Genomic DNA, 56897 nt, shown 5'->3' with positions numbered 1-56897 from the left:
ACGGCGAGAAAGGCATCGTCGTCGAGCGAGCCCTCCAGCACCGTCGGCTCGGCGTCGGGCGGAATGGTCCCGCAGATCTGGACGCGGTGACCGTGCTGCTCGCTCCACACATACGGCGCGCGCGGGGATGGTGGGGCCAGTCCGGCGATGCCGTGGGCGACGGTGCGGGCGGATTCGATCGCCGCCGACCAGTGCTGGTGGCGCGTCGAGACGCCGGAGGCGGCGTCGACGACCCGCGCGCAGTCACCGGCGGCCCACACCCCGGGCATCGATGTCGCACCACGCTGATCGGTCAGGAACCCGTCGTCGACGGCCACCGCCGATCCCGCCGCCCAGGACGTGTTCGGCACAGCGCCCACACCCACGACCACGACGTCGGCGCGCAGTGACGTCCCGTCGGCCAACCGCACCCCCCGCACCACGCCGCCCTCGGACTCGAACCCGGCGATCCCTGTGCCGGTGCGCACGTCGACCCCAGCGCGTCGTTGCAGGTCGACAGCCCAGGACGCGAGGCGGCGTCCGAGCACCCTGGCGCCGGGGTCGGGTGCGCGCTCGACGACGGTGACGTGTCTGCCCTGACCGGTGACGGTCGAGGCGATCTCGGCCCCGATGAACCCGGCGCCGACGACGACGACGTCCTCAGCGGACGTCAGTTCCGCGGCGAGCCGTCGCGCGTCGTCGATGGTGCGGACCGCGTGGACGCCGACGAGGTCATCCCCGGGCAGTCGCATCGCCCGCGCGCCGGTGGTCAGCACCACCGCCCGTGCGGGGACGTGTCCGTGGTCGGTGTGGATCGACACGTCGTCGCCGGTGCGTGACAGCCCGGTGGCGGACACGCCCAGGCGCCAGTCGAACGCGTCGTGCTCGCCGTCGGCGAGCAGGGTCGCCCACCCGGGGTCCGGAGCCGTCGGAGCCGCCTCGTACGTGGAGCTCAGCAGTTCCTTCGACAGAGGCGGGCGGTCGTAGGGATGCCACGGTTCGGCCCCCACGAACACGACGGGCTCGTCGACGCCGAGTGACCGGAGGGTGCGCGCGACGGTGAGCCCGGCCAGCGACGCCCCGACGATCCCGATCACGCCGCGTCGGTCTCGGCGTCGTCCATCCACACCTCGACGATGCCGTCGACGACCCGCACCGGATGGGTGGCGATGGGCCGGGTGGCGGGTGGCCCCATCGCCGCGCCGGTACGCAGGTCGAAGCACGCCTCGTGCAGCGGGCACTCGATCGCGCAGTCCTCCACCCACCCCGCCGACAGGGACGTGTCCTGGTGGGAGCACGTGTCGTCGACGGCGAAGATGCCGTCCGCGGTGGCCACGACGGTGATCGGCGGCCGTCCCGTCAGCTCGACGCGCAGAGGTGTGTCGATGGCCAGTGCGTCGGCAGCCGCGACGGGCAGATACCCGGCGCAGTCCCCGTGAGGGGCACTGTGGGGTCCGCGCGATGTCGTGATGTCGCTCAGCGTCATGGGGAGCTCCTGTCTTGTTGCGTTGCACGCAACGCTGCGCGTATTGCGCAACACTGTCGCAGCGGCGAGGCATCGCGTCAAGTGCGCGGCTCGGCGCGGCTCGCGAACTACAGTGACGGGAACATGACGAAACGCGACGTACCGGCCGCATCGGTCCAGTCGGTCGACCGGGCCCTCGAGGTGCTCGAGATCCTGGGCCGTGACGGTGAGGGGGGTGTCTCGGACATCGCCGATGCCCTCGGCGTCCACAAATCGACCGTGTCGCGCCTCGTGTCGGTGCTCGAGTCGCGCGGTTTCGTCGAGCAGATCAGCGACCGGGGCAAGTACCGCCTCGGGTTCACCGTGGTGCGGTTGGCCGGCGCGACCATGTCGCGTCGCGACCTCGGCCGCGAGAGTCGCGACATCTGCGAACCGCTCGCCTACGAGGTGGGGGAGACCGTCAACCTCGCGGTCCTCGACGCCGATCGGGCGGTCAACGTCACCGAGGCGAACGGTGGCGCGGGTATCGCGCTACGCACGTTCGTCGGCCAGAGCTGCCCTGCGCACGCCACCTCGAGCGGCAAGGTGCTCCTCGCGGGACTCGCCGAGGCCCGTCTCGCCCCGTACCTCGGCGCGCTCGAACGCTTCACGCCCGCGACCATCGTCACGGAACCGGCGCTGCGTGAGGAGTTGGCGACGGTGCGCGGTCAGGGGTGGGCGGCCGCGCGGGACGAGCTCGAGGACGGGCTCACCGCGGTCGCGGCGCCGGTGCGCGACCACACCGGTGATGTCGTGGCGGCGCTGAGCATCTCGGGACCCACCTTCCGCATGGGGGCGGATCGGATCCCCGCGTTGTCCGCGGCGGCGATCAGCGCGGCCGATGCCGTGAGCGGGCGTCTGGGATACACCGCCTGATCCGCGCGTCGGATTGACGGCCGGGCCGACGGGCCCCATCCTGTTGCGTGTTGAGCAACCGGTTGCGCAGTGAGCAACCACCACGGGCAGGGGTGACGCATGAGGGTCGATGCGCGGCACGGACCGCGGGTCGTGGTGATCGGCGCCGGGATCGTCGGTACCTCGCTCGCCGACGAACTCGTCCTGCGTGGCTGGGGTGACGTCACGGTCATCGACCGCGGACCGCTCCCCGCCGCGGGCGGATCCAGCAGTCACGCACCCGGGCTGGTGTTCGCGACCAACGTCTCGCGCACGCTCTCCGATCTCGCCGCGGCGACGGTGGAGAAGTTCCGCGGTCTGACCAGCGAGGCAGACCTGTGCTTCAACGCGGTCGGCGGCCTCGAGATCGCGACCACGCCTGCACGTCTCGACGAACTGCATCGCAAGGCCGGCTGGGCGGCGGCCTGGGGGAGGCGGGCCCGCGTCGTCGACGCCGACGAGTGCGCTCGTCTGCACCCGCTCCTCGACCGCGACGTCGTGCTGGGCGGTCTGCACACCCCCGACGACGGTCTCGCCGACGCACTGACCTGTATCGCGGTGCAGCGTCGGCGCGCGGAGGCCGGTGGGGCGCGCTTCCTCGGCGACACCTGCGTCCTCGGCGTGCTCACCTCGGGCGACCATGTGGTGGGTGTACGGACCGACGCCGGCGTCCTCGACGCCGACATCGTCGTGTCCTGTGGTGGCTTCTGGGGTGCTCAGCTCGGCGGGATGGTGGGGCTGACTGTCCCGTTGGTCCCGATGGGCCACGACTACGTCACCACGACCCCGGTGCCGGGGGCGCGGGCCATCGCCGACCGCCGGTCGGGGCACGCGGCCGCCACCGCGCCGATCCTGCGCCACCAGGACGCCGACCTGTACTACCGGCAGCACGGCGATCGGATCGGGATCGGGTGGTACGGGCACGATCCCGTCGTCGTCGACATGGCGACCCTCTACGACGACACCGCCGGACAGCCGATGCCGTCGATGCTGCCCTTCGACCCACGGTCGTTCGACGACCCCTGGCGGGAGTCGCAGCGGGTGCTGCCCGCGCTGCGGGACGCCGAGATCGGCGACGGCTTCACGGGGATCTTCTCCTTCACCCCGGACGGTGGTCCCATGCTCGGTCCCCACCCCTACCTGGCCGGGTTCTGGGTCGCCGAGGCCATCTGGGTCACACAGTCGGCGGGTGCTGCGTCGGCTGTCGCCGACTGGATGGTCCACGGGACGCCCGGCGTCGACGTCTCCGGGTGTGACGTCAGCCGGTTCGCGGACGCGGAGTTGTCGGCGGAGGCGGTCGTGGCGCGGTCGTCGCGCGCGTTCGTGGAGGTCTACGACATCGTCCACCCGCGTGCGCAACCCCGCGACGCCCGTGATCTGCGGACCTCCGCGCTGCACGCCGATCATCTGCGCCGCGGCGCCCACCTCGGCGTGTCCCACGGACTCGAGCGGCCCCTGTGGTTCGGGTCCAACGCCGCACTGCGGGAACGGTTCACGGTCGACACGCCGGCGTTCCCGGAGTGGTTCACCCGCGAGTGGTCGCCGATCGTCCTGTCCGAGGCGGTCGCGACCCGCGCCGTCGGCGCGATGTACGACATGAGCTCGCTCACCCGGGTCGAGGTCACCGGCACAGACGCCGTCGCGGTCCTGGGACCCCTGGTGACCCGCGATCTCGACCGCCCGGTCGGCGCGGTCGTCTACGCGCTCATGCTCGACGAGTCGGGCGGGATCCTCAGCGATGTCACCGTCGCACGCCTGGGGGACGACCGGCTCCTCGTCGGAGTGAACGGTCCCCTCGACGTCACCCGTCTCGGCGCGGCGATCTGCCGGGCACGCGCCGACGGCGCGGACGTGGCGATCAGCGAGATCACCGACGACACCACGTGTGTCGGGGTGTGGGGGCCGCGCGCCGGCGAGATCGTCGGGCCGCTCACCGATCTCGACCTGTCGCCGGAGGGACTGCGCTACTACCGGTGTGCCGAGACGACGATCGCAGGAGTGCCCGCGGTCGTGTCCCGGGTGTCCTACGTCGGCGAGTTCGGCTGGGAGATCTCGACTCGTCGCTGTGACGCCGTCCGCCTCGCCGACGCCCTCTCCGAGCGCGCCGAGTATGTCGGGGCGGTCTGGGCCGGGCGCGGCGCGATGGACTGCCTGCGGATCGAGAAGGGGTACCGGTCGTGGGGGACCGACATGTCGCGGACCGACTCACCCCACGAGGCGGGCCTGGCGTTCGCCGTCGGCAAGGAACACGACTTCGTCGGCCGTAGCGCGGTCCGGGAGCGGCCGGTGCGGCGGCGACTGCACACGATCGTCGCCGACGACCCCGCCACGGTGATGCTCGGCGGTGAACCGATGCGGCACGACGGATCCGACGTCGGATACGTCACGTCGGCGACGTGGTCCCCGACGCTGGGCCGCACGATCGCCTACGCGTGGGGGCCCGACGAACTGCGGCCCGGAGATGCCGTCGACGTCGACTGGTTCGGCACCCCGCAGGCCCTGCAGATCGCACCACCGGTGTCCGTCGATCCGGAGAACCGACGAGTGAAGGGGATCGCGCCATGAACGAGACCGTGGTGGTCATCGGCCTCGGGGGGATGGGATCGGCTGCGGCATACCACCTCGCGTCGCGTGGGGCGACGGTCGTCGGACTCGAGCGGTTCCACCCCGCCCACGACCGCGGGTCGTCGCACGGTGGTTCGCGCATCATCCGGCAGGCCTACTTCGAGGACCCCGCGTACGTGCCGCTCCTGCTGCGTGCCTACGAGCTGTGGGATGCGCTCGGCGCCGACACCGGGCGGGAGGTGCACCGCATCACCGGTGGGCTCTACGCGGGGCCCGAGACGTCGGTGACCGTGGACGGATCACTGCGCGCCGCACGGGAGTACGACCTGCGCCACGACGTGCTCGGAGCCGACGAGATCCCCCGCCGGTTCCCGGGATTCGCGCCCGCGAGCGACCAGATCGGGGTGTACGAGCACCTGGCCGGGTTCGCGCGCCCGGAGGAGACGGTGCGTGCCCATCTCGAACTCGCCGAACGCGCCGGCGCCGACCTGCGATTCGGGATCGAGGTGCTCGACTGGGCCGACACCGGCGACTCCGTCCGGGTCACCACCGACCAGGGGGTGGTCCACGCCGACCGGCTCGTCGTCTGCCCGGGCGCCTGGGCGCCCGAGCTGCTGGCCGACCTCAAGACGGGCATCCGCATCGAGCGCCAGGTCATGTACTGGTTCGACCTCGCCCCGACGGCACCGCGGATGGACGACTCGCCGATCTACATCCACGAGACGGACGTCGGCGAGCAGATCTACGGCTTCCCGGCGATCGACGGGCCCGACGGCGGGGTCAAGACGGCGTTCTTCCGCAAGGGCGTCGACTGCTCGCCGGACACGATCGACCGCGTCGTCCACGGCGACGAGGCCCAGGCCATGCTCGACCGTGTCCGACGGCTGATCCCCGGTGTCGGATCGTCCGACGACGCGGCCTCGGCGATGCTGCACGCCGCCACCTGCATGTACTCGACGACGCCCGACCACGACTTCGTCATCGCGCGCCACCCACGACACGAGCGTGTCGCCGTCGCGTGCGGGTTCTCCGGCCACGGGTTCAAGTTCGTCCCGGTGGTCGGCGAGATCCTCGCCGACCTCGTGCTCGAGGGGACCACCCGGCATCCGATCGGCATCTTCGACCCGCGCCGGCCCGCGCTCGCCGCACAGACCGCAGGAATGGGGACCTGAGTGACCGCCGACATCACCACCGCCACGCCCGACACCACCGACGACCTGCTGCTGCCGACCCTGCCCGGGTCCGCCTACACCGACCCGGCGGTCTTCGCCCGCGAGACCGACCGCATCTTCGGTCGGCGGTGGATGTGTGCGGTCCGCGTCGCCGACGTGCCCTCGACCGGCCGGTTCGCCACCGTCGAGGTCGGCGGCGAGAGCATCCTCGCCGTCCGGGGGCGTGACGGGTCACTGCGTGCCTTCCTCAACGCCTGCCGCCACCGTGGGGCCCTGATCTGCACCGACGAGACGGGTGCAGTGCGGCGAAACCTGCAGTGCCCTTACCACGCCTGGACCTACGGACTCGACGGCGCGCTCGTCGCGGCGCCCAACATGACCAGCCTCGGTGACATCGACCGCACCCGCCATGGCCTGGTGCCGGTGACCTCCCGCGAATGGCTGGGATATCTGTGGGTCTGCCTCGCCGATGACCCGCCGTCGTTCGAGGACACCGTGATCGGGGCCGTCACCGATCGGCTGGGTGACGCGACGATGATCGACCGGTGGGGTGTCGACGATCTGGCGCTCGCACACCGCGAGACCTACGAGGTGGCCGCCAACTGGAAGCTCATCGTCGAGAACTTCATGGAGTGCTACCACTGCGCGACCATCCACCCCGAACTCACCGCCGTCCTCCCGGAGTTCGCCGACGGGCTCGCCGCGCAGTACTACGTGGGCCACGGCGCCGAGTTCGCCACCGAGGTCGACGGGTTCACCGTGGACGGGTCGGCGGGGGCGGCCGCGCTGCCCGGGCTCGGATCCGAGGTCGACCGTCGCTACTACGCGATCACGGTGAACCCCACCGTCTTCGTCAACCTCGTGCCCGACCACGTGATCGTGCACCGCATGTTCCCTCGTGCTGTGGATCGCACCACTGTGGTCTGCGACTGGCTCTACGCACCGGATGTGGTCGCCGACGGGACGGACGTGTCCGCCGGGGTCGACCTGTTCCATCGCGTGAACGTCCAGGACTTCGACGCCTGTGAACGGACGCAGCCGGGCATGTCCTCACGGGCCTACGCCGCCGGTGGGGTGTTGGTGCCCGCCGAGCACCACATAGCGCAATTTCACCAATGGGTGAGCGACATGTGCTCGTAGGCGCAAAGATCGAGAACGTGGACGATCTGTACATCGACGGACAGTGGCGGGGGGCGTCGTCGGGTCGGACGCGCGCGGTGATCGACCCGGCCGACGGGAGCGTCATCACCGAGGTCGCCGAGGCCGATCCCGCCGACGTCCGCGCCGCAATCGTCGCCGCGCGCCGAGCATTCGACGACTCACCGTGGCGGTCCACGACCGTCGCCGAGAGATCGGACCTCCTACGGCGGGTCGCGGAACTTCTGCAGCGCGATCGTGAGTCCCTCGCCGAGACCGAGACCCGCGACACCGGCAAGACCCTCGAGGAGAGCCGCATCGACGTCGACGACGTCACCGCGGTGTTCCGCTACTACGCCGACCTCGTCACCACAGTCGCCGATCGCGTCGTCGACGTGGGTGACCCGGCCGTCGTCAGCAGGGTGGTCCGCGAACCCGTCGGTGTCTGCGTGATGATCGCGCCCTGGAACTACCCGCTCCTGCAGATCTCCTGGAAGGTGGCGCCGGCGTTGGCCGCCGGGGCGACCATGGTGCTCAAGCCCAGCGAGGTCACCCCGCTCACGACCATCGCCTTCGTACGGCTGCTCGTCGAGGCCGGCGTCCCGTCCGGCGTCGCCAACCTCGTCCTCGGGGCGGGACGTGATCTGTCCGACGCACTCAACGACGACCCCGACGTCGACCTCATCTCGTTCACCGGTGGTCTCGCGACCGGCCAGGTCATCGCGGCGACCGCGGCGAAACACGTGACGCGCGTGCTCGTCGAACTCGGCGGCAAGAACCCGCACGTCGTCTTCGCCGACGCCTGCGGCACCGAGGAGCAGTTCGCGGCAACGGTCGACCAGGTGGTCACCGGGGTGTTCCTGCACTCCGGACAGGTCTGCTCCGCCGGCACCCGGTTGATCGTCGAGGAGTCCGTCGCCGACCGTCTGGTCGCCGCGGTGGCTGCTCGTGCGGAGTCGATCGTCGTCGGCCCGGGAACCGATCCCGCGAGCAGGACGGGACCGCTCGTCTCGCAGCAACAGCTCGAGAAGATCGTCGACCATGTCGCGTCCGGACTGGCCGAGGGCGCCTCGCTCGTGACGGGTGGTCGCCGGCTCGACGACCCCGAGCGCGACGACCCCCGCCTCGCGGACGGCTATTTCTACGCCCCCACGGTGTTCGACCACTGCGACCGCACGATGCGCATCGTCCAGGACGAGACCTTCGGTCCGATCCTGACCGTGGAACGGTTCACCACCGAGGCGCAGGCGCTCGAGCTCGCCAACGACACCCACTACGGGTTGGCGGGCGGCGTGCGCACCGCCGATCCCGCACGGGCCGAACGCATCGCACGCGGGATGCGCCACGGGACCGTGTGGATCAACGACTTCGGCTACTACACACCGGCCGCGGAGTGGGGTGGCTACGGCCGATCGGGCAACGGCCGTGAACTCGGCCCGTCCGGACTGGCGGAATACCAGGAGACCAAACACATCTGGAACAACACCGCGGCACCGACGGCAGGATGGTTCGAGTCATGACACAGTCACCGCCCGACACCGGGATGGAGCACTTCGGATACAAGGAGAGCCTCGACCGCAGCATCGGCAAGTTCGCCAGCTTCGCCGCGGGTGTCAGCTACATCTCCATCCTCACCGGCACCTTCCAGCTCTTCTACTTCGGATTCGGCACCGCCGGGGCGGCGTACCTGTGGAGCTGGCCGATCGTCTTCGTCGGACAGCTCGCCGTCGCACTGTGTTTCATGGAGCTCGCCGCGAAGTACCCGATCGCCGGATCGGTCTACAACTGGGCGAAGATCCTCGGAAACAAGGTCGTCGGGTGGTTCTCGGGCTGGATGATGCTCACCGCCTCGATCGTGACGATGTCGGCGGTGGTGCTGGCGATCGACTCCACCCTGCCCAAGATCTGGAGCGGGTTCCGCCTCATCGGATCCGACGACCTCTCCGTGGTGTCGCCGTCGAACGCCGTTCTGCTGGGGTCGATCCTTGTGCTCGCGACCACCGCCATCAACGCCTTCGGTGTCCGGTTGATGTCGATCATCAACAGCACGGGGGTGTTCATCGAACTCATCGCCGCCGTGCTGATCGCGGTCATCCTCGCGTTCAACATCGAGCGCACCCCCGCGGTGTTCTTCTCCACCAACGGGTACGGCGCGGGGGAGAGCGGCGGTTACCTCGGTGCGTTCCTCATCGCCTCACTGGCGTCGGGGTACGTGATGTACGGCTTCGACACCGCGTCGTCGCTCGGCGAGGAGACGGTCAACCCGCGCAAGACCGCGCCGTCAGCGATCCTGCGGGCCATCCTGGCGTCGTTCGTGATCGGTGGAGCGATCCTCGTGTTCGCCATCCTCGCCGCGCCGAACCTGTCCGACCCGGCGCTCGGCGCGCAGGGTGGACTGCAACAGATCGTCCTCGACGTCATGTACGGGCCCGTCGGCAAGATCTTCCTGATATGCATCGTGGTCGCGGTGTTCGTGTGCACGCTCGCCGTGCACACCGCCGCCATCCGGCTCACCTTCGCCATGGCCCGCGACAACGCGCTGCCGTTCGGCGAGTCGCTGGCGAAGGTGCACCCGCGGACCCAGGCGCCGGTCATCCCGTCGGTCCTCATCGGGGTCCTGTCGATCCTGATCCTTGTCATCAACATCAACCAGCCGACCATCTTCCTGCTGCTGACGTCGGTGGCCATCATAATGATCTACATCGCCTACCTGATGGTGACGGGTCCGTTGCTGCTCAAGCGTTTCCGCGGTCAGTGGCCACCGCCCGACCTGAAGGCGGGCGGGTACTTCACGATGGGCCGCTGGGGCCTGCCCGTGAACATCGTCGCCGTGCTGTGGGGCATCGGGATGGCGATCAACCTCGCCTGGCCGCGAACGGCCGTCTACGGCGCACCCTGGTACAACACGTGGGCCGCGTTCATCTACATCGGCGTCATCGGGGGCGTCGGTCTCCTCTGGTACTTCACCGTCGGCAGCCGCGGGATGGGCACGCTTCGATCCCACGCATCGGAGACGAAGTCCGATGCCGTCGCCGCCGAACCGTTCCCCGGACCCGAGGGAGTCTGAGCACATGGCCGATCCGTTGACCGACACCACCGTCACCGCAGGGGAGTTCGACTACGTCATCCTCGGCGGGGGAACCGCCGGATGTGTTCTCGCCGCCCGACTCTCCGAGGACCCGTCGGTGACGGTCTGTCTCGTCGAGGCCGGACCGAGCGACGTCGACGACCCGGCGGTGCTCATCCTCAGCGACTGGATGCACCTGCTGGACTCCGGGTACGACTGGGACTACCCGATCGAACCGCAGGAGCGGGGCAACAGCTTCATGCGGCACGCCCGGGCGAAGGTGCTCGGTGGGTGTTCGTCGCACAACTCGTGCATCGCTTTCTGGCCGCCCGCGGAGTACCTCGACGAGTGGGAGCAGATGGGTCTCACCGGGTGGGGCTCCGCGGACGTCCATCCGCTGGTCCGGCGTGTGGAGAACAACGATGCGCCCGGCGACCACGGCCACGACGGGCCGGTGCGTCTGCGCGACATCCCTCCGCTCGACCCCTGTGGTGCAGCACTTCTCGACGCAGCCGCGGCGGTGGGCCTGCCGACGGTGGGGTTCAACCGGGGTGAGACCGTCCGCAACGGTGCCGGTTGGTTCCAGATCAACGCCGGTGAGGACGGCAAGCGCATGTCGACCTCGCATGCGTACCTGCACCCGATCATGGGACGACGACCCAACCTCGAGATCCGCACCGGTTGCTGGGTGCAGCAGATCACCTTCGACGGCACGACCGCCACGGGTGCGCGCTACCAGCGTCCCGACCTCACCGGGTTCGACGTCGTCGGAGCGCGCCGCGAGGTCATCGTCACCGCCGGTGCGATCGACACCCCCAAGCTGCTCATGCTCTCCGGCATCGGCCCTGCGGATCAGTTGCGGGAGTTCGGTATCGACGTCCGCGTCGACTCGCCGGGGGTGGGGGAGAACCTCGACGACCACGTCGAGGGCCTCGTCTTCTGGGAGGCGTCGAAGCCGATGGTGACCAGCTCGAGTCAGTGGTGGGAGATCGGGGTGTTCGCGACGACAGAACCCGACCTGCCGCTGCCCGACGTGATGATGCACTACGGCAGCGTCCCGTTCGACATGAACACCCTGCGGTGGGGATACCCCACCACCGACAACGGGTTCTGCCTGACGCCCAACGTCACCCAGGGGCGGTCCCGCGGCACGGTGAAGCTGCGCAGCCGCGATTTCCGGGACCGCGCCCGCGTCGACCCGCGGTACTTCACCGACCCCGACCACCACGACGAGCGCGTAATGACCGCCGGCATCCGCCTGGCGCGGGAGATCGCCGAGCAGGAGGCCCTGAAGGGGTGGATCGCGCGGGAACTGGCGCCCGGGCCCGACGCCGTCACCGACGACGACCTCGTCGACTACATGCACAAGACGCACAACACCGTGTACCACCCGGCCGCGACGGCCCGGATGGGCGTCGACGGGGACCGGATGGCTGTGCTCGACCCGCAGCTCCGCGTCCGGGGGACGCAGCGCCTCCGGGTCGTCGACGCGTCGGCGATGCCCAAGCTGCCCACGGTCAACCCGAACATCACGGTCATGACGATGGCCGAGAAGTGCGCCGACCTGATCCGAGGGGCCTGACCACACGGTCGTGGCGGGACCTCCCGGCGCGTGGGGGATCATGGAGCCATGAGTGATCGGATCCGTGTCGGTGTGTTCGGCAGCGACGGCAAGGTGGGCCAGGCCATCGTCGATGCGGTCGGTGCCGCCGACGACCTCGAGTTCACGGTCGGCATCGACAAGGGCGACGACCGGTCGGCGCTCGTGGACGCGGGGACGCAGGTCGTCGTGGACTTCACCCACCCGTCGGTGGTGATGGACAACCTCGAGTACCTCATCGGCAACGGCATCCACGCCGTCGTCGGGACCACCGGCTTCGACGACGACCGCCTCGCGCAGGTCCGGTTCTGGCTGGAGCAGTCACCGGGCACCGGTGTGCTGATCGCCCCGAACTTCGCGATCGGCGCCGTGCTCAGCATGCGGTTCGCCGCCGCCGCCGCCCGGTTCTACGACTCCGTCGAGGTGATCGAACTCCACCACCCGCACAAGGCCGACGCGCCCTCGGGCACCGCCTACCGCACCGCACGGATGATCGCGCAGGCCCGCGCCGACGCCGGCAGCGCGCCCATGCCCGACGCGACATCCGACGAACTCGACGGTGCCCGCGGTGCCGACGTCGACGGCGTCCGCGTGCACTCGGTGCGGGTGGCCGGTCTCGTCGCCCACCAGGAGGTGCTGCTGGGTACGCAGGGAGAGACCCTCACCATCCGCCACGACTCGATCGACCGCACCTCGTTCGCCCCCGGTGTCCTGCTCGGCGTCCGGGAGATCGCCCGGCGTCCGGGTCTGACCGTGGGTCTCGACGACCTGCTGGACCTCTGACCACGATGGCCCGCCGCGACTTCTACACCCGCGACGCCCGTCCGATCGTCGTGACGATCGTCGTGATCCTGGTGCTGCTCGGCTTCTACATCGGGCTGCTCGGGTTCCGTGGGGTGCAGCTCATCCGCGACGGCGGGGTGGTCGGGGTGGGGCTCGGCGTCGGTGTGCTCATCCTGCCGCTGCTCGGGGTGTGGATGGCTGTCGCGACGGTTCGGGCGGGCATCACCCACCAGCGCCTCGCGCGGCGTGCGCGCGACGAGGGGCGGGAGATCGACGTCTCCGACCTGCCCCGCCGTCCGTCGGGTCGTATCGAGCGGGACGCCGCGGACGAGCTGTTCGCGCAGGTCCGCACGGAGTGGGAAGCCGATCCCGAGAACTGGCGGAACACGTATCGGATCGCGCGCGCCTACGACTACGCCGGCGATCGCACCCGTGCCCGTCAGATGATGAAACGTGCCGTGGCGCAGGAGAAGACGGAGCGGCAGGAATCGGCGTGAGCCGGCTGCTGATCGTGCACCACACGCCGTCGCCGCACTGCCAGGAGATGCTGGAGTCCGTCGTCGCGGGTGCGTCCGATCCCGAGATCGAGGGCGTGGAGGTGGTCCGCCGCCCCGCGCTCGTCGTGTCCCCGGTCGAGTGGCTTGAAGCCGACGGATATGTGCTCGGGACGCCGGCGAACCTTGGCTACATCTCGGGCGCGCTGAAGCACGCGTTCGACGTGTCCTACTACCAGCTGTTGGATGCGACGAAGGGCCGCCCGTTCGGGCTGTACCTCCACGGCAACGAGGGCACCGAGGGTGCGGAACGAGCAGTCGACTCGATCACGACGGGTCTCGGGTGGGCGCGCGCGGCGGCGACAGTCGTCGTCTCGGGTGCGCCGAGCAAGACCGACCTCGAGGCCTGCTGGGAACTCGGTGCCACCGTCGCCGCGCAGCTGATGGACTGATTTCGGCTACGACAGCATGTTCCCGCCGGCGCCACCGAGTGCGCCGATGGCGATCTGCGACGCTGCTCCACCCAGTACGGCCGCGGCCTGACGAAAGCGGCTGCGCTCCTCCTCTGGGTGAGCGTCGTCGTCGGCGGCGATCTCGAGCGCGTTGATGATCTGCCCCAGCTGGGACTCCGGGGAGGGCCACTGTCCTGCGACCCGTAGTTCGTGACCCGTTGGGGGCCGGTGATCGAGACGTCGCCGTCGTAGTCCTCGACCACTTCGAAAAACGGTTTATCGCCAAGAGCGCGGACTGTGCGCTTCACGGTGCCCACATCGAATCCGCACTTTTCAGCGAGCTCGCTGGTCTGCGCATGTCGGCCATTGGCACCGAAAGGCTCTACGGCCGCGCGTAGCACCGGCACGTCTCGATCGTTCCGCGTATCGGTCATGTGCACGATTGTCCAAAACCGCTCTGGCATCGTGCGGTCCGCAACCCACCGATATCCCCAGATGGCCGGCTGTCAACAGGTTCTGGGTTGGGGCCTCGTTGCGGCCGGAAGGTGTCGGTGGCCGCCGCTAGTGTCGTACACATGTTCGAGACGGTGGTGGAGGTGGCGGATCGCCTCGCTGATGCCATTCGCGAGTGCGAGATGCCTGTGGACGACGAGGCGTTGGTGGCGGGGCTGCGTGCTGCGGTCGCGGCGCGCAATGCCGCGGATGGACTGTTGGCCCGGCTGACCGGGGAGATCGAATGCCAGGGAACGGCGAAGCGGCTCGGGATGTCGGTGCGAGAGCTGCTGCGGCGCAACGGATGCGTTCCAGCGGTCGCGTCGCGGGCGATTCGGTTGGGGCGGGCGATCGAGCACCTGCCGGCCCTGGCGCGGCATCTGCGGGACGGGTCGTTGTCGGCGGAGTACGCCGACGCCGTCGCACGCGGGGTGCAGCAGGTCGCTGTGCGTACGCGGTCGCCGCTCGGCTCGGAGTTGGCGGTCGAGACCGAAGCCTCGTTGATCGGGCATGCCCTGGCGGGGCGGACGCCGGTGGAGATCGACGACCGGGCCCGGGCGATCGCCGTCGAGCACGAGCCGAAGGAGGAGGACAACGACAAGGAGTCGCCGATCCCGGTCGCCGAGAACACCACGCTCAACGAGGTGTCCTGGAGCCAACGTGACGACGGGCGACTCGCGGGCACGTTCGATCTCGACGTGGTGACCGGTGAACGATTGATCTCCTGCATCGACACCGCCTCACGACCGCGACCGCTGCCGGACGGCACTCCCGATCCGCGGTCCGCGGCCCAGCGCAGGGCCGATGCGTTCGCCCAGGTCCTGGAATCCGCCTCCCGCGCCCTCGGGGACGGTGGCCTGGTGGCGCCGGCGCGAACGGAGGTGATCCTGACCGTGCCCACCACCGCGGCCACAGGAGCCGGCGGGGAGATCGTCCCGTGGCGGGCACCGAGTCTGCAGTGGCTGGGCACCGTCACCGACACCGCGGTGTCGTTGCTCTCCTGCGACGCCGCAGTGACCCGGATCGGCATGGACATCGACGACGCGCCGGCCGACATCACCACGTCCACGCGGTTGTTCACCGGCCGCGTCCGCAAAGCCGTCATCGCCCGCGACCAACGCTGCATCAAGTGCGGCAGCCCGGGTTCGTGGACCGACGTCCACCACATTGTGTTCCACTCCAACGGTGGCCCGACCACCTGCGACAACGGGTGCCTGCTGTGCCGGACCTGCCACATCGCCGTGCACCAGCACGGCTGGGAGATCGAGATGGGACCCGACCGGCATCCCTGGATCCGACCACCCGCCACCGTCGACCCCCGACGCGAACTGCAACCCGCCTACAACCGCCGCACCCTGCGACTCGACCCCATCGCCGCCTGACCGACCACAGACCAGCACCACCCGCCCCTGCCCAGCCGGCAGGACCGCAGTAGTCCTTTGACAACTCCACAGAGTGGATCGCGGCGCGCAGCCCGGTGGCTGCCGCCGCGACCGGGGGCTCTCTCGTAGACTGTCCGCGATGATCGCGACCCCGTATGAAGACCTCCTGCGCGACGTGTTGGCGACCGGCACGCCCAAGTCCGATCGCACGGGCACCGGCACCCGCAGCGTCTTCGGGCGACAACTCCGCTACGACCTCGCCGAGGGGTTTCCGCTGATCACCACCAAGCGGGTGCACCTCAAGTCGATCGTGTACGAACTGCTCTGGTTCCTCCGCGGCGACTCGAACGTCCGCTGGCTGCAGGACCACGGCGTGACGATCTGGGACGAATGGGCCGACCCGTCCGGCGAACTCGGACCCGTCTACGGCGTGCAGTGGCGGAGCTGGCCGACCCCGTCGGGCGAGCACATCGACCAGATCACCGCAGCCCTCGACCTCCTCCGCAGCGACCCGGACTCCCGTCGCAACATCGTCTCCGCGTGGAACGTGGGGGAGATCCCGCAGATGGCCCTACCGCCGTGCCATGCGTTCTTCCAGTTCTATGTGGCCGACGGCAAGCTGTCCTGCCAGCTCTATCAGCGCTCGGCGGACCTGTTCCTCGGCGTGCCGTTCAACATCGCCTCCTACGCGCTCTTGACGCACATGATGGCCGCGCAGGCCGGCCTCGGCGTCGGCGACTTCGTGTGGACCGGCGGCGACTGCCACATCTACGACAACCACCACGAGCAGGTCCGCGAACAGCTCACCCGCGACCCCTACCCCTACCCGACACTGCGGCTCCCGCCTCGGGAGTCGTTGTTCGACTACACCTTCTCCGACATCGAGGTCGTCGACTACCAGCACCACCCGGCCATCAAGGCGCCCGTCGCGGTATGACCGTCGCGCTCATCTGGGCCGCTGATCGTGCCGGTGCCATCGGGAGCGGGAACGCCATCCCGTGGCGGGTCCCCGAGGACCAACGCCGTTTCCGTGAGCTGACCACCGGGCACCCCGTCGTCATGGGTCGTCGCACGTGGGACTCGCTCCCGCCCCGGTTCCGTCCGTTGCCGAACCGCCACAACATCGTCGTGACCAGGGACGAGTCGTGGTCCGACGTCGGTGCGACGACAGTCCACGACGTGCAGTCGGCGCTGGATCTCGCCCGCGGGGAGGACGACACCGTCGTGGTCACCGGTGGTGGCGAGATCTACGCCGCCGCGATGGAGTACGCGGACACCCTCTGGATCACCGACGTGGACGTGACCGTCGAGGACCCGGACGCGTACGCGCCCGTCGTCGACGAGGAACGGTGGGACACGACCGACCACGGGTGGCAGACCTCGAGCTCGGGGGTCCGCTACCGCTACCGCGACCTCGTCCGACGGGCGTGAGCAGTCCCGCGGTTCCGCAGCGCACGCTGTCGCCGGCCACCGCTCGCAGAATCGCCCTCGCCGCTCAGGGATTCGCCGACAAGCCCCCCACCGGGAAGGCCACCCGTCGCCACCTGAAACGTGTCGTCGACCGACTCGGTGTCCTGCAGATCGACTCGGTCAACGTCGCCGTCCGCGCCCACTACATGCCGGTGTTCAGTCGACTCGGCGGCTACGACGTCGGCCTGTTGGACGAGGCCGCGTGGCGCTCGACCGCTCGTCGCCCGCGCCTGCTCACCGAGTACTGGGCGCACGAGGCCGCGCTCATCGACGTCGAGGACTGGCCGTTGTTCGGGTGGCGTATGGACGATTACCGCTTCGGGCGGTACACCCGTGCCACATCGGAGAGCACGTCTCAGACGCGACTGCGCGCCGAGGTCCGAGCCGCCATCGCCGACCTGGGTCCGTCCACCGGCGGGATGCTCGAGGAGGCGCTCGGGCGCCGGCGCGAAGGACCGCGACGCGGATCGTGGTGGGACCGCAGCGAGGTCAAACACACCTGCGAGGTGATGCTCGCCGCCGGGGAACTCGCCGCCGTCCGCGACAGCACCTTCGCCCGCCACTACGACCTCGCCCAGCGCGTGGTGGGAGAGGAGCGTCACGCCCGGCACATCCCCCGCGACGACGCGATCGACGCCCTGATGCGCCGCGCGGCAGCGGCGCTCGGTGTCGCGACCGAGACGGATCTGCGCGACTACTTCCGACTCCCGGTGCGCGATGCCCGTGACTCTCTGGCCAGGTTGCTCGAGGCCGGTGACCTGACCCCGGTGGGTGTTCGGGGCTGGGACGTGCCCGCGTACCTGCACCCGGGAGCGCGCGCCCCGCGGTCGGTCACGGCGACGGCCCTGCTGGCGCCGTTCGACCCGCTTGTCTTCTTCCGGCCCCGGCTCGCGCGGCTGTTCGGCATGGACTACCGCATCGAGATCTACGTCCCCGAACCGCAGCGGCGTTTCGGCTACTACGTCTTCCCGTACCTGTGGGACGAGACCATCGGCGCCCGAGTCGATCTCAAGCACGATCGCGGCGAGCGTGTGCTGCGGGTGCAGGCCTCACACGCCGAGGACGGTGTCGACCGCGTCGGGATCAGCATCGCGCTGGCGGCCGACCTGCAGTCGATGGCGCAGTGGCTCGGCGCCGAGGGTGTCGTGGTCGCCGATCGCGGCGATCTCGCCCGGGAGCTGCGCACGGCAGTGGGGTGAGACGGGTCAGCGCGGCGCGAGCAGTGCTGAACGCAGTGAACCCGTCACCGACGCGTCGAGTCCGAGGCCCTCTCGCACGTACCCGTCCATCCCGCCGTACCGGGTGTCGACGAGACGGAACGACGACCGGAGCCAGTCGAGGGAGACGCCGTTCACCGGGTCCCGCGACGTCGTGTGCCGAGAGGCGTTGCTGACGAGGTAGTCCGCGTCGACGGTCGCGCGGTCCACGCCGAGGATGCTCAGCAGGACCGCCGCGACCCACCCCGTGCGGTCCTTGCCCGCGGTGCAGTGGACCAGGACTCGATGCCCACGCGTCGTCTCGGCGGCGATGTCGCGCAGGGTCGCCCCGATGGCCGAGCGCGCGCCGGGGTCGGTGACGAAGGCCCGGTACGCGGCGGGCAGGTCGATCAGTGTCGTGATCGGTGCCCGCCCGAGCACGTCGCGGACACGCGTCGTCGCGCCCGGCACCGGGCGATCCGGCTGCAGCGCGCGCTCGACCGGGGTCCGGAGGTCGACGATGAGCCGCACGTCACGGGACCTCAGCCGCGTGAGGTCGTCGGTCGTGAGACGCGACAGGTTGTCGCTGCGGACGACGAGATCGTCGACGACCCGCCCGTCAGCGCCGGTGTACCCGGCGAGCGTGCGGGCGTTCGGGGCGCCGACGAGGTCGAGCGAGCGTTGCGTCACGGCGGCGGACGCGGCCGGCGACGCGTCGGCGACGGCGGTCGTCGCGACCGGTGCGGCGATGACGACCACCGCCAGCAGCGCGGACGTCGCCGAACGGATCGAGGTGGTGATCATCGTGGCCTCCGGTGTCGACGTGGTCGCCCGACCAGTCTCGCGCACGACCGCCCGGTGGGGCCGGTGGGTCCGCCGCGCGCCCCACCCCGGACAATCGACACCGCGGACGCCCCGCGGACGAGGAGTGTGACGGTGTCGGAGATGGTGGGTCTGCAGGTCGCTCTGGTGGCACACAGCGAGTTCCATCCACCGGCCGACGTGGACTGGGAGACCGACGCGTCGGCGGGTGAAGCGCTCGTCGAGTTCGCCGGACGCGCCTGCTACCAGAGCTGGGACAAGCCCAACCCCAGGACCGCGACCAACGCCGGCTACCTCCGTCACATCCTCGAGGTCGGACACCTGTCGCTGCTCGAGCACGCCACCGTCACCTTCTACATCACCGGCATCTCCCGCTCGTGCACCCACGAGTTGATCCGGCACCGTCACTTCTCCTACTCGCAGCTGTCCCAGCGGTTCGTGCCCGAGCACGACTCGAACGTCGTGCCGCCGCCGGCGATCGTCGGTGACCCCGAACTCGAGGCCCTCTTCACCGCGGCCACCGACGCCTCTCGCGCGGCGTACACCGACCTTCTGGCCGCTCTCGAGGCGAAGTTCGAGGACGTCCCCAACGCGATCCTGCGCCGCAAGCAGGCGCGACAGGCCGCACGGTCGGTGCTGCCCAACGCGACGGAGACCAAGATCGTCGTGACGGGCAACTACCGCGCCTGGCGGCACTTCGTCGGTATGCGGGCCACCGAGCACGCCGACGTCGAGATCCGGCACCTCGCGGTGGAATGCCTCCGGCACCTCGTCGACCTCGCCCCGACGGTGTTCGGCGACTTCGAGATCGGCACGCTCGCCGACGGGACCGAGGTGGCCACCTCCCCGTACGTCGTGGACGCCTGAGCCCCACACCGGAGCGCCGCCGCGCCGCTGGTGGGCCCACGGTCGGCCGGGGTGGGCTGTTCGTGAGACCGACTCCTCGGGCGGTAGCCTTTGCGACCATGAACAGCGCCCCTGCCCTGCACGGGCCGCACCCGTTCGGAACGGTGGGTGTGGCGATGGTGACGCCGTTCCGGCCCGACGGATCCCTGGACCTCCCGAGGGCCGTGGAGTTGGCCGAACACCTCGTGTCGCGCGGGGTCGACGGACTCGTCGTGTCGGGGACAACGGGTGAGTCGCCGACCACCACCGTCGACGAGAAGCTGGATCTGCTGTCGGCCGTCGTGGGGGCCGTCGGTGACCGGGCGCGCATCACGCAGGGCGCAGGCAGCTACGACACCGCCGAGAGTGTCCGCTTCGCGGTCGAGGCCCACCGTCGCGGCGCCCATGGGCTTCTGGTGGTGACGCCCTACTACTCGCGTCCCCCGCAGACCGGTCTGCTCGCCCACTTCACCACCATCGCCGACGCGACCCCCCTCCCGGTGCTGCTGTACGACATCCCGCCGCGGTCGGTGGTGCCCATCGAACACCGCACGCTGCTCGAGTTGGCGCGTCACCCGAACATCGTCGGGGTCAAGGACGCCAAGGGTGATCTCAACTCCGCCGCAGCCCTCATCGCGGATGCGGGCCTGGAGTACCTCTCCGGCGAGGACGCCCTCAACCTTCCCTGGCTCGCCGTCGGGGCCAGTGGGTTCGTCTCGGTGATCGGGCATCTCGTGCCGGACCGCCTCCGTGATCTCCTCGACGCGGTGTGCAAGGGAGACATGGTGACCGCTCGCGAACTGAACATCTCGATGATCCCGCTCGTCAACGCGATGGGCCGCCTCGGCGGCGTCACCATGGCGAAGGCGGCACTGCGCATCCTCGGGATCGACGTGGGCGAGCCCCGGCTCCCACAGATGCCCGCAACCGGCCCCCAGATCGAGCAGCTCATCGCCGATCTCCGTGCAGCACAGGTGCTCTCATGACACGCCCCACCGGCAGCAACCGTCCCCGCAAGCGCGTGAGCCGTCCGTCCGGGCCGCCCGCCCCCACGCCCGAGCCCACCCAGCAGGCCGCGACGCCCGAGCCCGCGCAGGAGGCCGCGCCCCCCGCGCCCGAGGTGCAGGCGCCGGCCTCCGGCACGGCGGAGGCACCCCGGAACTCCCAGGCCTCGCAGTCCGGTTCACGGTCGCGCCGCGGCGGTGCGAAGAACGCCGACCGCGCCCCGCGGGCCGACCAGCGTGACCCGCGCCCGTCGAAGCGCTCGGGAGCGCCGCGCCAGCAGTCCCGCCCGGCCTCGACGGAGCCGGCCCGCGACCGCACGAAGCGACCGGCGTCGCAGCCCGTCGGCGACGCGGTCGACCGTCTCGGTGCACCGAAGAAGCTGCCGCGCGGCGGCCTCCGCGTCGTCGCGCTCGGTGGCATCGGCGAGATCGGTCGCAACATGACCGTCTTCGAGTACGACGGCAAACTGCTCATCGTCGACTGCGGGGTGCTCTTCCCCGAGGACCAGCAGCCCGGTGTCGACCTGATCCTCCCGGACTTCCGGTACATCGAGGACCGCATGGACGACGTCGAGGCGATCGTCCTGACGCACGGTCACGAGGACCACATCGGCGCGGTGCCGTTCCTCCTGCGTCTACGCAACGACATCCCCGTCGTCGGATCCCGCTTCACCCTCGCGCTGCTCGCGGCGAAGTGCCGCGAACACCGCCTGCGCCCGACACTCGTGCAGGTCGCCGAGGGTGACAGCACCAACCACGGCCCGTTCGAGTGCGAGTACTTCGCGGTCAACCACTCGATCCCCGACGCGATCGCCGTCGCGATCCGCACCCCGGCCGGACTGGTCCTGCACACCGGCGACATCAAACTCGACCAGCTCCCGCTCGACGGCCGCCTCACCGACCTCGCGGGGTTCAGCCGGCTCGGCGACGAGGGTGTCGACCTGTTCCTCGTCGACTCGACCAACGCCGAGGTACCGGGCTTCGTCACCCCCGAACGCAACATCGGCGGCGTCCTGGACACCGTGATCGGCAAGGCGCGCCAGCGCGTGATCGTCGCCTCGTTCGCCAGCCACGTCCACCGCATCCAGCAGGTGGTCGACGTCGCGGCCGCGCACGACCGGCGGGTGTGTTTCGTCGGCCGCTCGATGGTCCGCAACATGCAGATCGCCCAGGACCTCGGGTATCTGACCGTCCCCGACGGCGTCGTCGTCGACATGGACACCGCGGCGGCGCTGCCCGATCACCGCGTGGTCCTCGTGTCGACGGGATCCCAGGGCGAACCCCTGTCGGCGCTCTCGCGCATGGCGCGCGGCGAGCACCGTCAGATCAACATCCACGCCGACGACCTCGTCGTCCTCGCGTCGTCGCTGATCCCCGGCAACGAGAACTCCGTGTTCGCCGTGGTCAACGGTCTGGCCAAGCGGGGCGCGACCGTCGTCACGCAGGCCAGCGCGAAGGTGCACGTGTCCGGTCACGCCTCCGCGGGTGAGCTGCTGTACCTCTACAACGCGGTACGCCCGGCGAACGCCATGCCGGTGCACGGCGAATGGCGCCATCTGCGCGCCAACGCGGCCCTGGCCGAGGCCACCGGCGTCGACCCCGAGCGCGTCGTGCTGGCCGAGGACGGTGTCGTCGTCGACCTCGTGGACGGGGTCGCCTCGATCGTCGGACGAGTCCCGGTCGGGTTCGTCTACGTCGACGGCCTGTCGGTCGGTGACGTCGGTGAGTCCACGCTGTCCGAGCGGCTGGTGCTGGGGGAGGACGGTTTCATCTCCATCACCGTCGTCATCGATTCCACCGACGGCAGTCTCGTCAGCCCCGCCGAGGTGTCCGGGCGCGGTTTCTCCGACGACCCGGCCGCTCTCAAGGACGCCGCGCAGCTCGTGGACTCCGCACTCGCCGATCTCGCCGCGGAGCGGGTCACCGACACCCACCGGATCGCCCAGGCCATCCGTCGCACCGTGGGTCGCTGGGTCGGCGACACCTACCGCCGCCGTCCCATGATCGTCCCGACGGTGTTGAGCGTCTCCGGCAACGACAAGCGCTGACACGCGGAGGTTCGCCGATCGTGCGGCCCCTCCTCGCGCGGCTCGGCGATAGGGTCGTCGCATGAGTGTCGTCTCCGATGAACGCGCAGCCCTGGCCCAGACGTTCCGCGAGGCGGGGCCCGACGCGCCCACCCTCTGCGGGGGCTGGCAGACCCGCGACCTGCTCGCGCATCTCGTCGTCCGCGAGTCCCGACCGGACGCGGCGCCGGGGATCCTCGTCCCGTTCCTCGCCGGGTACACCGAGCGCGTCCAGAACTCGTACGCCCGCGGCGACTACGCCGGGCTCGTCGGGCGTTTCGCGTCCGGGCCGCCGTTGTGGTCGCCGTTCCGCCTCGTCGAGGGGCTGGCGAACACGGCGGAGTTCTTCGTGCATCACGAGGACGTGCGGCGCGGGTCGACCGGGTGGGAGCCCCGGACCCTCCCGACCGGCCTGCACTCGGCCCTGACGTCCACGCTCAAGCGCATGGGTAAGCCGCTCCTGCGCTCCGTCCCGGCCCGTCTCACCCTCGTGGACCCTGCAGGCGGCGAGGTGCTGACCACGGGTTCCGGCCCCGCCGTGACCATCACCGGCGATATCGGAGAGCTGATGTTGTTCGCCTTCGGCAGGGACGCCGTCCGCGTGGAGTTCACCGGATCCGACTCCGCCGTGGAGTCGGTGCGCGGGGCGTCGCGCGGACTCTGATCACCCGGCACGTCACGAAACAGACACACCGCCCGTGTGACCGGTGAGGTGCACGGGGCTTCTGTGGCTGTTGCGGTTTATCCTGACGGTCATGAGCCCCAAGTCGACGGCCCGCGGGTCCGCCGCGTCCACCTCGAAGTCGAAGACCGCCGCCTCCGGACGGCGCACCTCGTCGACGCGACGGTCGGCCGGCACGGCGAGCACGACGGGCCGGGGGACCGCATCCCGATCCACCGCATCGCGATCGCGGGCCTCCGCCGGCACCCGGGGCGGCGCGTCCGCACGCACCGCGTCGACGAAGAAGTCGCCGACCACGTCGACCGGTCGTCGCGCCCCCGCGGCGACCATGGTCGAGGAGCGTCAGGCCCCGCAGACGCGCGCCGCGGCGCGCGCGGTCGGTCGGGGAGTGGGCCGAGGCGTGGGGGCCGGCTGGATGGCATTGGCGCGCGGTGTCGGCGCGGTCGCCCGGATCGGCGCCGAACCGGCCTCGGCCGGTGCGGGACGACGGGCTGTCGGTGACGCCGAGGACTGGGACGGCGACGACGATCTCGACACCGGCGCATTCGCCGACCCGTTCGCGGGTTCCGACGACGTTGTCGCCGGGCCGGGCGGCGCCCCGGCCGTGCCCGGTCATCGTCGCGACGGTGTCGCCCTGGGGCTGCTCGCGGTGGCGATCCTCGTCGGCGCGTCGGTGTGGGTCCACGCCGCAGGCCCCGTCGGTGCGTTCGTCGACACCCTCGTCCGGGCGGTCGTGGGGTCCGCCGCCGTGGTCGTCCCGATCCTCGCGGTCGTCGCGGCCGTCGCGCTCATGCGTCGCGGACCGAACCCCGCCGACCGTGGACGTCGCATCGGGGTGGCCCTGCTGACCGGCCTGCCGGTGCTCGGACTGTGGCACCTCCTCGCCGGCGCACCCATCGACTTCGACGGCCGCCTGCGTGCGGGCGGTTTCCTCGGCTTCGCCGCCGCCGGACCCCTCACGACCGGTCTGACCGCGTGGGTGTCGGTGCCGATCCTGCTGCTGTGCATGATGTTCGGGGTGCTTCTGGCCCTGCGGATGACGGTGCGCGAGGCGGTCACCCGCGTCGGGGACTACCTCGGCGTGATGCGGGCCCACGCGACCGCGGACGACGACCACGATCTCCTCGACGACGAGTGGGACACGGGGGAGGTCGCTGATCTCGACGACCCCTACAGCGCTGCCCACCCCCGCGACCCCTACGACAACTACCCGCCCGACCCGATCGACACCCCGCCCGTCCGCCACCGCCCGGTGACAGCGAGCGAGGCACTGACCGAACCTCTCATCGACGACTCCGCACCCGGTGTCGACGAGAAGCTCACCGAGGTGTTGCCGCGTCGCCGACGGGCGTCCACCCCGAGGGCCGCCACGCCGACCCCGACCCGGATCCCGCCACCGCCGGCGCCGGTCGCGACACACACCGACACCGACGAGCTCGTCGATCGTCCCCTCGAGGGGGACTACCGCCTCCCACCCGCGTCGCTGCTCGTCGACGGTGACCCACCGCGGACGCGGAGCGCGTCGAACGACGACATGATCGACCGCATCACCGCGGTGCTCGAGCAGTTCAAGATCGATGCGGCGGTCACCGGGTTCACCCGGGGCCCCACCGTCACCCGATACGAGGTCGAGCTCGGTCCCGGCGTCAAGGTCGAGAAGATCACCGCACTGGCCCGCAACATCGCCTACGCCGCCGCGACCGACAACGTCCGGTTGCTCGCACCCATCCCCGGCAAGTCGGCCGTCGGCATCGAGGTGCCCAACTCCGACCGCGAGATGGTCCGCCTGGCCGACGTCCTCAAGGCGCCGGCCACCCGTACCGACACCCATCCACTCGTCATCGGCCTGGGCAAGGACATCGAGGGCGACTTCGTCTCGGCCAACCTCGCGAAGATGCCGCACCTGCTCGTCGCGGGCTCCACCGGTTCGGGCAAGTCGAGCTTCGTCAACTCCATGCTGGTCTCCCTGCTGACACGGGCCACGCCGGACGACGTCCGCATGATCCTCATCGACCCGAAGATGGTGGAACTGACGCCGTACGAGGGCATCCCGCACCTGATCACCCCGATCATCACGCAGCCGAAGAAGGCCGCGGCCGCGCTCGCGTGGTTGGTCGAGGAGATGGAGCAGCGCTACCAGGACATGAAGGCGTCGCGGGTGCGCCACATCGACGACTTCAACAGCAAGGTGCGGTCCGGCGAGATCACGACACCGCTCGGGTCGCAGCGGGTGTACCGCCCGTACCCGTACATCCTGGCGATCGTCGACGAGCTCGCCGACCTGATGATGACCGCGCCGAAGGACGTCGAGGACGCGATCGTCCGCATCACGCAGAAGGCCCGTGCGGCCGGTATCCACCTCGTGCTCGCGACGCAGCGACCCTCGGTCGACGTCGTGACCGGACTGATCAAGACCAACGTCCCGTCGCGGCTCGCCTTCGCGACGTCGTCGTTGACGGACTCGCGCGTCATCCTCGACCAGCCGGGTGCGGAGAAGCTCATCGGCATGGGCGACGGGTTGTTCATCCCCATGGGTGCGAACCGTCCGATCCGCATGCAGGGCGCGTTCATCACCGACGAGGAGATCTCGGCCGTCGTCGAGTTCGCCAAGGAGCAGGCGCAGCCGCAGTACGACGAGGGTGTCACCTCCCAGAAGGCGTCGGACGCCAAGGACATCGACGCCGACATCGGTGGCGATCTCGACGACCTGCTGCAGGCGATCGAGCTGGTGGTGTCCAGCCAGTTCGGGTCGACGTCGATGCTGCAGCGCAAACTGCGCGTGGGCTTCGCCAAGGCCGGCCGCCTGATGGACCTCATGGAGACCCGCGGGGTCGTGGGCCCCAGCGAGGGGTCCAAGGCGCGCGAGGTGCTCGTCAAGCCCGAGGACCTCGCGGGGGTGATGGCGTCCATCCGCGGTGGGGTCGCAGGTGCCGACGACGACGAATGACCGACGCGCCCGGTTGACCATGCCTCTGACCTGCGATGATGCACGCATGCCAAACCAAAGGTAAAGTAGTCTTTGCTTTCGAGGGGAGTATCCCTGTCGCGGCAGTCTCGTCAATACGTTCACGGGTTCCATCGGTGCAGATCACCGATGTCCGCCCCTGTTCCGGGATGTCGGCCCGATCGATGATCGGGTGGGAGAGACCTCTGGCGCCCTTGCATGGAGAGCTGGAGGAATCCTGTCGTGAACGTGTCCCTGACCGTCTGGCTGGTCACCATCGTGGTGATCGCCGGACTGTTCGTCTTCGACTTCTTCGCCCACGTCCGAACACCACACGCCCCGTCGCTCAAGGAGTCCGGAGCGTGGTCGGCCGTCTACATCACCATCGCGCTGATCTTCGGTGGCTACGTCTGGTGGCAGTGGGGTGGCACCTACGGCGGTGAGTACTACGCCGGCTTCATCACCGAGAAGGCCCTCTCGGTGGACAACCTGTTCGTCTTCGTCATCATCATGGCGAAGTTCGCGGTGCCGCGGGAGTACCAGCAGAAGGTGCTGCTGCTCGGCATCGTGATGGCCCTGGTCATGCGCGGTGCGTTCATCGCAGTCGGCGCGGCGGCCATCAACGCCTACAGCTGGGTCTTCTACCTGTTCGGTGCGTTCCTGATCTACACCGCCGTCAAGCTCGTCCGCGAGGCGACCTCGTCGGAGGACGAGGACGACGAGGCCGACAGCGCCATCATGAAGTTCGTCAAGAAGTACCTGCGCACCACCGATGAGTACAACCGCGACAAGCTGTTCACCAAGATCAACGGCAAGCGCCTGGCCACCCCGATGCTGATGGTCCTCATCGTCATCGGCTTCACCGACGTGCTGTTCGCGCTCGACTCGATCCCGGCGATCTACGGCCTCACCACTGAGCCCTACATCGTGTTCACCGCGAACGCGTTCGCCCTCATGGGGCTGCGTCAGCTGTTCTTCCTGCTCGACGGTCTCCTCGACAAGCTGGTCTACCTGTCGTGGGGTCTGTCGATCATCCTGGGCTTCATCGGTGTGAAGCTGGTGCTGCACGCACTGCACGAGAACACACTGCCGTTCCTCAACGGCGGCGAGCACATCGCGGTCCCCGAGATCTCGACCGGGCTGTCGCTGAGCATCATCATCGGCGTCCTGGTGATCACCACCGTCGCGAGCCTGGTCAAGTCCAAGCGGGACGCGGACAAGACCGGTGGACCAGGCGGGACGCCGACCGTGACCGAGCCGTCCACGGCGGCGTCGGAGAAGTAGTCACACCGGTGCTCGCGACCCCGGCCCCTCAGGCCAGGGTCGCGAGCATCCGCGTGTTGCCGAGGGTGTTGGGCTTGACGTAGCTCAGGTCGAGGAACTCCGCGACGCCCGCGTCGTAGGAGCGGCACATCTCCTCGTAGACCTCGGCGGTGACGGGCGTGCCGTCGATCTCGGTGAAACCGTGGCGTGCGAAGAACCGGGTCTCGAAGGTCAGCACGAACACCCTCGTCAGCTGCAGGTCCCGCGCGCACTCCATCAGCCGTTCGACGATCCGGTGACCGATGCCGTGTGCCACACAGGACGGGTCCACCGCGACCGTGCGCACCTCGCCCAGATCGGCCCAGAGGACGTGCAGGGCACCACACCCGACGACGACACCGTCGAGCTCGGCGACCCAGAACTCCTGGACCGCCTCGTAGAGCGTGACGAGGTTCTTCTCGAGCAGGATGCGGCCGGCGTACATGTCGATGATCTCTTTGATGCGAGCCACATCCGACGTGCGCGCGCGCCGGATGAGGACCCCGTCGGGCGCCGATGCGACCGGACTCGACACGACGGGCCGCGGGTCGTCGTCTGCCATGCGCGACACAGTAATCGGTGACCTGCGCGGTATCCGGGCACGACCGGCCGATAGGCTCGTCACCGTGGGTGACGCGGGACACGGGACGATCGGCGAGCGCCCGTGCGCGCCCGGTGCCGCGACCGTCCTGAGGGGCGGGTGGTACCGGTGACCGATCGCCTGCGCCAGTCGCTGCATGCGCGCCCCGACGACCCCATCGCCGACCCCGTCAGCGATGTCCCCGTGGTCAACCTTGCGAACGCGCTGACCATCTTCCGGATCCTGCTCGTCCCCGTCTTCCTCGTGGCGCTGTTCGTCGGCGACGGACACGAACCGCTGTGGCGGGTGGCGGCCTGGGTGGTGTTCGCCGTCGCCGCCGTGACCGACCAGGTCGACGGCAAGATCGCACGTAGTCGCGGGCTCATCACCGACTTCGGCAAGATGGCCGACCCGATCGCCGACAAGGCGCTCATCGGTGCCGCGCTGGTCGGACTGTCCCTCCTGGGCGACCTCGCCTGGTGGGCCACGGTCCTCATCATCGTCCGCGAGCTCGGCGTGACGGGTCTGCGGTTCTGGGTGATCCGACACGCCGTCATCCCGGCCAGCCGGGGTGGCAAGCTCAAGACCCTGCTGCAGGTGCTGGCCATCGGTCTCTACATCCTTCCCCTGCCCGGACCGGTGCACTGGGCGGCGATCGTCATGATGGCCGCGGCCGTGGTGATGACCATCGTCACCGGCCTGGACTACATCTGGCAGGCGGTGCGGGTCCGCGCCGAGGGCCGGCAGCGTGAGGCCGATCGGACGCGCGCGGCGGGGCAGGGTCCCGCGGACTAGAGTCGTCCGCACTCAGGTGGGAACGCATCGTCGTCATCATGCGTTCCACCGGGGGAGACCAGGAGGGCAACATGGCAGCGTTGTTACGCGAGGCGCTCGGCGACAGTCTTCGTCGTGTCCGCATGGACCAGGGGCGCACGCTGCGTCAGATCAGCACCGACGCCCGGGTCAGCCTCGGGTACCTGTCGGAGATCGAGCGCGGTCAGAAGGAGGCGTCCAGCGAGCTGCTGGCGTCGATCTGCGATGCGCTGCACGTCGAGATCGGTGACGTCGTCCGCGACGCGGGGACCGCACTGCGGCGGGCCGTGGCGCCCGAGACCCGCATCGACCCCACCCGGATCGACGCGGACACGCGCGTGGTCATCCCCGCGCCCGCGGACGCGGGGGCGTTGACCGCGGCCTGATCAGGACGGGCAGTCGGGTCGATGGCGGACGTCTGCACGATGGATGTCGTCGGGACGACTAGATTGGTGCACACGATGCGGCGCGGACCCCTGCGGTCCACGGACACCGCGGCTCACCGAGGACAGGGGCATCCATGCCGAACCCATTCGTCAAGGCCTGGCGCTACATGATGGCCTACGGGAACGCCACGATCGACGACAAGGCCGACCCGAAGATCCAGATCCAGCAGGCCATCGAGGATGCGCAACGCCAACACCAGGCGCTGTCCCAGCAGGCTGCCAACGTCATCGGCAACCAGCGCCAGCTCGAGATGAAACTGAACCGTCAGCTCGAGGACATCGAGAAGCTCAACGCGAACACCCGCCAGGCACTCACCCTCGCCGATCAGGCGAGCGCCGCCGGTGACCAGGCCAAGGCGGCCGAGTACACCAACGCGGCCGAGGCGTTCGCCGCGCAGCTGGTCACCGCGGAGCAGAGCGTCGAGGACCTCAAGACCCTGCACGACCAGTCGCTGCACGCCGCGGCGCAGGCCAAGCAGGCCGTCGAGCAGAACTCGATGATGCTGCAGCAGAAGCTCGCCGAGCGGACCAAGCTGTTGTCGCAGCTCGAGCAGGCCAAGATGCAGGAGCAGGTGTCGAGCTCGCTGCAGCAGATGAGCGAGCTGTCCGCGCCCGGCAACACCCCGAGCCTCGAGCAGGTCCGCGACAAGATCGAACGTCGCTACGCCACCGCGCTCGGCTCGGCGGAGCTCTCCCGCAGCACCGTCGGTGGTCGCATGATGGAGGTGCAGCAGGCCTCGGTGCAGATGGCCGGGCATTCCCGCCTCGAGCAGATCCGCGCGAACATGAAGGGCGAACTGCCCTCCGGGTCGTCCGGTACGACCCCCGCTGTCGAGGGCGGACGCACCGATCTCACCAAGGGCCCCGAGAACGCCTGACCCGCGCCCCGAGGGCGTCGCAGGGCGGCGTCGGGGTGTCCCCTGATCTTCCCCCCGGTTCCGGTCGTCTCCGCTGACGCCGCCGCTCGCGGAGTCCACGCTGGTGTGCAGAGGGCGGCGATCACGCCGCCCGGGGACGCAGGTGAGGAGCTCGTCATGTGGTGGAAGATCGCGCTGGCCGTCGTGGCCGTCTGGTTGTTGTTCGGTCTGATCGTGGCGCTCGTGAAGGGTGTCGCCGCGCTGGCCGTGGTCGCGCTCGTGGTCATCGGTGCTGTGTCCGTCGTCCGGTGGTTCACCCGGGCCGGCCGCGCCGATGTGGCCGACCCGAGCGTCTAGACCCGTCTGGGAGGTGTCGGCTCGATGCGGATCGCCGTGGTCGCGGGTCCCGATGCGGGACATGCCATCCCGGCGATCGCATTGGCCCGGCGGTTCGCGGCGGCCGGAGACGAGGCCGTGGTCTTCACCGGCGATCCCTGGGCGGACCGGTGGTCGCCACGCACCGCCGACGACCGCCGGGTGTCGCTGCGGCCGTTGCCGGGTCTGCATCACACCGGTGGTGAGGACACCGACGCCGGCGCACGGCTGAGCGTGCGGGCGGCGCAGATGACCACCGATCTGTTGGAGCCGCTGCGCGCCGCCGACGTGGACCTCGTGGTGGGCGATGTGATCACGGTCTGTGGTGGCTGGGCAGCGGAGACCCTCGGCATCAGCTGGGTCGAGCTGTCGCCCCACCCGCTCTACGAGCCGTCGCGGGGTCTGCCCCCGATCGGCAGCGGACTCGCCCCCGGACGAGGCGTGCGCGGACGGTTGCGGGACGCGACGATGCGCGCATTCACGGCACGGTCGCGTGCGGTGGGGGAGCGTCAACGCGGCGCGGCCCGGGTCGCCATCGGCCTGCCCGCGTCCGCGCCGGGACCGTCGGCGCGGTTGGTGGCGACACTGCCGGCCCTCGAGGTCGACCGTCCGGACTGGCCCGCCGACGCCCATGTGGTGGGTCCGCTGCTCTGGGAGCCCACGGATGCGGTGTTCGAGCCACCCCCCGGCGACGACCCGCTGGTGGTGGTGGCTCCGTCCACCGCCGCGACCGGTGTGACGGGGCTCGTCGAGACCACGCTCGCCGCGCTGGACCCCGCGGTCACGGGACGCGTTGTGCGCGTGGTGATCTCGGCGCTGGACGTCGACGACCGGGCTCTCCCTCCGTGGGCTGTGGCCGGCACGGCACGCCAGGACCTGCTGCTCGAGGGGGCTGCGGCGGTGGTCTGCGGTGGTGGTCACGGGATGCTGGCCAAGAGCCTGGTCGCGGGGGTGCCGGTCGTCGCGGTGCCCGGCGGCGGCGATCAGTGGGAACTGGCGAACCGGGTGGCCCGGGCGGGGGTGGGCTCGTGTGTCCGCCCGCTGACGGTGGACGCGATCCGCGCCGCGTGTGCCCGCGCCCTCGACGACGACGCCGTCCGCGCAGCAGCGGGCCGTGCCGCGGCGGGTGTCCACGACGTCGCCGACCCCGTCGCGGTGTGCCGTGCGGCCGCGGCCCGCCACTAGAGTCGACGGCGATGCGCCTCACCGAGTTCAGCGAGTTGATGTCCACCGAGTTCGGACCCGTGGCCGCGGAGTCGATGCTCCGGGACCACGTCTTCGTCGAGTTCGGCGGCCGGTCCGGTGCGGACGCGCTGGACGCCGGCGTCGATCCCAAGACCGTCTGGCAGGCCTACTGCCGCGAGTTCGACGTACCCCGCGATCGGTGGTGACACGCCGGTGTGTCGGTCCGGGCGTCGAACACGTGTTCGGGATATCGTGAGTCCTGTTCGAGCACGTTCCACGACGACGGTCATCCACAGATGCGCGTCGTCCACAGCCTGATCGCCGTCGACATCGTTCCTGTCGGTGGTCGGCCCTAGCGTGACGCACAACAGAGGACGACCGGCTCGCAGACGGGCCGCATGAGACGCGAGGAGCATCATGGCAACCGCACCGCAGGACCGCGAGAAGGCCCTCGATCTGGCGCTGGCCCAGATCGACAAGAACTTCGGCAAGGGATCGGTGATGCGCCTCGGTGACGAGGTCCGCCCCCCGATCGAGGTCATCCCGACCGGCTCCATCGCCCTGGACGTGGCGCTGGGCATCGGTGGGCTGCCCCGAGGCCGTGTCGTCGAGATCTACGGCCCGGAGTCGTCGGGCAAGACCACGGTCGCCCTCCACGCGGTGGCCAATGCCCAGGCCAACGGGGGCATCGCCGCCTTCATCGACGCCGAGCACGCGCTCGACCCCGACTACGCGGCCAAGCTCGGTGTCGACACCGACGCCCTGCTGGTGTCCCAGCCGGACACCGGTGAGCAGGCGCTCGAGATCGCCGACATGCTGATCCGGTCCGGCGCGCTGGACGTCCTCGTCATCGACTCGGTGGCGGCCCTGGTGCCCCGTGCGGAGATCGAGGGCGAGATGGGTGACAGCCACGTCGGCCTGCAGGCCCGGTTGATGAGCCAGGCGCTGCGGAAGATGACCGGCGCGATGAACAACTCCAAGACCACCGTGATCTTCATCAACCAGCTGCGCGAGAAGATCGGTGTCATGTTCGGTTCGCCCGAGACCACCACGGGCGGCAAGGCGTTGAAGTTCTACGCCTCGGTGCGTCTGGACATCCGTCGCATCGAGACGCTCAAGGACGGCACCGACGCGGTCGGCAGCCGTACCCGCGTCAAGGTCGTCAAGAACAAGGTGTCGCCCCCGTTCAAGCAGGCCGAGTTCGACATCCTCTACGGCCACGGCATCAGCCGTGAGGGCTCCCTGATCGACCTCGGCGTGGCCGAGGGCTTCATCCGGAAGTCGGGATCCTGGTTCACCTATGAGGGTGACCAGCTCGGGCAGGGCAAGGAGAACGCCCGCAAGTTCCTGATCGAGAACGTCGACATCCGCGAGGAGATCGAGAAGAAGATCAAGGAGAAGCTGGGCATCGGAGCCGTGCTCGACGCCGACGAGATCGCGCCGGCGCCCGTCGACTTCTGACACCGGCGGTGGATCCGCACACCGTCGACCGCCTGCGCGCCGCTGCGGACGAGATCGTGTCCCGCCCCCGCGTCGAGCCGTCCGGCTCGGCACGGGGGCGTGACCGTCTCGACGACCCCACGTCGACACCGACACGATCACGCGGTGGGGCCGGCGGCAAGGATGCCGATGGCCCGTCGGCCTGGGACAGTGCGCTGCGACTGCTCGGCGTCCGGGCCCGGTCACGCTCCGAGCTACGGACGCGTCTGCTGGACAAGGAGTTCCCCCCGGCCGACGTCGATCGGACCCTGGAACGCCTCGCCGAGTTCGGACTTCTCGACGACGCCGAGTTCGCCCGTCAATGGGTGGAGTCGCGGCACCGCACGCAGGGACGAGGCCGGATCGCCCTCCGCAACGAATTGCGGACCAAAGGGGTCGATCCGGCGGTGGCGGAGAGTGCCCTGGCCCTCGTCGACGACGAGGACGAACGGGCGCGTGCCGAGGATCTCCTCGCCCGCAAGGTCGGGTCGCTCACAGCCGACGATGTCGCCGACCGCGGGGACCGTGACAGACACACCCGTCGGTTGGTGGCGATGTTGGCCCGCAAGGGGTACCCGGCGGGACTGGCGTTCGATCTCGTCCGGTCAGCGCTCGACGACCTCGCCTGACGACCGGCGGTCAGCCCGCGAGTCGACCGGAACGCGCACCTCTCCACGCCTCGACCGCTTCGTCCACGCCGAGGCCGATCGCCTCGCAGACCGCCAGGACGGTGCCGAAGCCGGGGCTCGGGATGCGCCCGACCTCGATCTTGCGCAGCGTCTCCGGCGAGATCCCTGCGGCCGCCGCGACCTCGGCCGAATCGCGACCGCCCCGGGCCTCACGGATCAGTGCGCCGAGACGCCGGCCTGCCTCGAGCTGTTCGTGCGTGAGCGGGATGCGGACCATGCGCTGATCGTATCCGGTATTCCTGTACCGCGGCTGGTACCGTCGGTCCCGGTATAGAAATACCGAATGCGTGACGACGGACGGGGTACGTGGTGATCGAACTGAAGACAGCAGGCGAGATCGACGCCATGGCGGTCACGGGCAAGGTGGTCGCGCAGATGCTGCACACGCTGACCGCAGAGGCCGTGCCGGGCGTCGACCTGATGACCCTGGAGTCGGCCGCCCGGGACCTCCTCGCCGATGCCGGTGGGCGATCCTGCTACTGGGACTACGCGCCCTCGTTCGGGCGTGGGCCTTTCCGCAACGTCATCTGCCTGTCGCCGAACGACGCCGTCCTGCACGGCCGCCCGCGTCACCAGGTCCTCGGAGACGGTGACGTGCTCTCCCTCGACCTCGCGATCTCCGTGGACGGGTGGGTGGCGGACTCGGCGGTCACCGTCGTCGTCGGGGATCCCGCGGATCCCGCCGACGTGGCCCTCGTCGATTCGACGCGACGCGCTCTCGACGCGGGTATCGCCGCGGCGGTACCCGGCAACCGGCTCGGCGACGTGTCAGCGGCGATCGGGGCGGTCGCCGACGCCGGGGGCTACCGGGTCAACACCGACTTCGGCGGTCACGGACTCGGCCGCACCATGCACGAGGACCCCCACGTGTCCAACCGCGGTCGCCCCGGGAAGGGTCTGCGCCTGCGCCCCGGCATGACGCTGGCGTTGGAGCCGTGGTGGTCACGCGGCGCACCCGACCTCGTCGTGGACGAGGACGGCTGGACCCTCCGCGCCGCGGACGGTTCCAGGACGGCCCACAGCGAACACACGATCGCCGTCACCGACGACGGTCCCCGTGTGCTGACCGCCCGACCACGGGACGGAGGTCAGGCGGCCTGAGCGCTGCCCGTGGCGTCGGCGGTCATGACGGTCTCCTTGCGTCGACCCGTGCGGATGCGCTGCTCCACCCGGGTCGCCGTGAAGGAGAGGCCGGAGTTGATCAGGATCATGACGATCGCCACGATCACCAGCGCCGGCAGGTAGTTGCCGTAGAACGACGCGGACTGGATGCCCGACCGCACGACCTCGATGTAGCCGATCGCATAGCCCAGGGCGCTGTCCTTGAGGGCGATGACCATCTGCGAGATCAGCGCGGGGAGCATGGCCGTGACCGCCTGCGGCAGCAGTATCAGCCGCATCGTCTGACCGGGCCGCAGACCGAGGGCCTGCGACGCCTCCGACTGGCCCGACGGCAGCGAGAGGATCCCCGAGCGGATGATCTCCGCGATGACCGACCCGTTGTACAGCGTCAGGCCGGTCACCACGGCCGCGAACGACAGCTGCAGGGACGGGAACACCGCGTACTCCGCGTACAGGTAGTACGCGAAGATCATCAGGATCAGCACCGGGATGGAGCGGAACGTCTCGACGACGGCCCCGGCGACCATGCGGACCCATCGGTGTTCGGAGAGTCGCCCCACACCGAGGACACCGCCGAGCACGAGCGCGAACACGATCGACAGTGCGGCGGCCTTGAGGGTGCCCCAGAGCCCGGGCAGGAGATAGGTCGTCCAGGTGGTCGCTGTGACGAACGGCTTCCACTTCTGGGCCGTCAGCTGGTCGTTGCCGGCGAGGGTCACGAGGACGAACGCCACGACGGCGGCGAGGATCAATCCGAACACCACCGCGATCAGGGCGTTGCGCCGGCGTGCCCTCGGCCCGGGGACGTCGTAGAGAACCGTCGCGCCGCTCATCGTCGGACCGCCAATCGTCGAGCCAGCCGGCCGAACACGAAACCCTCGGCCAGCGTGATGATCATGAATCCGACGGCGATGATCGCGAAGATGGCGATGATCTGGTCGGCGTGGTTCTCGATCTGCTCCTTCATGAGCAGCGACGCCTCGGCCACACCGATCGCCGAGGCGATGGTGGTGTTCTTCGTCAACGCGATGAGCACGCTGCCCATCGGCCCGATCACCGATCGCGCCGCCTGGGGGAGGACGACCAGTCCGAAGACCCGTCCGAAGCCCAACCCGAGCGACCGCGCCGCCTCCGCCTGACCCATGGGGACCGTGTTGAACCCCGACCGCAGCGTCTCGCACACGAACGTCGACGTGTAGAGCACGAAGCCGAGGACCGCGAGCCAGAAGTTGTTGTTGTCGACGAAGTTCGCGTTCTCCGGCGCCAACGTCAGGCCGAGGTTCTGGTAGAGCCCGATCGAGCAGAAGATGATGATCAGGGTCAGCGGGGTGTTGCGCACGATGGTCACGTACGCGGTCCCGAACACCCGCATCACGGGGACGGGGGAGACCCGGAGGCCGGCGAGGATCGTGCCCCACACCAGCGACCCGATGGCGGCGTAGAACGTCAGCTTGATCGTCGTCCAGTACGCGGGCCACAGCTGGGGACCCATGTCCAACCAGAGTTCGTTCACGACAGACCCGCCGGGCACGGCGTCGACGTCGAGTCGAGGAAGGACAGGTCACCGGGCTTCGGGGTGAACGTGAACGGCGAGTCCGGGCGATCCGCGCGCGACATCAGCTTGTCGACCTCGGTGTCACCGATCGACTCGCGCAGGGCCCGTTCCCACGGCGACGAGCCCGAGGAGTCGGGGGCCAGCATCGCCGTCAGTGCGGTGTTCACCGCCGCCACCGACTTCGGGTAGTTCTTCGCCATGCCGATCCCGTAGCGCTCGGTGGAGAACGGCGTGCCCTTCTTGCGCAGGACCTTCTTGCCCGAGGAGGTGGTGCAGGCGTCCTTGGGATAGGTCATGTCGACGACGCGGAAATCGCCCCGGTAGATGTCGAAGTCGGCGAAGCCGGCCAGGATCACCTCATCGGTGGTGAGGGCGTCGACCTTGCTCTGCCGCAAGGCCTCCACGCATCCGGAGTACGAGTCGTACTCCTGCAACTGGACTCTGGGCAGCTGGGCCTTGACGTTCTGTGCCGGTGTCGAGCCGGTGACAGAACAGAGCTTCTTGCCCTTGTCGAGGTCGGTCAGCGTCGTGATCCCGGTGTCGTCGCGGCGGACCAGCAGGCCCTGGTAGTTGACCAGGTAGGGCCCGGCGAACGCGACGCGCTTGGACCGGGCGGCGTTGATCGAGTACGTCGCGGCGATCATGTCGACCTCGCCGTTCTCGATGAGCGTCTCGCGCTGCGCGGACGGGGTCTCCCGCCAGGTGATCTTGGGGGAGTGCACGCCCATGCTGCGCGCGATCGAGTCGACGACGTACCGCGACACCAGGGTGTCGAAGCCGGTGAAGTCCTTGTCGGGCTCGCGCAGACCGAGCCCCGGCTGGTCGTACTTGGTGCCCAGGATCACCGACCCCTCGCGGATGGAACCGACGAGGTCGCGGGGATTGGTGTTGCCGCAGGCGGTCAGCGTGGCGGCACACACGGCGATCGCGACCGCCACGACGAGCGGGGCACGCAGCGATCTGCGTCGGGGGGTCCCGCGCATCAGTGGCCCAGGATCTTGCCGAGGAAGTCCTTGGCCCGGTCGGACTTCGGCGCGGTGAAGAAGGTGTCGGGGTCGGTGTCCTCGACGATCGCGCCGTCGGCCATGAACACCACGCGGTCGGCGGCGCGCCGCGCGAACCCCATCTCGTGGGTGACGACCACCATCGTCATGCCCTCGCGGGCCAACGACACCATGACGTCGAGCACCTCGTTGACCATCTCGGGGTCGAGGGCGGAGGTCGGCTCGTCGAACAGCATCGCCTTCGGCTCCATCGCCAGCGAGCGCGCGATCGCGGCACGCTGCTGCTGTCCGCCGGAGAGCTGTGCGGGGTACTTGTCCTTCTGGGCGGCGATGCCCACCCGCTCGAGGAGCTGCTCGGCGTGTTCCCGCGCCTGGGCCTTCGACTTCTTGCGCACCTTGATGGGGGCGAGGGTGATGTTGTCGAGGATCGTCTTGTGCGCGAAGAGGTTGAACGACTGGAACACCATGCCGACGTCGGTCCGCAGGCGCGCGAGGTCCTTGCCCTCCGACGGCAGCAGCGTCCCGTCGACGCGGATCTCACCGGAGTCGACAGGCTCGAGACGGTTGATCGTGCGGCAGAGGGTGGACTTGCCCGATCCGGACGGTCCGAGCACCACGACGACCTGGCCGGCCGGGATCTCGAGGTCGATCCCGTCGAGGACGTGCAGGTCGCCGAAGTACTTCTCGACACCCCGCAGGGAGATCATCGGTGGCGCCTGCCCGGTGGCCGGTGTCGCCGGGCCGGTCTGCGAAACGGTCATGAGAGTGCAACCTCGCTGTTCGACGGTGCTCGCCCTCGGCGGGGTCTGCCGATGGGTAAAGAGGACCTTACTGTTGCGGTGTCCCGTCCGCCGGTTCTTCACGCGCCGAGGAGCGCGTCGGGGCGCCGGCGGCGACTACGGGGACCGGCGGTGGTCGACGTACCCTGGAGACCGATGAACGCCCCGGTCACCCACCCCTCGACACACGTCGGCACCGCGCCGCGCCGCTATCAGGTGCGCACCTACGGGTGTCAGATGAACGTCCACGACTCCGAACGCATCCGCGGCGTGTTGGAGGACGCGGGATACGAACGCGCCGCCGACGGCGACGACGCGGACCTCGTCGTGTTCAACACGTGCGCGGTGCGCGAGAACGCCGACAACAAGCTGTACGGCAACCTCTCGCACCTGGCGCCGGTCAAGGCCGACCGACCCGGCATGCAGATCGCGGTGGGCGGGTGTCTGGCGCAGAAGGACCGGTCGGCCGTCGTCGACCGCGCCCCCTGGGTCGACGTCGTGTTCGGCACGCACAACCTCGGGTCCCTGCCCGCACTGCTCGAGCGCGCCCGCCACAACGAGGTCGCACAGGTCGAGATCGAGGAGTCGCTCAGTGCGTTCCCCTCGACGTTGCCCGCCCGTCGCGAGTCGTCGTACGCCGGCTGGGTGTCGATCTCGGTGGGCTGCAACAACACCTGCACGTTCTGCATCGTCCCGTCGCTGCGCGGGAAAGAGGTCGACCGTCGCCCCGAGGACGTGCTCGCCGAGGTGCAGGCCCTCGTCGACCAGGGCGTCGTCGAGATCACCCTCCTCGGCCAGAACGTCAACGCCTACGGGATGTCGTTCGCCGACCCCGACATTCCCCGTGACCGGTCGGCCTTCGCCGACCTCCTGCGCACGGTCGGATCCGTGGACGGACTGGAGCGTCTGCGGTTCACCTCACCCCATCCGGCCGAGTTCCGCTCCGACGTCATCGACGCGATGGCCCAGACGCCGTCGGTGTGTCCACAGCTGCACATGCCGTTGCAGTCGGGATCCGACCGCATCCTGCGCGCCATGCGTCGCAGCTACCGGCGCGAGCGGTTCCTGTCCATCCTCGACGAGGTCCGCGACGCCATGCCGCACGCCGCGATCACCACCGACATCATCGTCGGGTTCCCCGGCGAGACCGAGGAGGACTTCGCCGCGACCCTCGACCTCGTCGAGCGTGCCCGGTTCAGCTCCGCGTTCACGTTCCAGTACTCGCCGCGTCCGGGAACACCTGCGGCTGACATGCCCGACCAGGTCCCGCCCGACGTCGTCCGTGAGCGCTACCTCCGACTGACCGCACTGCAGGACGCGATCTGCCTCCGGGAGAACGAGCGCCTCGTCGGTACCGCGGTCGAGGTGCTGGCCATGGCGGAGACGGGTCGCAAGGGCGCGTCGACGGGTCGCCTGACCGGGCGCGCACGCGACGGCAGGCTCGTCCACTTCATCGGTGACCGCGACACGGTCCGGGCCGGCGATGTCGTCGAGACCGTCGTCACCGCGGCCGCACCCCACCACCTCGTCGCCGACGTCCCCGTGACGTCGCATCGCCGCACCCGCGCCGGTGATGCCTGGGCAGCGGGCCGCACCCCGACGACCCCGCCGGTCGGTGTGGGCCTGGGTATCCCGTCCATCGGTGCGCCCGACGCGGGGGACACCGCAGTCCGGGACCGTGTGGCCGTGTCGTGTTCGGAAGGATGTGCGTGATGACGAGCAGTCAGGAACCGACCCCGACGGGTCTGGAACACCTCGAGGGAGACCTGCGCCGCGCGGAACAACGCATCGCCGGGGAGATCGAACCGGGCGCGCGGGCGGTCGTCGTCGCCGCGGCGGTCCTGGTCGCGATGGTCGCGATCGTGCTGCCGCACACCGGCTCCGCGAACGGGATCGACGTGCTCACCTTCTCCAGCACCTCCTCCGCCGAGCGTGTCACGATCGTCTCGCGGGTCTTCCTCTACCTGTTGGTGATCTTCGGGATCGGCTTCTCGATGCTCGCGCTGGTCACGCGACGCTGGGTGCTGGCCTTCGTGGCCCTGTGCGGCAGCGCCGTCGGGTGCATCGCGGGCATGCTCGCCTGGTGGTCCCGCAACACGCCCGGCGTGAACGGCATCGCACCACCGCACGGCGTCGGTCCCGGCCTCGTCCTGGGGTGGCTGGCGCTCATCGTCATCACGTTCCACTGGGCGCGGGTGGTCTGGGCGCGCACGTCCTACCACCTCGCGCTGGAGGCGCAGCGACGCGACGACGCCGCGGCGGCCGAGGATCGTGCGCGCTCGCTGCAGCGCGCCGCCGCCCGCCGATCCGACGCGGGCGACACGTCGCCGTCGCACGGTGAGGGTCCCGGGTCCGACGCCGGGCAGGAGCAGGACCCGGCCTGAGAGCCGCGGTTCGGGAGCCCGGGTTCGGGTTCCGATGGGCCGGGGCCGGTCACACCTGAGTCGTCAGCGACCGCCGACGGCGTTGTCGGCGGCGGCGGCCCACTCCCGCCACTGCTGGGCCTGTGCCCGGAGGTCCGCGGCGTCCTTGTCCTTGCCCCGGGCCGCGGCCTTCTCGGCCTGATCCTCGAGCTGGGCCACCCGCGACCGGAACTGCTCGGCCCGTGCGGCGACCTCGGGGTCGGTGCGCTGCCAGTGGGTCTCCTCGGCGTCGCGGACCCGCTTCTCGATCGCCCGTATACCGCGCTCGAGGGGCTGCATCCGATCCCGCGGCACCTTGCCGATCGCATCCCACCGTTCGCGGATGTCACGGAACGCCCGGCGGGCGGCGTCGAGGTCGCCCGCGGGGTCGATCGTCTTCTCGGCCTCGTCGAGCAGGGCCTGCTTCGCGTCGGCGTTGGCGCCGAACTCCTCGTCCCGTTCGGACTGAGCGGCGTTGCGGGCGGCGAAGAACACGTCCTGGGCGGCCTTGAAGCGATCCCAGAGGGCGTCGTCGGAGTCGCGCGGCGCGCGTCCGGCGGCCTTCCACTCGGCCAGCAGGTCGCGGAACCGACCCGCGGTCGGCCCCCAGTCGGTGGAATTCGCGAGGGTCTCCGCCTCGGCGATGATCTCCTCCTTGCGGGCTCGGGCACCCGCGCGGTCGCGATCCAGCTCGGCGAAGTGGGCGCCCCGGCGGCGGTTGAAGGCGTCACGGGCCTTCGCGTACCGCCGCCACAACACGTCATCGGTCTTGCGGTCGACGCCCTTGATCGTCTTCCACTCGTCGAGGATGGCCCGCAGCCGGTCCCCGGCGTGCTTCCACTGGGTGCTCTCGGCGCCGATCGTCTCGGCCTCCGCGCACAGTTCCTCCTTGCGGGCGATCGCCGCCGTGCGCGCGGCGTCGCGTGCCCGGTTGCGTTCGACGGCGACGGTGTCGGCACCCTCGACGATCGCCGTCAGCCGGGTACGCAGCCCCGCGACGTCACCGATGACCGCGGCCTCGGGCAGCGTGTCCAGCAGCGCCACCGCCGACGTCTTCGTCTTGCGCGGATCGCCGGTGCCGGCGGTCAGGCGCTCCTCCAGCAACTCGATCTCGGTGGCCAGGTCGTCGAAGCGGCGCCCGTAGTGCGCGAGGCCCTCCGCGGGGGTCCCCGCCTGCCAGGACCCGATGATCCGCGCGTCGTCGCCCTCGATCAGCCAGACCGTGCCGTCGTCGTCGACGCGGCCGAATGCCGACGGATCCGACGCCGGCCGCACGTGCTCGACGACGGGCACGGGTCCCGATCGCGGTGCGGGTGACGGGCGTGGCCCGGGACGGGGGCCCGGGCGGGGACCCGGCCTGGGGCCGGGGGCGGGTGGAGCGGTCGCTGCCGGTGGGGAGGCCGGGGGCGTGGGTGCGGGGGTGATCGGGTCGACGACCCCGGTCTGTCCACCGGCGTCGGCGCGGGCCTCGTCGCCGGCCGGCGCGGGCGCGTCGGTCACGCCGGGATCGTGTGGCGTCTGCTCCACGTGATCGCTCATCGGTCTCGTCCCTCGTCCCTGCCGCGCGTCACGGCCGCCGTTCCTCGTGCCGCGTCCCGCGGCGTCCCCGCGCGGTCGGGCGCGGCGTGGGGACCATTCAAACAGGTGCCGTCCGGTTTCGTGCGCAGTCGTCGGACCTGCGCACGGGCCGCGGTCGGCCCCCCGCCGGTAGCGTGTGCGGACGTGCTCGCCGCCGTCGCCCTCGTGCCCGGGTCGCCGTTGCTCGTCCCCGCGCTCACCGGTCCCCGCGACGACGACGTGCAGCCTGTCCGCACCGGCACCCTCCGGACCGTCTCCCGCCTCGCCGAGGTCGCCCCCGTCCGCTGGGTCGCCGTGGGGGTGGCCGACCCCCATGACCCCGGCGTCGCGCCGGGGCCGCCGGGTGTGACCGGACCCGACCAGATCCCTACGCAGGGGACGTATCTGGGCTTCGGGGTGGACGTGCGGGTGCGGTTGAGTCCGGGGCAGGTCCCCGAGGGGATCGAGGACGCCATGCCGACCGCGATCCTCGCTGCGGCGTGGCTCCGCGGGGACGTGGCACCCGGGATCGCGGTGAGCCCGTACGTGGTGGCCGCCGACGCCGACGACGACCGGTTGCGGACGCTGGCAGGGGAGATCGCCCGGATCGTCACCGCCGACGACGAACCCGTCGGGATGCTCGTCGTGGCGGACGGGTCGACCTCGCTGACACCGCGCGCACCCGGGGGGTTCGTGGAGGGGGCGCCCGCGGTGCAGGCGATCGTCGACGACGCGATCGCGGCGGCCGACCTCGACGCCCTCCTGGAACTCGACGCCGCCGAGTGTGCGGGCGTCGGCCTGACCGGTCGTGCCGCGCTGCGCGTCGCGGCGCTCACCTGGCGGGCGGCGCGCCCCGACGAGCCCGTCGGTGAGTCGTTCTATCGCGGAGCGCCGTTCGGGGTCGGGTACCACGCGGCGTTGTGGCACCCGCGGTGAGCGGGCGCCCGACACCGATCGCCGTGATCGGCCCCACGGGCACCGGGAAGTCCGACCTCGCCCTCGACGTCGCGCAGCGGTGCGACGGCGAGATCATCAACATCGACGCCATGCAGCAGTACCGCGGGATGGACATCGGCACCGCGAAGGTCCCCCCGTCGGAGCGGCGGGGTGTGCCGCATCACCAGCTCGACGTCCTCGACGTCACCGAGATCGCGACGGTCGCGCGGTACCAGGCCGCCGCGGGCGCCGACGTCGAGGACGTCCTCGACCGCGGCCGACGCCCGGTCATCGTGGGCGGGTCGATGATGTACATCCAGTCCCTCCTCGACGACTGGACGTTCCCCGCCACCGACGACGCGGTGCGATCACGGCTCGAGGCGGAACTCGACGCCCAGGGTGTCGCCGCGATGCACCGGCGGCTCGCCGAGATCGACCCGGCCGCGGGCGCGTCGATCCTCCCCACCGACGGCCGGCGGATCGTCCGGGCGATCGAGGTGGTCGAACTCACCGGTCGCCCGTTCGCGGCGTCGGCGCCGACCATCGGTGAGCCGCGCTGGTCGACCGTGATCGTCGCGCTCGACCGGGAGACCGCAGACCTCGACGACAGGCTGCGCGCACGCACCGAGGCGATGTTCGCGCGAGGCCTCGTCGACGAGGTGTCCGGCCTGGTCGACCAGGGGCTGCGTGAGGGGAGGACCGCATCGCGGGCCATCGGCTACGCGCAGGCCCTCGATGTCCTCGACGGCGTGTCCGACATCGCGACGGCGGTCGAGTCGACCTTCGTCGGCACCAGACGCTACGTCCGACGACAGCGCTCCTGGTTCCGGCGCGACCCCCGCCTGCACTGGTTCGACGCGGGCCGGACCGACCTGGCCGACGCGGTGTGCACGCTCGTGGACCCGGTGTGATCCCACTCGACCCGATGGCACGACCGCGGACGTTTACGCTGGGGTGATGAGCTCACACGGCGTCGACACCGAGCTCCCGTTCGTCAAGGGCCACGGGACAGAGAACGACTTCGTGCTGCTCCCGGACCATCGGGCACAGCTGGACCTCACGCCGCAGCTCGTCGCGGCGCTCTGCGATCGCCGCGCCGGGATCGGCGGTGACGGACTGCTGCGGGTCGCCCGCACCGACGCCCTGTGCATCGCCGGGGTCCTCGACGAGATCCCGGCGGGTGTCGCCACCGACGACTGGTTCATGGACTACCGCAACGCCGACGGGTCGATCGCCGAGATGTGCGGCAACGGCGTCCGCGTCTTCGCCCACCACCTCGTCGCCGCGGGACTCGTCGACGGCCCCGAGTTCGTCGTCGGCAGTCGCGCGGGCGGTCGTCGGGTGCATGTGCACTCCGCTGACGCCCACTCCGCCGACGTCACCGTCGAGATGGGTCCGGTCACCGTCGGTGACCGCAGCCCGGCGACCCTGGGCCGCACGCTCGAGGGCGTCGCGGTGGATGTCGGCAACCCCCACCTGGCCTGCGTCGTCGACGACCTCACCCCGGACACCCTGCGCGACATCGACTTCTCCGACGGCGCGGAGTTCGATCGTGACCTCTTCCCCCACGGGGTCAACATCGAGATCCTGACCCCGGTCGAGGACGGGGCGATCCACATGCGGGTGCTCGAGCGCGGGGTCGGGGAGACGCGCAGCTGCGGGACGGGCACCGTCGCGGCGGCGGCGGCGTCGTTGCTCGCCCACGACGGGAAGCCGACGGGCACCCTCGACGTTCACATACCCGGAGGCACCGTGACCGTCACGGTCACCGAGGATGGCGCGACACTGCGCGGTCCGTCACGCATCGTCGCGATCGGGACCGTCACCCGACCGGAGCCCGCCCCCGTCGCCGAGGAAAAAGGGATGCACACGACCCCGGCCGTGTGAGATCACTGATGGCGACGCCCGTACCCGACGACCAGCCGTACCCCGACCGCGACGACCTCGCGGCGGACACACCCACCGAGGAGACCACCTTCTTCACCGAACACCAGGGTCTGGCCTACGCCGACCCCACCGCAGACACTGACCCCGGGATCGACACCGACGGCCAGGACACCGACGACGCCGCGGCCGCCCGCCCGGCGGCGTGGACGCCGCGTCGGACCCCCACCACCGGTGAGCTCCAGCTCGACGAACGCACGTCGCTGCAGCGCGTCCCCGGTCTGTCCACCGAGCTCGACGACGTCACCGAGGTCGAGTACCGGCAGCTGCGCCTCGAGCGCGTCGTGCTCGTCGGGGTGTGGACGGAGGGCTCACAGCAGGCCGCGAACAGCCGAATGAGCGAGCTCGCGGCACTCGCCGAGACGGCGGGGTCCGAGGTCCTCGAGGGCGTCATCCAGCGACGCGACCGGCCCGACCCCGCGACGTACATCGGATCGGGCAAGGCCCACGAGTTGCGCGAGGTGGTCATCGCCACCGGAGCGGACACCGTCATCTGCGACGGTGAACTCACCCCGGCGCAGCTCACCGCGCTCGAGAAGGTCGTCAAGGTGAAGGTCATCGACCGCACCGCGCTGATCCTCGACATCTTCGCCCAGCACGCGACGTCCCGGGAGGGCAAGGCGCAGGTCGCCCTCGCGCAGATGGAGTACATGCTCCCGCGTCTGCGCGGCTGGGGTGAGTCGATGTCGCGCCAGGCCGGTGGCCGGGCGGGGAGCAACGGTGGTGTGGGCCTGCGTGGTCCGGGTGAGACGAAGATCGAGACCGACCGTCGCCGCATCCGTGAGCGGATGGCCAAGCTGCGCCGGGAGATCCGGGAGATGAAGACCGCGCGCACCGTCAGTCGGACGCGTCGCCGGCAGTCGGTGGTCCCGACGATCACGATCGCCGGTTACACCAACGCCGGGAAGTCGAGTCTGATCAACGCGATGACGGGTTCCGGTGTGCTGGTGCAGGACGCGCTGTTCGCGACCCTCGACCCGACCACCCGCCGCGCGACTCTCGACGACGGTCGCGAGGTGACGTTCACCGACACGGTCGGGTTCGTCCGTCACCTGCCCACGCAGCTGGTGGAGGCGTTCCGGTCCACCCTCGAGGAGGTCGTCGACGCCGACGTCGTCCTGCACGTGGTCGACGCGTCCGACCCCATGCCGATGAACCAGATCTCGACGGTGCGCAAGGTCATCGCCGACGTCGTCGCCGACGAGGACGCGTCCGCGCCGCCGGAGATCCTGGTGATCAACAAGATCGACGCCGCCGACCCCGTCGTCCTGACCACCCTGCGCGGTGAGTTCCCGGACGCGGTGTTCGTGTCCGCGACGACCGGCGAGGGCCTGCCCGAGTTGTTCACCCGGGTGCGTGACGTGGCCGGCCGCGACGACGTGGACATGACGATCCTCGTGCCGTACTCGCGAGGCGATCTGGTGTCGCGGATCCACGCCCACGGCGATGTGCTCGAGACCGAGCACGTGGCGGACGGGACGCGCCTGCGGGTACGGGTGCCCGCCGCGCTCGCGGGTGAGTTGTCCACCCTCGCCGTGTGATCGGCCACCGACACCAGCCCCACGACAGCAGTTGACGACAGCGGCCCCCGGGAATTCCCCGGGGGCCGCTGTCGTCGTCGGGTGGACCTACTCGGCGTCGAGGTCCTTGGCGACCAGTTCGGCGATCGAGTCCAGCGTCGGCTGGTCGTCGGCGGTGACGACGACCTGCGTCCCCTTCTCGGCGCCGAGGGTCATGATCATCAGCGCGGAACCGGCGTCCACGGGTTCCCCGCCCTCGACGGCGAGCGTGACGGGCGATCCGGCGGCCGCGACGGCCTCGGCGATGATCGTGGCGGGGCGGGCGTGCAGACCGACGGCGGAGCCGACGGCGATGGTGGTGCTGGGCATCTGCGGAGTTCCTTCAGGTGGTGGGGGTGTGACGGATGTCGGTCAGGCTGCCACGGGCGCGGCGGCCGTGGTGGGAGCCGCCACCGCGGTCTTGGTGGAGCGGGTGCGCATCTCCTTGAGCGCGACCACGATCGCTGCGGCCACCACGGTGCCCGCGGCGAGCGCGATCAGGAACCCGAGGACGTTGCTCATCGCGAAGAACACGAAGATGCCGCCGTGGGGGGCGCGCAGGCCGACGTCGAACGCCATCGTCAGCGCGCCGGTGACGGCGCCGCCGGCCATCATCGAGGGGATGACCCGCAGGGGATCGGCCGCGGCGAACGGGATGGCCCCCTCGGAGATGAACGACGCCCCGAGCAGCCACGCGGCCTTGCCGTTCTCGCGCTCGGGCTCGGTGAAGAGCTTCGGGCGGACGAGGGTGGCGAGAGCCATCGCGAGCGGCGGGACCATGCCCGCGGCCATGACGGTGGCCATGATCCGCAGGTCGGGGGCGGCGCCGACGGCCAGACCCTGGACGGCGAACGCGTAGGCGGCCTTGTTGACCGGGCCACCGAGGTCGAAGCACATCATGAGACCGAGGATGATGCCCAGGATGATGACCGAGCTGCCGGTCATGTTCGACAGCGCGTCCTGCAGTTCGGTGGTGACCCAGGCGAGCGGGCGGCCGAGGACCATGAACATCAGCGCACCGGTGACGAGCGTGGCCAGCAGCGGGATGATCACGACCGGCATGAGCCCACGGGCCCACTGCGGCAGCGGGATCCGACCGATGTACAGCGCGACGAAGCCCGCGATCAGACCACCGACGAGACCGCCGATGAAGCCGGCACCGACCGTCGAGGCGATGTAGCCGGCGGTGAAACCCGGTGCGAGACCGGGACGGTCGGCGATGGCGAACGCGATGTAGCCGGCCAGGGCGGGGACCAGGAAGAAGAACGCGAGCGAGCCGATCTCGAAGAACACCCCGCCGAGGTACTGGGCGAACCCGCCCGAGGGCAGGTTGGTCAGGCTGTTGCTCAGCGCGATCGTCGCACCCAGGGGATCGGTGGCGCCGTTGGGCTTGAGCGCCATCTCGTATCCACCGAGCAGGAAGCCCAGGGCGATGAGGAGGCCGCCGGCGGCGACGAACGGGATCATGTAGCTCACGCCGGTGAGCAGGATCTGACGCAGCCGGACGCCCCAGCCGAGCTCGCTGGTCGACGCTGTCGCGGCGCCACCGGAGGCCGGCGTACCCGACACCCGTGCGGCGGAGGGGTTCCCGGCCGCGGCGACCGCGTCGGCGATCATCGCGTCCGGCTCGTTGATGGCCCGCTTGGTGCCGGATTCGACGACGGGCTTGCCCGCGAACCGCTCGCGGCCCTTGACACCCACGTCGGTGGCGAAGATGACGGCGTCGGCGGCGGCGACCACCGACGGGTCCGCGGGGGTCGACTTCGACGACCCCTGCGTCTCGACGACGAAGTCGACGTCGGCGCGCTGCGCCGCGTAGGTCAGCGCGTCGGCGGCCATGTAGGTGTGGGCGATGCCGGTGGGGCATGCCGTGATCGCGACGATCGACACGCGCTTCCCGCCGGTGGCGGATCCGGCCGGCTCGACACCGGCCGGTGCGGTGGCGGCCGGCGCGGCGGCGGCGGTGGAGGTGGAGGTCCCCGCGGCCGGTGCGGGCGCGACCACCTCGCCGACGAGGGCGACGACGGTGGCGGCGTCGGGCGCGGCCCGCAACGACGCGACGAAGTCGGGGCGGACGAGGGCCCGCGCGAGGGAGCTGAGCAGCTTCATGTGCTCCGAGCCGCCCGACGCGGGTGCGGCGATGAGGAAGACGATGTCGGCCGGACCGTCGGAGGCACCGAAGTCGACCTTCGGGGCGAGACGTGCGAACGCGAGGCTCGCGCGGTTCACACCCTCGGTGCGGCAATGGGGGATCGCGATCCCGCCGGGCAGGCCGGTCGGGGACTGCGCCTCGCGGGCGAGGGCGGCCGCGACGAGGCCGTCGGCCTCGGTGGCGCGGCCCGTGTTCACGAGCAGGCCCGCGAGATGGGTGATGACCGCGGTGGTGTCGGTACCGGCGTCGACGTCGAGCGCGACGGTCGCGGCCTCGATGATCGACACCGGCTGCGAGCCGGAATCCGGTGCGGCCGGATCGCTGTGGGTGGTGGACATGTCGCCTCTTCTGGTCGTCGGTGACTGATGGTGTGTGTCGGTGGGACTGGATGCTCGACCGTCGGGGGTCTCGGCGGTCGGTGGTGTCAGACGAATGGTGTGGACACCTCGCTCACCCGCACCGCGTGCGGTGCGAGATCCCCGGGTCTGGGTGGCTGGGTTCCGGGCAGCGCGGCCGCGGCGGATCCGTGGGCGACCGCTGCGCGCAGGGCCTCGGCGGGTGCTGCGCCGGCGATCGACGCGAGCAGGTAACCGGCCAGGGTCGCGTCCCCGGCCCCGACGGTGCTGACGGGGGTGATCGGGGGCGGTGTCGCCTGCCATGCGCCGTCGGCGGTGACCACCATGGCGCCGGCCGCACCGAGGGTGGCCAGGACGACGCAGTCACCCGAGCCGATCACCGACCGCGCGGCCTCGAGGGTGGGGGAGAAGTCCCCCGCCGCGGCCGACCCGTCGAGATGGGCGACGTCTCCGCCGGTGATCTCGCACAGCTCCTCGGTGTTGGGCTTGATGAGGTGGACCGAGCCGTCGGCCACCGCGGGCAGCAGCGCCGCGAGGGGCGCGCCGGAGGTGTCGACGGCGACCCGGCATCCCGAGCCCGCGAGGGACGCCGCGACCTGGCGGTAGAAGTCCGCTGGGACGCCCGGGGGCAGTGACCCGCAGAGTGCGACCCACTCGGCGCCGGCGGACGCCGCCAGGATGAGCGCGGCGAACGCGTCGATCTGACCGGCGTCGAGTGTCGTCCCGGGGAGGTTCAGCTTCGTGGTCGTGCCGTCGGGTTCGGTGACGGTGATGTTGCTGCGCACCTCGTCGGCCGTCGCGACGGTCCGGTAGTGCAGGCCGACGGCGTCGAGGGCGACGAGCAGCGGATCGCCGGAGGGGGCGGGCAGGAGGGCGACGGTGGGCACGCCGGCGACCTGGGCGACGCGGGAGACGTTGATGCCCTTGCCGCCCGGCTCGCTCCGCGCACCGATCGCCCGCACGACGGCCCCGCGATCGAGCGGGCCGGGCAGGACGATCGTGCGGTCGAGGCTGGGGTTGGCCGTGACGGTGACGATCATGCGATCACGACCTCGACGCCGCGGGCGGACAGTCGTGCCGAGAGGGCGGGATCGATGCCCTCGTCGGTGATGAGGACGTCGACCTCGTCGACGTCGGCGAAGCGGGTGAGGTCCTCGTGACCGATCTTGGAGGAGTCGGCCACCAGGACGACGCGGTGGGCGGCAGCGATCATCGCCGACTTCACCGCGGCCTCCTCGATGTCCGGGGTCGACAGGCCGTGTCCCTCGGTGAGGCCGTTGGTCCCGATGAACGCGACGTCGACCCGGAGGGCGCCGAGCGCGGCCAGTGGAGCCGGACCGACCGCCGCCTGGGTGATGCCGCGGATGCGGCCCCCGAGGAAGTGGAGATCGGTGCCGGGGTGGTCGGCGACCGTCGAGGCCACCGACAGTGAGTTGGTGAAGACGGTCAGCGACCGGTCCCGGGGGAGTCGGGCCGCGGCGGCGATCGTCGTCGTCCCGGCGTCGATGACGAGGCTCCCCCCGTCGGACGGGACGAAGCGGCACGCGGCGGTGCCGATCCGCAGCTTCTCGTCCGGGTGCGCCCCGGCACGGGCGGTGACGTCGAGTTCGCCGCTGCGTACGGCGTCGACCGTCACCGCTCCGCCGTGGACCCGCCGCAGGTAGCCCGCACGCTCGAGAGCAGCGAGATCGCGGCGGACGGTCTCGCTGGTGACGGCGAACTCCTCCGCGAGCGCCGTCACCGACGCCCGACCCCGGCTGATCACCTGATCGGCGATGGCCTGCTGTCGTTCCTCGGCGTACACCGCGGCTCCTGTCGTCTCGACCCGTCGTCCGGATGTGGATTTCCGTGGGTCTGGATGTTGGTTCGTTTCTGTTTACGCTTGACTGTGTTGACAAGTCAAGCATTTCTTGTAATTTGAGTCACAGCAGTCGGTCGCCAGGGATCGGACGCACAGACCAGAGGTGGAACTCCATGACCGCGCACATCGCCACCGACCAGGCCGTTCTCGTGGGCACGCCCGTCGTCGCGGGTGTCGCGCACGCACCGGTGATGTGGCCGGGCGCCCGTCCCGCCCTCCCCGGGCCGGGTACACCACCCGCCGACGTCGAGGCCGAGTGCGAGCGGTTCTCCCGCGCCGCGACCGCTGTCGCCGACCGGCTGCGATCCCGGGCGTCGGCGGCGACCGGAGTCGCCTCGGAGGTGCTGTCGGCGACCGCGGCGCTCGCCGAGGACCGTGGATGGGTGGGTGCCGCGCAGAAGGAGATCCGCGCCGGCGCACCCGCGCCGAACGCCGCCGTCGCCGCGACCGAACAGTTCGCGGCCGTGTTCACCAAGCTCGGTGGGCTCATGGCCGAGCGGGTCACCGATCTCCACGATGTCCGCGACCGCGTCCTCGCCGAGCTCGCCGGCGAGCCCGAGCCGGGGATCTCGCTGCCGGATCACCCCGTCGTGCTCTGCGCCGACGACCTCGCGCCCGCAGACACCTCCGGACTGGATCCCGCCGTGGTCACCGCGTTGGTCACCCGCTTGGGCGGACCGACCAGCCACACCGCGATCATCGCCCGCCAGCTGGGCATCCCGTGCATCGTCGCGGTGCACGGGCTCGAGGCCGTCGCGGCCGGGACGCCGGTGATGGTGGACGGTGCCACGGGTCGCATCACGATCGCCCCCGACCCGGCAGTGGCGGACGCGGAGGTCCAGCGCTCACGGCACGCCGCCGCGGAGGTCGCCCGGTGGGCGGGCCCCGGGCGGACGGCCGACGGGAAGGAGGTCGCGATCCTCGCCAACGTGCAGGACGGCGCGTCGGCGAGGTCGGCCACCGACCACCCGGTCGCGGGGATCGGCCTGTTCCGCACCGAACTCGCCTTCCTCGACCGGGCATCGGAGCCGTCCCTGGACGAGCAGACCACCCTGTACCGGGAGGTCATCGAGGCGTTCTCCGGCTCCGCCGAGCCCGCGAAGATCGTGATCCGCACGCTCGACGCCGGGTCCGACAAGCCGTTGGCGTTCGTCGACGCGGGCGCGGAGGCGAACCCCGCTCTCGGCGTGCGTGGACTGCGCGTCGCGACCGCCCACCCGGAACTCCTCGAGCATCAGCTCGACGCGATCGCCGCGGCCGCACGCCAGTCGGGTACCACCCCGTGGGTGATGGCGCCGATGGTCGCGACCGCCGCCGAGGCGCGGGGCTTCGCCGCGGCCGTCCGAGACCGCGGTCTGGTCGCCGGCGTGATGATCGAGGTGCCGTCGGCGGCGCTGTTGGCGCCGGCCATCCTCGCCGAGGTCGACTTCGTGTCGATCGGCACCAACGACCTCACGCAGTACACGATGGCCGCCGACCGGATGTCGGCCGATCTCGCGACCCTCACCGACCCCTGGCAGCCGGCCGTCCTCGCGCTCATCAACACGGTCGCATCCGCGGGGGCGGTGGCGGGCAAACCCGTCGGGGTCTGCGGGGAGGCCGCGGCCGACCCACTGCTCGCGTGCGTGCTCGTCGGGATGGGTGTCACCTCGCTGTCGAGTGCCCCTGCCGCGGCCGCGGCTGTCGGTGCGGCTGTCGGCGGGGTCACCCTGGCGGCCTGTCGGGCGGCGGCCGATGCCGTCCTGGCGACCGCGGACCCCGCGGACGCGCGCGCAGCGGCCACCGCCGCCCTGCACGCCTGATCCGACCGGTCAGACGCGCGGCGGACCCATCCGGCCCGACCGGGCTTCGACCTGCCCGACCAGTGCCGCCAACCGGGCGTCGGAGGCCAGTGCCGCGTCCGAGATGGGGTTGACGATGCCGCGCATCGTCGAGACCGGGATCCATCGACGCGGGACCTGTATCCGCGCCGACCGCCGCTCGATGCCCGCGGCGACCGCGCGGCCGACCCGGTCGGGGTCGATCGGGCGGCGGAACGGCGACGGGAAGGCCCGGGCGACGAGATCGGTCGCCAGTGCGTCCTTCCCGAACGCCACGTCCGCGATCGGCGTGCGGACCCACCCGGGGTACAGGACCCCGGCGCTCGCGTCGTGGCGGCGGAGCTCGACGCGCAGTGCCCGCCCGATCTGCTCGACGGCGGCCTTGGTGGCGGCGTAGGGCGCGTTCACCATCCCGTTGAGGTAGGCGTAGGTCGAGGACGTGACCAGGACGTGTCCGCGTGCCTCGATGATCGAGGGGAGTGCGGCGCGCACGGTGTTCCACACGCCGGTCAGGTTGACCGCGACGACCCTCTCGAAAGTGCCGTCGGCGACGCTTGCGATGGTGTCCGCGGTGTCACCGCTGGAGATGCCCGCGTTCGCGAACGCCACGTCCACCCGCCCCCAGCGGTCGAGGGCGTCGGCGACCGCGGAATCGAGGTTGGCGCGATCGGTGACATCCGCGGCGCGGGTGAGGACCCGGTCGGCCGACATCCCTCGGGCGGCATCCGCCACCGCGGCGGCGTCGAGGTCGACGAGGACCACCCGGGCTCCCCGGTCGTGCAGTGCCCGAGCCGTGGCACGACCGATCCCGCCGGCGGCGCCGGTGATGAGGACGACAGCACCGTCGAGAGGAAGCGGCGCGACCGAGGAGCGTCCGAGGGGCATCACGTGTCCGATCTGTCCGCGCGACGACCGGATGCCGTCGGCGGTGCAGAGTGTGACACGAGCTCGGGTCAGATGCGGCGCATCACCGTGACGACCTTGCCCAGGATCGCGGCGTCGTCACCGGGGATCGGGTCGAAGAGAGGGTTGTGCGGCATCAGCCAGACGTGGCCGTCGGCCCGCTTGAAGGTCTTGACCGTGGCCTCGCCGTCGATCATCGCGGCCACGATGTCGCCGTTGTCGGCGACGTTCTGCTGACGGACCACCACCCAGTCCCCGTCGCAGATGGCGACGTCGATCATGGACTCGCCGACGACCCGCAGCAGGAAGAGCGCGCCGTCGCCGACGAGCTCTCGGGGGAGGGGGAAGACGTCCTCGACGGCCTCCTCGGCCAGGATCGGGCCGCCGGCCGCGATCCTGCCCAGCACCGGCACGAAGGTCGGGGTGGGCAACGGGTTCGCGCCGCCGTCGCCGCCGTCACCCGGATCGTTCTCCTGGACGTTCACCGCGCGGGGGCGGTTGTGGTCGCGCTTGAGGAAGCCCTTGCGTTCCAGTGTGCGCAGCTGGTGCGCCACCGAGGACGTCGACGTGAGACCGACGGCGTCACCGATCTCCCGGATGCTCGGCGGGTATCCCCGCTCGCGCACCGAGGCCCGGATCACCCGCAGCACCTCCAGCTGCCGCGCGGTGAGCTCGGCCTCGACGAGAGGGGCGGTGGGGCCCCCGGGGGTGATGGTCGTGTCGGACACGGTGTCCTCTCCGTAGGGACCCGGTGCGGGGCGGCGGGCTGCACGCGACGTACCGGGGCATCTGTCCTGTTCGTACGAGCGACGGTAGTGGACCGGGTCACGACTTTCAAACATTTGTTCGACGGCGTGTCGACCTTGTCGGAGCCGCGTGATAGAACTCGAACACACGTTCTTTCGAACGCCTGATCGAGAAGGAGTCCGCGATGAGCCCGACCCTCATGGCACCCGGCGCCACCCCCACCTCTGCTCCCCGCCGCGTCGTCCGCGCCGTGTCGCGTCCACACCCGGAGCCGCGTCCTCGTGCGGAGTCGGTGACGCGCACGGACCGCCGTCACCCCCTCGACCCCTCGGTGCGACGGCCGGGTGCGAGCCGCCCCGCGACCGCACGCACCGCCCGACCGGCGGTCGTCGGCACCGAGTGCCGCACCGGGTCGGGGCGGGGTGGCAGCGTCCGCACCGCGCGTGTCGGGTGGGGCGCGGCGATCATCGCCGGGCTGGCCCTGGCGGTCGCGGTGTTCGCGGTCGTCGTCGGCGGATCCGTCCTCACCGACCACGCCGAGCCGGCCGTGGTGGGCAGCAGCGTCGTGCACGTGCGGGGCGGTGAGTCGCTGAGCGCGCTGGCGGCGCGCTCTGTGCCCGACGCCCCGGTCGCCCAGGTCGTCGCGGACATCCGCGAGCTCAACCACCTGTCGGGGTCGGCCGTCACCCCGGGCCAGCCTCTGCTCGCACCGCGTTACGCGCGCTGACCGGGATCGGCGTCCGGCGACCGTCATGCGCGACGTGATCGGCATCGGTGTCCTCGGCCCCCCGTCCGGAACGGTGGCCCTGCTCCGCCCGGTATCCTCGGCCGGTACGGATCGATCCGATCCGACCTGCGATCCCGCTGCGGTACCGCCCCGGGATCGACGGGATCCGCCGACCCCCGAGGACGTCGCGATGCATTGCCCGTTCTGCCGACATGCGGACACGCGTGTCGTGGACTCGCGGGTGGCCGACGAGGGTCAGGCGATCCGCCGCCGGCGCTCGTGTTCGGAATGCGGTCGACGTTTCACCACCGTCGAGAGCGCGGTGTTGGCGGTCGTCAAGCGCAACGGCGTCACCGAGCCCTTCTCGCGGGAGAAGGTCATGCGCGGCGTACGGCGCGCCTGCCAGGGCCGTGCCGTCGACGAGGACCGGCTGGCGGTGCTAGCCCAGCGCGTCGAGGACACTGTGCGGGCGTCGGGGTCCGCAGAGATACCGAGCAACGAGGTGGGGCTGGCGATCCTGCAGCCGCTGCGTGAGCTCGACGAGGTCGCCTACCTCCGGTTCGCATCCGTCTACCGCTCGTTCGAGTCGGTCGAGGACTTCCAGCGCGAGATCGACGAGCTGCGCTCCGGCACCCAGGTCGGTGCGGTCGCCGGGTCAGCCGGCGAGGGCGTCGATCGCCCGTAGGATCCGCTTCTCCGAGACCGGGTACGCGGTACCGATCCTCTCGGCGAACACACCCACCCGCAGTTCCTCCACCATCCAGTGCGCCTGCTCGTTCACGGCCTCACGTCGAGCAGGGGTGCATCGCGCGACGACGCGCGCCCAGTGGTCGACGACCCTGTCGACGGTGTCCATCCCGCGGTCGTCGTTCGCGGTCGCCGCGGGCAGTCGCCCCAGACGCACGACGATCGCGTCGAGATAGGTGGGCAGCCGGCGTCGGTGCGCATCGGCGGTGTCCACGACGAACCCCGCGTAGACGAGATGGTCGAGCTGGTCGGCCACATCGCGCGTCGCCCGGCCGTCCCCGAGACGGGACATCTCCGCGCGGATGGCCGGGACGCGGGTCATGGCGTCGGCGACGTCGCCGAGGATCGCCCGGGCCCGCTGGTTCGCGGCACCGTTGACCCGGGCACGCAGAGCGGCGAATGCTTCGGGG

The 56897-nt window shown here is 70.6% G+C and carries 55 protein-coding genes (2 of these 55 only partly in view); 38 read left to right on the top strand and 17 right to left on the bottom strand.

All coding sequences use genetic code 11. From position 1 onward, the window contains the following. Nucleotides 1-1076, bottom strand: partial view of an NAD(P)/FAD-dependent oxidoreductase gene (locus LX14_RS16165; RefSeq protein ID WP_253648357.1) — the 5' portion only. Its footprint begins 118 nt before the window's first position; the window shows 1076 of its 1194 coding nt (coding positions 1-1076); it begins with the start codon at nucleotides 1074-1076; its stop codon lies beyond the left edge, outside the window. Continuing rightward, nucleotides 1073-1465 carry a bifunctional 3-phenylpropionate/cinnamic acid dioxygenase ferredoxin subunit gene (locus LX14_RS16160; protein WP_253648356.1) on the bottom strand — a complete coding sequence of 131 codons (393 nt, stop codon included), beginning with the start codon at nucleotides 1463-1465 and terminating at the stop codon, nucleotides 1073-1075. The genes LX14_RS16165 and LX14_RS16160 overlap by 4 nt, the downstream gene beginning before the upstream one ends. 123 nt (nucleotides 1466-1588) lie before the next feature. Between LX14_RS16160 and LX14_RS16155 the strand changes: the two genes are divergently transcribed. The 14 genes from LX14_RS16155 (at nucleotide 1589) to LX14_RS16090 (ending at nucleotide 18190) form a co-directional block, all read left to right on the top strand. After that, entirely contained in the window at nucleotides 1589-2359 is a 771-nt protein-coding gene (locus LX14_RS16155; protein ID WP_253648355.1) for an IclR family transcriptional regulator, read from the top strand. Between the two features lie 99 nt (nucleotides 2360-2458). Then, nucleotides 2459-4942 carry a GcvT family protein gene (locus tag LX14_RS16150; RefSeq protein WP_253648354.1) on the top strand — a complete coding sequence of 828 codons (2484 nt, stop codon included), beginning with the start codon at nucleotides 2459-2461 and terminating at the stop codon, nucleotides 4940-4942. Further along, complete coding sequence (gene solA, locus LX14_RS16145) at nucleotides 4939-6114, top strand: N-methyl-L-tryptophan oxidase (RefSeq protein WP_253648353.1); 1176 nt, start codon at nucleotides 4939-4941, stop codon at nucleotides 6112-6114. The genes LX14_RS16150 and solA overlap by 4 nt, the downstream gene beginning before the upstream one ends. After that, complete coding sequence (locus LX14_RS16140) at nucleotides 6115-7254, top strand: aromatic ring-hydroxylating oxygenase subunit alpha (RefSeq protein WP_253648352.1); 1140 nt, start codon at nucleotides 6115-6117, stop codon at nucleotides 7252-7254. It abuts the gene before it with no gap. Beyond that, the gene (locus tag LX14_RS16135) at nucleotides 7230-8771 is read left to right on the top strand and encodes an aldehyde dehydrogenase family protein (protein ID WP_253648351.1); all 1542 of its coding nucleotides are present in this window, start codon (nucleotides 7230-7232) and stop codon (nucleotides 8769-8771) included. The genes LX14_RS16140 and LX14_RS16135 overlap by 25 nt, the downstream gene beginning before the upstream one ends. Then, nucleotides 8768-10318 (top strand): APC family permease, encoded by a 1551-nt coding sequence (locus LX14_RS16130; protein WP_253648350.1) that lies wholly within the window; start codon nucleotides 8768-8770, stop codon nucleotides 10316-10318. Before LX14_RS16135 ends, LX14_RS16130 begins: the two co-directional genes overlap by 4 nt. Before the next feature lie 4 nt (nucleotides 10319-10322). Next, entirely contained in the window at nucleotides 10323-11900 is a 1578-nt protein-coding gene (locus LX14_RS16125; protein WP_253648349.1) for a GMC family oxidoreductase, read from the top strand. A 48-nt stretch (nucleotides 11901-11948) separates the two neighbouring features. Further along, entirely contained in the window at nucleotides 11949-12701 is a 753-nt protein-coding gene (gene dapB / locus LX14_RS16120) for a 4-hydroxy-tetrahydrodipicolinate reductase (RefSeq protein WP_253648348.1), read from the top strand. Between the two features lie 5 nt (nucleotides 12702-12706). Beyond that, the gene (locus LX14_RS16115; protein ID WP_253648347.1) at nucleotides 12707-13198 is read left to right on the top strand and encodes a hypothetical protein; all 492 of its coding nucleotides are present in this window, start codon (nucleotides 12707-12709) and stop codon (nucleotides 13196-13198) included. A 47-nt stretch (nucleotides 13199-13245) separates the two neighbouring features. Beyond that, complete coding sequence (locus LX14_RS16110) at nucleotides 13246-13647, top strand: flavodoxin family protein (protein ID WP_253648576.1); 402 nt, start codon at nucleotides 13246-13248, stop codon at nucleotides 13645-13647. A 575-nt stretch (nucleotides 13648-14222) separates the two neighbouring features. Beyond that, complete coding sequence (locus tag LX14_RS16105) at nucleotides 14223-15521, top strand: HNH endonuclease (protein WP_253648346.1); 1299 nt, start codon at nucleotides 14223-14225, stop codon at nucleotides 15519-15521. Nucleotides 15522-15660: 139 nt separating this feature from the next. Continuing rightward, entirely contained in the window at nucleotides 15661-16458 is a 798-nt protein-coding gene (locus LX14_RS16100) for a thymidylate synthase (protein ID WP_253648345.1), read from the top strand. Next, a complete protein-coding gene (locus LX14_RS16095) occupies nucleotides 16455-16952 on the top strand; it encodes a dihydrofolate reductase (protein WP_253648344.1) in 498 nt (165 codons plus the stop codon). The genes LX14_RS16100 and LX14_RS16095 overlap by 4 nt, the downstream gene beginning before the upstream one ends. Continuing rightward, nucleotides 16949-18190 carry a winged helix-turn-helix domain-containing protein gene (locus LX14_RS16090; RefSeq protein ID WP_253648343.1) on the top strand — a complete coding sequence of 414 codons (1242 nt, stop codon included), beginning with the start codon at nucleotides 16949-16951 and terminating at the stop codon, nucleotides 18188-18190. Before LX14_RS16095 ends, LX14_RS16090 begins: the two co-directional genes overlap by 4 nt. 6 nt (nucleotides 18191-18196) lie before the next feature. On the opposite strand, the gene LX14_RS16085 is transcribed toward LX14_RS16090, so the two are convergent. Beyond that, the gene (locus LX14_RS16085; protein ID WP_253648342.1) at nucleotides 18197-18991 is read right to left on the bottom strand and encodes a tyrosine-protein phosphatase; all 795 of its coding nucleotides are present in this window, start codon (nucleotides 18989-18991) and stop codon (nucleotides 18197-18199) included. Between the two features lie 132 nt (nucleotides 18992-19123). Here LX14_RS16085 and thyX point away from each other — a divergent pair, with 132 nt between their 5' ends. The 6 genes from thyX (at nucleotide 19124) to LX14_RS16055 (ending at nucleotide 27874) form a co-directional block, all read left to right on the top strand. Then, entirely contained in the window at nucleotides 19124-19876 is a 753-nt protein-coding gene (gene thyX / locus LX14_RS16080) for an FAD-dependent thymidylate synthase (RefSeq protein WP_253648341.1), read from the top strand. A gap of 98 nt (nucleotides 19877-19974) precedes the next feature. Then, nucleotides 19975-20880: a 4-hydroxy-tetrahydrodipicolinate synthase gene (gene dapA, locus LX14_RS16075; protein ID WP_253648340.1), complete on the top strand. Its 906-nt coding sequence runs from the start codon at nucleotides 19975-19977 to the stop codon at nucleotides 20878-20880. Then, a complete protein-coding gene (locus LX14_RS16070; RefSeq protein WP_253648339.1) occupies nucleotides 20877-22946 on the top strand; it encodes an RNase J family beta-CASP ribonuclease in 2070 nt (689 codons plus the stop codon). Before dapA ends, LX14_RS16070 begins: the two co-directional genes overlap by 4 nt. Nucleotides 22947-23007: 61 nt before the next feature. Continuing rightward, the gene (locus LX14_RS16065; protein WP_253648338.1) at nucleotides 23008-23628 is read left to right on the top strand and encodes a TIGR03085 family metal-binding protein; all 621 of its coding nucleotides are present in this window, start codon (nucleotides 23008-23010) and stop codon (nucleotides 23626-23628) included. 91 nt (nucleotides 23629-23719) lie between these two features. After that, nucleotides 23720-26593 carry a DNA translocase FtsK 4TM domain-containing protein gene (locus LX14_RS16060; protein ID WP_253648337.1) on the top strand — a complete coding sequence of 958 codons (2874 nt, stop codon included), beginning with the start codon at nucleotides 23720-23722 and terminating at the stop codon, nucleotides 26591-26593. Nucleotides 26594-26833: 240 nt separating this feature from the next. After that, a complete protein-coding gene (locus tag LX14_RS16055) occupies nucleotides 26834-27874 on the top strand; it encodes a TerC family protein (RefSeq protein WP_253648336.1) in 1041 nt (346 codons plus the stop codon). A gap of 28 nt (nucleotides 27875-27902) precedes the next feature. Here LX14_RS16055 and LX14_RS16050 read toward each other — a convergent pair whose 3' ends face one another. Beyond that, entirely contained in the window at nucleotides 27903-28454 is a 552-nt protein-coding gene (locus LX14_RS16050; RefSeq protein WP_253648335.1) for an amino-acid N-acetyltransferase, read from the bottom strand. Between the two features lie 147 nt (nucleotides 28455-28601). On the opposite strand from LX14_RS16050, the gene pgsA reads away from it, so the two are divergent. From pgsA to LX14_RS16010, 8 genes are all read left to right on the top strand, one after another. After that, complete coding sequence (gene pgsA, locus LX14_RS16045) at nucleotides 28602-29267, top strand: CDP-diacylglycerol--glycerol-3-phosphate 3-phosphatidyltransferase (RefSeq protein WP_253648334.1); 666 nt, start codon at nucleotides 28602-28604, stop codon at nucleotides 29265-29267. A 71-nt stretch (nucleotides 29268-29338) separates the two neighbouring features. After that, a complete protein-coding gene (locus LX14_RS16040) occupies nucleotides 29339-29671 on the top strand; it encodes a helix-turn-helix domain-containing protein (RefSeq protein ID WP_253648575.1) in 333 nt (110 codons plus the stop codon). Nucleotides 29672-29805: 134 nt separating this feature from the next. Further along, nucleotides 29806-30609, top strand: a complete 804-nt coding sequence (locus LX14_RS16035; protein ID WP_253648333.1) for a PspA/IM30 family protein — start codon at nucleotides 29806-29808, stop codon at nucleotides 30607-30609. 156 nt (nucleotides 30610-30765) lie between these two features. Beyond that, a complete protein-coding gene (locus LX14_RS16030; protein ID WP_253648332.1) occupies nucleotides 30766-30945 on the top strand; it encodes a hypothetical protein in 180 nt (59 codons plus the stop codon). Nucleotides 30946-30969: 24 nt separating this feature from the next. Then, on the top strand, nucleotides 30970-32148 hold the full coding sequence (locus tag LX14_RS16025) for a glycosyltransferase (protein ID WP_253648331.1): 1179 nt from the start codon (nucleotides 30970-30972) through the stop codon (nucleotides 32146-32148). A gap of 11 nt (nucleotides 32149-32159) precedes the next feature. Further along, entirely contained in the window at nucleotides 32160-32354 is a 195-nt protein-coding gene (locus LX14_RS16020) for a DUF3046 domain-containing protein (RefSeq protein ID WP_253648330.1), read from the top strand. A 211-nt stretch (nucleotides 32355-32565) separates the two neighbouring features. Beyond that, nucleotides 32566-33609, top strand: coding sequence for a recombinase RecA (gene recA, locus LX14_RS16015; protein ID WP_253648329.1), 1044 nt, complete (start codon nucleotides 32566-32568; stop codon nucleotides 33607-33609). A gap of 8 nt (nucleotides 33610-33617) precedes the next feature. Next, nucleotides 33618-34256, top strand: coding sequence for a regulatory protein RecX (locus LX14_RS16010; protein ID WP_253648328.1), 639 nt, complete (start codon nucleotides 33618-33620; stop codon nucleotides 34254-34256). Between the two features lie 10 nt (nucleotides 34257-34266). Here LX14_RS16010 and LX14_RS16005 read toward each other — a convergent pair whose 3' ends face one another. After that, on the bottom strand, nucleotides 34267-34533 hold the full coding sequence (locus LX14_RS16005; protein ID WP_253648327.1) for a helix-turn-helix transcriptional regulator: 267 nt from the start codon (nucleotides 34531-34533) through the stop codon (nucleotides 34267-34269). Nucleotides 34534-34625: 92 nt separating this feature from the next. Here LX14_RS16005 and map point away from each other — a divergent pair, with 92 nt between their 5' ends. Beyond that, the gene (map, locus tag LX14_RS16000; RefSeq protein ID WP_253648574.1) at nucleotides 34626-35417 is read left to right on the top strand and encodes a type I methionyl aminopeptidase; all 792 of its coding nucleotides are present in this window, start codon (nucleotides 34626-34628) and stop codon (nucleotides 35415-35417) included. Here map and LX14_RS15995 read toward each other — a convergent pair. Genes LX14_RS15995 through LX14_RS15980 form a run of 4 tightly spaced genes read right to left on the bottom strand, consistent with a single transcriptional unit; the run spans nucleotide 35405 to nucleotide 38704 of the window. Beyond that, on the bottom strand, nucleotides 35405-36271 hold the full coding sequence (locus tag LX14_RS15995) for an amino acid ABC transporter permease (RefSeq protein ID WP_253648326.1): 867 nt from the start codon (nucleotides 36269-36271) through the stop codon (nucleotides 35405-35407). The genes map and LX14_RS15995 overlap by 13 nt on opposite strands. Then, complete coding sequence (locus LX14_RS15990) at nucleotides 36268-36951, bottom strand: amino acid ABC transporter permease (RefSeq protein ID WP_253648325.1); 684 nt, start codon at nucleotides 36949-36951, stop codon at nucleotides 36268-36270. The genes LX14_RS15995 and LX14_RS15990 overlap by 4 nt, the downstream gene beginning before the upstream one ends. Further along, nucleotides 36948-37976, bottom strand: coding sequence for a glutamate ABC transporter substrate-binding protein (locus LX14_RS15985; protein ID WP_253648324.1), 1029 nt, complete (start codon nucleotides 37974-37976; stop codon nucleotides 36948-36950). Before LX14_RS15985 ends, LX14_RS15990 begins: the two co-directional genes overlap by 4 nt. Beyond that, nucleotides 37976-38704 carry an amino acid ABC transporter ATP-binding protein gene (locus tag LX14_RS15980; RefSeq protein ID WP_253648573.1) on the bottom strand — a complete coding sequence of 243 codons (729 nt, stop codon included), beginning with the start codon at nucleotides 38702-38704 and terminating at the stop codon, nucleotides 37976-37978. Before LX14_RS15980 ends, LX14_RS15985 begins: the two co-directional genes overlap by 1 nt. Nucleotides 38705-38932: 228 nt before the next feature. Here LX14_RS15980 and miaB point away from each other — a divergent pair, with 228 nt between their 5' ends. Both miaB and LX14_RS15970 read left to right on the top strand, forming a co-directional pair. Then, on the top strand, nucleotides 38933-40489 hold the full coding sequence (gene miaB / locus LX14_RS15975) for a tRNA (N6-isopentenyl adenosine(37)-C2)-methylthiotransferase MiaB (protein ID WP_253648323.1): 1557 nt from the start codon (nucleotides 38933-38935) through the stop codon (nucleotides 40487-40489). Then, nucleotides 40489-41160, top strand: coding sequence for an Rv2732c family membrane protein (locus tag LX14_RS15970; RefSeq protein ID WP_253648322.1), 672 nt, complete (start codon nucleotides 40489-40491; stop codon nucleotides 41158-41160). Before miaB ends, LX14_RS15970 begins: the two co-directional genes overlap by 1 nt. A 63-nt stretch (nucleotides 41161-41223) precedes the next feature. On the opposite strand, the gene LX14_RS15965 is transcribed toward LX14_RS15970, so the two are convergent. Next, on the bottom strand, nucleotides 41224-42717 hold the full coding sequence (locus LX14_RS15965) for a DUF349 domain-containing protein (RefSeq protein ID WP_253648321.1): 1494 nt from the start codon (nucleotides 42715-42717) through the stop codon (nucleotides 41224-41226). A 183-nt stretch (nucleotides 42718-42900) separates the two neighbouring features. Here LX14_RS15965 and LX14_RS15960 point away from each other — a divergent pair, with 183 nt between their 5' ends. Genes LX14_RS15960 through hflX form a run of 4 tightly spaced genes read left to right on the top strand, consistent with a single transcriptional unit; the run spans nucleotide 42901 to nucleotide 47156 of the window. Further along, nucleotides 42901-43671, top strand: a complete 771-nt coding sequence (locus LX14_RS15960; protein ID WP_253648320.1) for a class III extradiol ring-cleavage dioxygenase family protein — start codon at nucleotides 42901-42903, stop codon at nucleotides 43669-43671. After that, nucleotides 43668-44582 (top strand): tRNA (adenosine(37)-N6)-dimethylallyltransferase MiaA, encoded by a 915-nt coding sequence (gene miaA, locus LX14_RS15955; RefSeq protein WP_253648319.1) that lies wholly within the window; start codon nucleotides 43668-43670, stop codon nucleotides 44580-44582. Before LX14_RS15960 ends, miaA begins: the two co-directional genes overlap by 4 nt. A 46-nt stretch (nucleotides 44583-44628) precedes the next feature. Next, the gene (gene dapF / locus LX14_RS15950; protein WP_253648318.1) at nucleotides 44629-45558 is read left to right on the top strand and encodes a diaminopimelate epimerase; all 930 of its coding nucleotides are present in this window, start codon (nucleotides 44629-44631) and stop codon (nucleotides 45556-45558) included. An 8-nt stretch (nucleotides 45559-45566) separates the two neighbouring features. After that, complete coding sequence (gene hflX, locus LX14_RS15945; protein ID WP_253648317.1) at nucleotides 45567-47156, top strand: GTPase HflX; 1590 nt, start codon at nucleotides 45567-45569, stop codon at nucleotides 47154-47156. Between the two features lie 87 nt (nucleotides 47157-47243). On the opposite strand, the gene LX14_RS15940 is transcribed toward hflX, so the two are convergent. From LX14_RS15940 to LX14_RS15925, 4 genes are all read right to left on the bottom strand, one after another. Continuing rightward, nucleotides 47244-47504, bottom strand: a complete 261-nt coding sequence (locus tag LX14_RS15940) for an HPr family phosphocarrier protein (RefSeq protein ID WP_253648316.1) — start codon at nucleotides 47502-47504, stop codon at nucleotides 47244-47246. A gap of 42 nt (nucleotides 47505-47546) precedes the next feature. After that, nucleotides 47547-49664, bottom strand: a complete 2118-nt coding sequence (locus tag LX14_RS15935) for a PTS fructose transporter subunit IIABC (protein WP_253648315.1) — start codon at nucleotides 49662-49664, stop codon at nucleotides 47547-47549. 86 nt (nucleotides 49665-49750) lie between these two features. After that, complete coding sequence (locus LX14_RS15930) at nucleotides 49751-50722, bottom strand: 1-phosphofructokinase family hexose kinase (RefSeq protein WP_253648314.1); 972 nt, start codon at nucleotides 50720-50722, stop codon at nucleotides 49751-49753. Continuing rightward, nucleotides 50719-51486 (bottom strand): DeoR/GlpR family DNA-binding transcription regulator, encoded by a 768-nt coding sequence (locus LX14_RS15925; RefSeq protein ID WP_253648313.1) that lies wholly within the window; start codon nucleotides 51484-51486, stop codon nucleotides 50719-50721. Before LX14_RS15925 ends, LX14_RS15930 begins: the two co-directional genes overlap by 4 nt. Nucleotides 51487-51656: 170 nt before the next feature. Between LX14_RS15925 and LX14_RS15920 the strand changes: the two genes are divergently transcribed. Then, nucleotides 51657-53345 (top strand): putative PEP-binding protein, encoded by a 1689-nt coding sequence (locus LX14_RS15920; protein WP_253648312.1) that lies wholly within the window; start codon nucleotides 51657-51659, stop codon nucleotides 53343-53345. Between the two features lie 9 nt (nucleotides 53346-53354). Here the strand turns inward: LX14_RS15920 and LX14_RS15915 are convergent, their stop codons facing one another. Both LX14_RS15915 and lexA read right to left on the bottom strand, forming a co-directional pair. Beyond that, on the bottom strand, nucleotides 53355-54248 hold the full coding sequence (locus LX14_RS15915) for an SDR family NAD(P)-dependent oxidoreductase (protein ID WP_253648311.1): 894 nt from the start codon (nucleotides 54246-54248) through the stop codon (nucleotides 53355-53357). A 68-nt stretch (nucleotides 54249-54316) separates the two neighbouring features. Beyond that, nucleotides 54317-54994 carry a transcriptional repressor LexA gene (lexA, locus tag LX14_RS15910; protein ID WP_253648310.1) on the bottom strand — a complete coding sequence of 226 codons (678 nt, stop codon included), beginning with the start codon at nucleotides 54992-54994 and terminating at the stop codon, nucleotides 54317-54319. Nucleotides 54995-55197: 203 nt separating this feature from the next. Between lexA and LX14_RS15905 the strand changes: the two genes are divergently transcribed. Both LX14_RS15905 and nrdR read left to right on the top strand, forming a co-directional pair. Further along, nucleotides 55198-55740, top strand: a complete 543-nt coding sequence (locus LX14_RS15905; protein WP_253648309.1) for a LysM peptidoglycan-binding domain-containing protein — start codon at nucleotides 55198-55200, stop codon at nucleotides 55738-55740. Nucleotides 55741-55930: 190 nt separating this feature from the next. Beyond that, the gene (nrdR, locus tag LX14_RS15900) at nucleotides 55931-56425 is read left to right on the top strand and encodes a transcriptional regulator NrdR (RefSeq protein WP_253648572.1); all 495 of its coding nucleotides are present in this window, start codon (nucleotides 55931-55933) and stop codon (nucleotides 56423-56425) included. Here nrdR and hrpA read toward each other — a convergent pair. Next, nucleotides 56396-56897 carry the 3' end of an ATP-dependent RNA helicase HrpA gene (hrpA, locus tag LX14_RS15895; RefSeq protein ID WP_253648308.1) on the bottom strand. The gene runs 3542 nt beyond the window's last position, so 502 of the gene's 4044 nt are visible here — the last part of the coding sequence; its start codon lies beyond the right edge, outside the window; the stop codon is at nucleotides 56396-56398. The two genes, nrdR and hrpA, sit on opposite strands and share 30 nt — an antisense overlap.

The organism is Williamsia deligens (genome assembly GCF_024171765.1).
GTDB classification, from domain to species: Bacteria; Actinomycetota; Actinomycetes; order Mycobacteriales; family Mycobacteriaceae; genus Williamsia_A; species Williamsia_A deligens.
This window is presented reverse-complemented; position numbering and strand designations above follow the sequence as displayed.

Excerpts from the sequence above, each read along its gene's own strand:
- LX14_RS16160 (WP_253648356.1), bottom strand. The coding sequence starts at position 1,465 with ATGACGCTGAGCGACATCACGACATCGCGCGGACCCCACAGTGCCCCT.
- LX14_RS16155 (WP_253648355.1), top strand. The coding sequence starts at position 1,589 with ATGACGAAACGCGACGTACCGGCCGCATCGGTCCAGTCGGTCGACCGG.
- LX14_RS16150 (WP_253648354.1), top strand. The coding sequence starts at position 2,459 with ATGAGGGTCGATGCGCGGCACGGACCGCGGGTCGTGGTGATCGGCGCC.
- solA (WP_253648353.1), top strand. The coding sequence starts at position 4,939 with ATGAACGAGACCGTGGTGGTCATCGGCCTCGGGGGGATGGGATCGGCT.
- LX14_RS16135 (WP_253648351.1), top strand. The coding sequence starts at position 7,230 with ATGGGTGAGCGACATGTGCTCGTAGGCGCAAAGATCGAGAACGTGGAC.
- LX14_RS16130 (WP_253648350.1), top strand. The coding sequence starts at position 8,768 with ATGACACAGTCACCGCCCGACACCGGGATGGAGCACTTCGGATACAAG.
- LX14_RS16125 (WP_253648349.1), top strand. The coding sequence starts at position 10,323 with ATGGCCGATCCGTTGACCGACACCACCGTCACCGCAGGGGAGTTCGAC.
- dapB (WP_253648348.1), top strand. The coding sequence starts at position 11,949 with ATGAGTGATCGGATCCGTGTCGGTGTGTTCGGCAGCGACGGCAAGGTG.
- LX14_RS16115 (WP_253648347.1), top strand. The coding sequence starts at position 12,707 with ATGGCCCGCCGCGACTTCTACACCCGCGACGCCCGTCCGATCGTCGTG.
- LX14_RS16110 (WP_253648576.1), top strand. The coding sequence starts at position 13,246 with ATGCTGGAGTCCGTCGTCGCGGGTGCGTCCGATCCCGAGATCGAGGGC.
- LX14_RS16105 (WP_253648346.1), top strand. The coding sequence starts at position 14,223 with ATGTTCGAGACGGTGGTGGAGGTGGCGGATCGCCTCGCTGATGCCATT.
- LX14_RS16100 (WP_253648345.1), top strand. The coding sequence starts at position 15,661 with ATGATCGCGACCCCGTATGAAGACCTCCTGCGCGACGTGTTGGCGACC.
- LX14_RS16095 (WP_253648344.1), top strand. The coding sequence starts at position 16,455 with ATGACCGTCGCGCTCATCTGGGCCGCTGATCGTGCCGGTGCCATCGGG.
- LX14_RS16085 (WP_253648342.1), bottom strand. The coding sequence starts at position 18,991 with ATGATCACCACCTCGATCCGTTCGGCGACGTCCGCGCTGCTGGCGGTG.
- dapA (WP_253648340.1), top strand. The coding sequence starts at position 19,975 with ATGAACAGCGCCCCTGCCCTGCACGGGCCGCACCCGTTCGGAACGGTG.
- LX14_RS16070 (WP_253648339.1), top strand. The coding sequence starts at position 20,877 with ATGACACGCCCCACCGGCAGCAACCGTCCCCGCAAGCGCGTGAGCCGT.
- LX14_RS16065 (WP_253648338.1), top strand. The coding sequence starts at position 23,008 with ATGAGTGTCGTCTCCGATGAACGCGCAGCCCTGGCCCAGACGTTCCGC.
- LX14_RS16060 (WP_253648337.1), top strand. The coding sequence starts at position 23,720 with ATGAGCCCCAAGTCGACGGCCCGCGGGTCCGCCGCGTCCACCTCGAAG.
- LX14_RS16050 (WP_253648335.1), bottom strand. The coding sequence starts at position 28,454 with ATGGCAGACGACGACCCGCGGCCCGTCGTGTCGAGTCCGGTCGCATCG.
- LX14_RS16040 (WP_253648575.1), top strand. The coding sequence starts at position 29,339 with ATGGCAGCGTTGTTACGCGAGGCGCTCGGCGACAGTCTTCGTCGTGTC.
- LX14_RS16035 (WP_253648333.1), top strand. The coding sequence starts at position 29,806 with ATGCCGAACCCATTCGTCAAGGCCTGGCGCTACATGATGGCCTACGGG.
- LX14_RS16030 (WP_253648332.1), top strand. The coding sequence starts at position 30,766 with ATGTGGTGGAAGATCGCGCTGGCCGTCGTGGCCGTCTGGTTGTTGTTC.
- LX14_RS16025 (WP_253648331.1), top strand. The coding sequence starts at position 30,970 with ATGCGGATCGCCGTGGTCGCGGGTCCCGATGCGGGACATGCCATCCCG.
- LX14_RS16020 (WP_253648330.1), top strand. The coding sequence starts at position 32,160 with ATGCGCCTCACCGAGTTCAGCGAGTTGATGTCCACCGAGTTCGGACCC.
- recA (WP_253648329.1), top strand. The coding sequence starts at position 32,566 with ATGGCAACCGCACCGCAGGACCGCGAGAAGGCCCTCGATCTGGCGCTG.
- LX14_RS16005 (WP_253648327.1), bottom strand. The coding sequence starts at position 34,533 with ATGGTCCGCATCCCGCTCACGCACGAACAGCTCGAGGCAGGCCGGCGT.
- LX14_RS15995 (WP_253648326.1), bottom strand. The coding sequence starts at position 36,271 with ATGAGCGGCGCGACGGTTCTCTACGACGTCCCCGGGCCGAGGGCACGC.
- LX14_RS15985 (WP_253648324.1), bottom strand. The coding sequence starts at position 37,976 with ATGCGCGGGACCCCCCGACGCAGATCGCTGCGTGCCCCGCTCGTCGTG.
- LX14_RS15980 (WP_253648573.1), bottom strand. The coding sequence starts at position 38,704 with ATGATCTCCCTGCGGGGTGTCGAGAAGTACTTCGGCGACCTGCACGTC.
- miaB (WP_253648323.1), top strand. The coding sequence starts at position 38,933 with ATGAACGCCCCGGTCACCCACCCCTCGACACACGTCGGCACCGCGCCG.
- LX14_RS15970 (WP_253648322.1), top strand. The coding sequence starts at position 40,489 with ATGACGAGCAGTCAGGAACCGACCCCGACGGGTCTGGAACACCTCGAG.
- LX14_RS15965 (WP_253648321.1), bottom strand. The coding sequence starts at position 42,717 with ATGAGCGATCACGTGGAGCAGACGCCACACGATCCCGGCGTGACCGAC.
- dapF (WP_253648318.1), top strand. The coding sequence starts at position 44,629 with ATGAGCTCACACGGCGTCGACACCGAGCTCCCGTTCGTCAAGGGCCAC.
- hflX (WP_253648317.1), top strand. The coding sequence starts at position 45,567 with ATGGCGACGCCCGTACCCGACGACCAGCCGTACCCCGACCGCGACGAC.
- LX14_RS15940 (WP_253648316.1), bottom strand. The coding sequence starts at position 47,504 with ATGCCCAGCACCACCATCGCCGTCGGCTCCGCCGTCGGTCTGCACGCC.
- LX14_RS15935 (WP_253648315.1), bottom strand. The coding sequence starts at position 49,664 with ATGTCCACCACCCACAGCGATCCGGCCGCACCGGATTCCGGCTCGCAG.
- LX14_RS15930 (WP_253648314.1), bottom strand. The coding sequence starts at position 50,722 with ATGATCGTCACCGTCACGGCCAACCCCAGCCTCGACCGCACGATCGTC.
- LX14_RS15920 (WP_253648312.1), top strand. The coding sequence starts at position 51,657 with ATGACCGCGCACATCGCCACCGACCAGGCCGTTCTCGTGGGCACGCCC.
- LX14_RS15915 (WP_253648311.1), bottom strand. The coding sequence starts at position 54,248 with ATGCCCCTCGGACGCTCCTCGGTCGCGCCGCTTCCTCTCGACGGTGCT.
- LX14_RS15905 (WP_253648309.1), top strand. The coding sequence starts at position 55,198 with ATGAGCCCGACCCTCATGGCACCCGGCGCCACCCCCACCTCTGCTCCC.
- nrdR (WP_253648572.1), top strand. The coding sequence starts at position 55,931 with ATGCATTGCCCGTTCTGCCGACATGCGGACACGCGTGTCGTGGACTCG.